The sequence below is a fragment of the Bacteroides sp. f07 genome (assembly GCF_042854785.1).
Taxonomy (GTDB): Bacteria; Bacteroidota; Bacteroidia; order Bacteroidales; family Bacteroidaceae; genus Bacteroides.
On the sequence record NZ_BAABXI010000001.1, the window covers coordinates 1 to 57,671 of the forward strand.

Here is a 57,671-nt window from a genome sequence, read left to right on the forward strand (position 1 = left end):
GAAAAAAACAAGAAAAATCAGATTTGTTTTTTCCGAATAAGATTCCCAATTTTGCAAACGTAGAAGTTTTGCTTAATTAATAAATGTATTAAAAGTTACTATGATTGAATCAAATCATGCCGTACTTTGGAACCGCTGTCTCAACATTATAAAAGACAATGTTCCTGAGACGACATATAATACTTGGTTTGCCCCTATTGTTCCATTAAAATATGAGGACAAAACATTGATTTTACAAATCCCCAGCCAGTTTTTCTATGAAATACTGGAAGAGAGATTCGTAGACTTGATACGCAAGACATTGTATAAGGTCATTGGCGAAGGCACCAAGTTGATGTACAACGTCATGGTAGACAAGACTTCGATTCCGAATCAAACCGTGAATCTCGAAGCAAGCAATCGTTCTACGGCTATTACTCCCAAAAGCATATTTGACGGTAACAAAGCGCCCAACTTCTTAAAAGCTCCTGCCGTTCAGGACTTGGATCCGCATTTGAACCCCAATTATAACTTCGAAAACTTCATTGAAGGATACAGCAACAAGCTGTCGAGAAGTGTAGCCGAAGCCGTAGCACAAAAACCCGGTGGCACTGCTTTCAACCCGCTGTTCCTTTACGGGGCATCCGGAGTGGGAAAAACACACCTTGCAAACGCAATAGGCACGAAAATCAAAGAAATTTATCCTGAGAAAAGAGTATTGTACGTATCGGCACATTTGTTCCAGGTACAATATACGGATTCAGTGCGCAATAACACGACGAACGATTTCATAAACTTCTATCAGACGATCGATGTATTGATTATTGATGATATTCAGGAATTTGCCGGTGTCACCAAGACGCAGAACAATTTTTTCCATATCTTCAATCATCTACACCAGAACGGCAGACAGCTCATATTGACCTCCGACCGCGCCCCTGTGTTGTTGCAAGGTATTGAGGAACGCCTGCTCACCCGTTTCAAATGGGGTATGGTAGCAGAGTTGGAAAAGCCGACCGTAGAACTTCGCAAAAACATTCTGCGTAATAAGATACACCGTGACGGATTACAGTTCCCGGAGGAAGTTATCGATTATATTGCAGAAAATGTGAACGAAAGCGTCCGCGACCTGGAAGGTATCGTTATCGCAATCATGGCACGCTCTACTATTTTCAACAAGGAAATAGATATGGATTTGGCACAACACATTGTTCATGGGGTGGTTCATAATGAGACAAAAGCTGTCACCATTGATGATATTCTCAAAGTGGTATGCAAGCATTTCGACTTGGAGCCGGCTGCCATACACACAAAATCCAGAAAAAGAGAAGTAGTTCAAGCAAGACAGATAGCCATGTATCTGGCCAAAAATCACACAGACTTTTCAACATCCAAGATAGGTAAGTTCATCGGTAACAAAGACCATGCAACCGTACTTCACGCCTGCAAGACCGTAAAAGGACAATTAGAGGTGGACAAGAGCTTTAGCGCAGAGGTACAGGAGATTGAGTCGTTGCTGAAGAAAAGAAACTAAAATAGTGATTAATGTTTAGTGATTAGTGATTAATAGGCTGCGCATTTATACTTCAAGGCGTTAATCACTAATCACTAAACGTTAATCATTATTTCAAGAATCCCTGTCGGCGGAGTACGTCCAATAGATTTTCAGACATAAATTCGTTATCTTTCTTTGTATAACGCACGTCTGTAAAGACTTGAGCCAAAGTTTCTTTTTTATTTTCTTCGATAAATTGTTTGTTTTCCGGCAATGATTCTTTATATGCATAGAGCTTGTCTATCTCTTCCGGCGTATAATCGTGATATTTCTCTTCGTGCACAGCAGCTTCCAAAGGCAAACGGTCTACTTGTGCGGGAATACCATCGGGATAACCCACCGTTATCGTTGTGAGCGGGAATACCAGTTCAGGCAGTTGAAGAGTATCAATAATCATTTGGGGATTATAAGTAGTAGTGCCCAAATAACAAATACCGAGTCCTACTTCTTCCGCCAGCGTGCAGAAAGTCTGCGCAACCAGCAAAGTATCCATGGACGCATTCATAAAAGACATTAAATTATCATAGCCCGGCACAGCTTTCCGCTGTTCACACCACTTGCTGAAGCGACGGAAATCAGCACAAAAAGTAAGCACTACCGGCGCATTTTTTACCATCGGCTGGTTAAAATGAGCAGGCGAAAGTTTCTCTTTCATTTGTGTGTCGCGAGTAACAATCACACTATAAAGCTGCATTCCACCCATCGTAGAAGCGCGGAAAGAGGTTTCAAGCAAATCATTTAACAAATCAGGAGCAATGTCCTTCGACAGGTATTTCCTGATTGTTCTTCTGTTCTTTACGGTTTCAAACATATCTTTTTTTTGCAAAGATATAAAAAGAAAAAACTATTCCACCATACTAACAGAAAAGAATAGTTTTCTTTTTGGAGAACTTTAACCTTTAAACAAAAAGCAAATTCATCTGTTTATCAAACACTTAACGTGCACGAATGGAAAACTTGCAACCTGTTAATAAATTGTTTCATTTTTATTTTGATAGATAAAAAAACATTCTTAGCTTTGCGGCTACATTTGTTGACGATAAGTAAACTTCTACACATTACTTATTAAAAATCAGATTTAACACAAATTGAATCGTGGAAAAACAAATTTATTCTTATGAAGAAGCCTATGAAGAATCTTTACGATATTTTCAAGGCGACGAGCTTGCTGCAAGGGTTTGGGTAAACAAATACGCAGTAAAGGATTCTTTCGGAAATATTTATGAGAAGTCTCCGGAAGATATGCATTGGAGAATTGCAAATGAAGTGGCACGCATCGAATCAAAGTATCCGAATGCACTTACAGCTAAAGAACTGTACGACTTACTAGACCATTTCAGATACATCGTTCCCCAAGGTAGCCCGATGACAGGAATCGGTAACGACTACCAGGTTGCTTCACTATCCAATTGTTTCGTTATCGGAGTAGACGGTGCCGCCGACTCTTACGGTGCCATCATCAAAATCGATGAAGAACAGGTACAACTAATGAAAAGACGTGGTGGCGTGGGACATGACTTGTCACACATCCGCCCGAAAGGCTCTCCCGTTAAAAACTCCGCATTGACTTCCACCGGTCTTGTCCCGTTCATGGAACGTTATTCAAACTCGACCCGTGAAGTGGCTCAGGACGGACGCCGCGGCGCATTGATGTTAAGTGTGTCTATCAAGCATCCGGACTCCGAGGCCTTTATCGACGCCAAGATGACAGAGGGAAAGGTGACCGGAGCAAATGTTTCGGTAAAACTGGACGATGCTTTCATGCAGGCAGCCGTAGATGAAAAACCTTATTTACAGCAGTATCCTATTGATTCGGACACCCCCGCATTTACTAAAGAAATTGACGCTTCTACCTTATGGAAGAAGATCGTTCATAATGCATGGAAATCAGCAGAACCGGGTGTATTGTTTTGGGATACTATCATCCGCGAGTCTGTGCCCGACTGCTATGCCGACCTGGGTTACAGAACTGTATCGACCAATCCATGCGGTGAAATTCCTTTGTGTCCTTATGACTCTTGCCGCCTGTTGGCTATCAACTTATACTCTTATGTAGTAAATCCGTTCAAGCCGGATGCGTATTTTGATTTTGATTTATTCCGGAAACACGTAGCTTTGGCTCAACGTATCATGGATGATATCATCGACCTTGAACTGGAAAAGATTGAGCGCATCATGCAGAAGATTGATGAAGACCCGGAAAACGAAGAAGTGAAACGTGCGGAACGTGTGCTCTGGGACAAGATATACAAGAAAAGCGGACAAGGTCGCCGTACCGGCGTAGGTATTACTGCCGAAGGCGATATGCTTGCTGCTTTGGGACTGCGTTACGGAACGGAGGAAGCTACGGAATTTTCTGAAAAGGTACACAAGACAGTAGCCCTCGGCGCTTACCGTTCTTCTGTAGAGATGGCGAAAGAACGCGGTGCTTTTGAAATATATGACAGCAAACGCGAACAAAACAACCCGTTCATCCAACGTTTGGCGGAAGCCGACCCGGCACTGTACGAAGACATGAAGAAGTATGGACGCCGTAACATCGCCTGCCTGACTATCGCTCCTACAGGAACAACCAGTTTGATGACTCAGACCACTTCGGGCATCGAGCCTGTGTTCCTGCCTGTTTACAAGCGCAGAAGAAAGGTGAATCCGAACGATACGAACGTACATGTAGACTTCGTTGACGAAACAGGAGACGCATTTGAGGAATATATCGTATTCCACCACAAGTTCGTTACGTGGATGGAAGCGAACGGCTACGATCCTGCCAAACGTTATACACAGGAAGAGATTGACGAACTGGTTGCCAAGTCTCCTTATTATAAAGCGACTTCCAACGACGTTGACTGGTTGATGAAAGTGAAGATGCAAGGAAGAATCCAGAAATGGGTAGACCACTCCATCAGCGTGACAATCAATCTGCCAAACGATGTGGATGAGGATTTGGTGAACCGTCTGTATGTGGAAGCATGGAAATCCGGCTGTAAAGGCTGTACGGTATATCGTGACGGTTCACGTTCCGGCGTACTGATTTCCACCAAGTCGGAAAAGAAAACAGAGTTACCCCCTTGCAAACCACCTACGGTTGTAGAAGTGCGTCCGAGAATTCTGGAAGCCGATGTAGTACGTTTCCAGAATAACAAAGAGAAATGGGTGGCTTTCGTCGGCTTGCTTGACGGACATCCTTATGAAATCTTCACCGGTTTGCAGGATGATGACGAAGGTATCCTGTTGCCTAAGAGTGTAACTTGCGGACGTATCATCAAGAACATCGATGAGGACGGCACGAAACGTTACGACTTCCAATTCGAGAACAAACGTGGATATAAGACGACCATTGAAGGATTGTCAGAGAAGTTTAACAAGGAATATTGGAACTACGCAAAATTGATTTCGGGAGTACTCCGCTACCGGATGCCGATTGAGCAGGTTATCAAGCTGGTAGGCTCTCTGCAATTGAACAGCGAAAGTATCAACACCTGGAAAAATGGTGTGGAACGTGCTTTGAAGAAGTATATTCAGGATGGAACCGAAGCCAAAGGAAAGAAATGTCCGAACTGTGGTAATGAGACATTGATTTATCAGGAAGGCTGTCTGATTTGTACTAGCTGTGGTGCCTCCCGATGTGGATAAACATCTTACGTATGTTAATTAATATATAAACAAAAGGTTAAAAGGAGTCCTCACGGGCTCCTTTTATTTTTTATTCAAAAAAATGTCTTATACTTGCAGTGTCTTAAATATTCAATCAAAATCTAATATATATGATTTTATCATTTAACATCGAATATCGCACCAACTGGGGAGAAGAAGTCAGGCTTGCCGGCTTGTCTGCGGAGTCTGTCCCCATGCACACAACAGATGGCATATTCTGGACGGCAGAACTGGAGCTCGAGGTTCCCCCGGAAGGGTTGACTATCCATTATAACTACCAGATAGAACAAAACGGAGTCATCATCCGCAAAGAATGGGACAACTTCCCGCGATGCCTTTTCTTATCCGGTGTCCCCAGAAAGAAATATAGAATCAACGACTGCTGGAAAAACATTCCGGAACAGCTATATTTTTATAGTTCTGCTTTTACGGAAGCATTATTGTCACATCCCGAAAGAGAAAACATACCGCAAGGGCATAAGAAAGGGGTGATAATCAAGGCTTATGCTCCGCGTATCAATAAAGACTATTGTCTGGGAATTTGTGGAAATCAGAAGGTACTGGGCAACTGGAATCCGGAGAATGTTGTCCTGATGAGCGATGCCAACTTTCCGGAATGGCAGGTGGAACTGGATGCAAGCAAACTCAAATATCCGCTGGAATATAAATTTGTCCTCTACAACAAACAGAAGAAGAAAGTGGATTGCTGGGAGAAGAACCCTAACCGTTACCTGGCAGACCCGGAAATAAAGACTAACGAAACGCTCGTGATTTCCGACCGGTATGCCTACTTTGATATTCCGGCATGGAAAGGCGCCGGTATTGCTATCCCTGTATTCTCGCTGAAATCAGAGACGAGCTTCGGAGTCGGTGATTTCGGCGATTTGAAACGGATGATTGACTGGGCTGTATGTACGCATCAGAAGGTTATTCAGATTTTACCAATCAACGACACGACCATGACGCATTCATGGACAGATTCTTATCCTTACAATAGTATTTCCATCTATGCTTTCCATCCGATGTATGCGGATGTGAAGCAAATGGGGAGATTGAAGGATAAAGAAGCTGCATCCAAATTCAACAAGAAACAAAAGGAACTAAATAGTCTGCCCGCCATTGATTATGAAGCTGTCAATCAGACCAAATGGGAATTCTTCCGTTTAATATTCCGGCAGGAAGGCGAAAAGGTGCTAGCCTCCAAAGGGTTTAAGGAATTCTTTAAGGCCAACAAGGAATGGTTGCAACCTTATGCTGTCTTCAGCTATCTGCGTGACGCTTACCGGACGCCTAATTTCCGTGAATGGCCGAAATATTCCGTTTATAATGCACAGGAAATAGAAAAAATGTGCCAGCCGGAGACGGCAGATTATCCACATATCGCATTATATTATTTCATCCAGTATCATTTGCATCTGCAATTACTGGCGGCAACAAAGTATGCCCGCGAGAACGGTGTTGTATTGAAAGGGGATATCCCTATCGGTATCAGCCGCAACAGTGTGGAAGCCTGGACCGAACCTCACTACTTTAATCTGGACGGACAGGTCGGTGCTCCGCCCGATGACTTCTCCGTCAACGGACAGAACTGGGGATTCCCCACATACAACTGGGACGTGATGGAAAAAGACGGATACCGCTGGTGGATGAAGCGTTTCCAGAAAATGGCGGAATACTTTGACGCTTACCGGATCGACCACATTCTCGGATTCTTCCGTATATGGGAAATTCCGATGCATGCCGTACACGGATTGTTAGGGCAGTTTGTTCCTTCCTTGCCTATGAGCCGGGAAGAGATAGAAAGTTACGGATTTACCTTCCGGGAAGAGTATCTGAGCCCATTTATTCATGAATCATTCCTCGGACAATTGTTCGGCCCGTATACCCATCTTGTGAAACAAGACTTTCTCCAATTGACAGATGAGCCTGGGGTTTATCGCATGAAGCCGGGATTTGAAACGCAACAGGAAGTGAAACAGTTCTTCGCTGGTAAAAACGATGAAGACAGTATCTGGATCCGGGATGGATTATATTCTTTAATCAGCAATGTCTTGTTTATGCCGGACAAGAAAGAGGAAGGCAAATACCATCCCCGCATTGGCGTGCAACGTGATTTTATCTTCCGGACATTGAGTGAAGAGGATAAAAATGCTTTCAACAAGCTCTATGACCAGTATTACTATCATCGCCACAACGAATTCTGGTATCAGCAGGCGATGAAGAAGTTGCCACAATTAACCCAATCCACCCGTATGCTGGTATGTGGAGAGGACTTGGGAATGATTCCTGCTTGTGTAGCGTCAGTGATGAACGAGTTACGTATTCTCAGCCTGGAGATTCAGCGGATGCCAAAGAATCCGATGCATGAGTTCGGACATTTGGATGAATATCCGTACCGGTCTGTCTGTACTATCTCCACGCATGATATGTCAACGCTACGCGGTTGGTGGGAAGAGGATTATCAGCAAACGCAACGTTATTATAATACGATATTGGGACATTACGGTACTGCGCCCGTTGTTGCGACTCCAGAGTTGTGCGAAGAGATTGTACGCAATCATCTTAACAGCAACTCGATTCTCTGTATCCTGTCTTTCCAGGACTGGTTATCCATAGACAAGAAACTGAGAAATCCAAACGTGCAGGAAGAACGAATCAACGTTCCGTCCAATCCAAGAAATTATTGGCGGTATCGGATGCATATCACACTGGAACAGTTGATGAAAGCGCAAGCACTCAATGATAAGATACGCGAGTTGATTAAATATACGGGAAGAAATCCTGAAAAATAGATACAGTTAATATAACAACGTGAATAAGACGCGGATAAGGCCGATTTAAGAATATTGAGACCTGCATTATCCGCGTTGTTCATATTTCCAACATTCTCTCAACCGATTTTTCGCTTTACGCAGCCTCTTGTTTATTTCCTCCACCTTCCCCGTTTTATTCCAATTTATCAAGTATCTTTGCGCGTGAAATAAAAGATATTAAGAGAGAGAATGGAAGGCAAACCCGACAAACGTATTGATTTTGTAGACTTAACCAAAGGAGTCTGCATCATTCTTGTAGTCATGACACATATCGGCGGAGCTTTCGATACGCTCGATAAAGATTCCATGTTATCTTGTTTCCGCATGCCGCTTTATTTTTTTATATCGGGAGTCTTTTTCAAGTCTTATGAGGGTTTACCGGGATTCATCATCCGAAAAATTAACAAGCTGATTATCCCGTTCCTTTTCTTCTATCTAAGTGCTTTTCTACTGAAATATATTGTATGGAAAATAGCACCGGGAGTTTTTCAAATTCCCGTATCATGGCAAGAACTTCTGGTGGTATTCCATGGGCACGACCTCATCAAGTTCAATCCGCCTATCTGGTTTCTGCTTGCCTTGTTCAACTGCAATATTCTGTTTTATCTGATACACTTCTTGCGGGAAAAACATTTACCTGCCATGTTCGCCGTCACCTTATTGATAGGCTGCACCGGATTCTATCTCGGAAAGTTACAGATAGGACTGCCTCTCTATATAGACGTCTCCATGACCGCTCTCCCTTTTTACGTTGCAGGTTTCTGGATCCGCAGATATAACTTTTTCCTGTTCCCCAGCCATCGGTTTGACAAGCTGATTCCCGCTTTTGTACTATTGGCACTGGTGGTGATGTACTTTACTGCCACCACACTGGGAATGCGCACAAACAACTATTCAGGAAATATTTTCCAAGTTTACATCGCAGCATTTGCAGGAATATTCATGATTATGTTACTTTGCAAGAAAGTGAAAAGGGTGAAGATTGTTTCTTATCTGGGGCGATATTCTATTATCACGTTGAGTATCCATGGACCTATACTCCATTTCTTAGGTCCATTGGTTGCACGATACATTCATAACGCCTGGGAACAGGCAATTGTACTCCTGCTCATAACACTGAGTATCTGTATCCTGCTCACTCCTGTCTTTCTGAAAGTAATCCCGCAGATGGTGGCACAGAAAGACCTGTTAAAAGTAAAAAAGAAACCATACTAATATCACATCATATGAAGATAAACAATAGCTATATTCTTTTGAAAGAGATTCGTTGCTATGCCTACCACGGAGTGGCGCCACAAGAGAATCTTATCGGCAACGAATACATCATTGATTTGAAGCTGAAAGTAGATATCAGCAAAGCCGTTAAAACAGACGAAGTGACCGATACTGTCAACTATGCAGAAGTACATCATGTGATAATGACGGAAATGGCTATTCCATCAAAATTGCTGGAACACGCAGGAGGACGGATCGTTGAAAAGCTGTTTCAACAGTTTCCGACTATTGAAGAAATTGAACTTCACCTTTCCAAAAGAAATCCGCCAATGGGAGCTGATATAGAGTCGGCAGGAATAGAGTTGCATTGTAACAGAAAGTAAATCGTCAAACAAAGACAGTATATTATCTCATCAATAAAGATAATAAATTCAACTTCTATAAATCGTGCAATCCGCATGACTTCCCCCTCCTTACCGAGGAGGAGGGGAAGTCATGCGGAACACTTCACTTCAGTAATCTTATTTTTTATTATTATTTTCTTCTTTTCTTCCTTCTATCCACAGCTTCCACAGCTTCCGTCACCACAGGTTTATCCTGGAAACGTTTCGTATAACTGGAATAATCAGGATGAATACGTTCATAATCGGGATCCATAAACAACGGACTGGAGATGATATGATCCGCCGTTGAGCGGTTGCAGCAGAAAACGATATTCTCCACACCTGCCAGGCGGGTCAATGCCTTCACGTCCGTATCATGCGGTTGCAAAGTCATAGGGTCGGTGAAGAAGAAAAGATAATCAATCTGTCCGTCCACAATACGCGACCCCATCTGCTGGTCGCCACCCAAAGGACCGGATTTCAATATCGTAATATCCCACTCTACATCAGGATGTTTCTCCTTCAATGCTTCCAATATCAGTGTACCGGTAGTACCAGTACAGTAGAATTTATTCCCCATCAACAATTCCGAGTTCCACAATACCCATTCAATGAGGTCTTTTTTCATTGCATCGTGCGCTACCAGCCCGATGCCTCTTCTTACTTTTGAGTCTTCCATCTTGTTATCCTTTTAAGTCCGACAATTGAGAGAACCGTTTGCATCCTCTCGCATAAAACTGCCACAAGATACTACTTTTTGTCCGTTCGGGAATCGGATTCAAAGTTTTTTTTCTTTGATTTTCTTCACGGGATGAAGAAAAGGACGAACATATCTGCTTATATTCCTTGCGGGCAGTTATCACTGCACGGGCATTACCGACATCTCCCTTCAGCAGAAAAGTAAGTGCTGCCACATAATCAAGACAAGTCCGTACACGCATCACTTTATTTAACTCTTCTTGCGGAAGATTCTTATAAAGCATGACAAGATTATTACGGAAATTGAGAAACGTCTTACGGGGATTTTCTTTTTTGAGTGTGGCCCCACCTACATGATAGACAACACTTTGAGGAATACAGACAATCTCACGCCCACGCGAACGAAGCCGCCAGCACAAGTCAATCTCTTCCATATGCGCAAAGAAACGCCCGTCCAGTCCGCCGACGTTCAGATAATCGGCACGCCGGATAAATAAAGCCGCCCCGGTTGCCCAAAATATGGGAATAACCGTATCATACTGCCCCCTGTCCTTTTCAACAACTCCCATAATGCGCCCCCGACAGAAAGGATAACCATATTTATCTATAAATCCACCCGACGCCCCAGCATATTCAAAATATTCTTTTTGCCGCTGACTCCGTATCTTCGGTTGGCAGGCAGCCACTTCCGGATGAACATCAAGCCAGGCAATCATCGGTTCCAGCCATTGTTCCGTCACTTCAACATCAGAATTCAGAAGAACGACATATTCAGCATCCACCTGTTGTAAAGCCAGATTGTATCCGTCGGCAAAACCATGATTCTGTCCGAGCAGGATGGTTCGGACAGAAGGAAACTCCCGATGGAGCATATTCACGGAATCATCCGTAGAACCATTGTCCGCCACACAGACTTCTATCCCCTCTCCTGTCGAATAACGGACTACGGACGGAAGAAAAGTGCGGAGCATATCACATCCGTTCCAGTTCAGAATGACAACCGATACTTTCATTTCCGTTCTTTTTTCTTATTCTGTTCTTCTTGCTCATTCCGCTTACATTCTTCCGAAGTAAATTTCCATCGCTTATGAGACCATAACCAATAGGCAGGCTCCCTGCGAAGGGTTTGTTCCAGACGTTGCGCAAACATTTCGGTTATCTCCCCTTCGGCTGTCTCTTTGGGAGTTTCCGTCATCAACTTGAATTCGGCTTCACAATATCCTCTGCGATTCTTTGTCAGTTCACAATAAAAAACAGGAAAGTTCATCATTTTTGCAATGCGTTCCGCACCATTCAGGAAAGCAGTCTCCCGCCCCAGGAACGTAGTCCAATACCTGTCACCACTAGGCCATTGGTCGGTAATCAACCCGACCACCATCTTCTTGCCCTCACGCTTCAATTTTATAATCTCACGGGCAGTAGAATGTTTAGGGATATTGTATCCGCCAAAACGGGAACGGATACGTTTGAACAGTTCGTCCAGATATTTATCTTTCAAAGGTTTGTATACCTGTACGGGGACATCTCCCGGTTTCATGACCGCCCCCATTCCAATCAGCCATTCATAATTGGCATAATGAGGAATCATCACGATAATTCCGCCGTACTTCTCCGTCAGTTCCAAATACTGTTCCGTGTTCTTGTAAGTCATCCTTTGGCAAAGATCTTCGGCAGACATATGAAGCAACTTCAAATCTTCCAGCATATAATCCGAAAGGTAACGATAAAATTTGCGTTCTATCTGCAATCTTTCCGCATCGGTCTTTTCCGGAAATGACTTCGCGAGGTTCTCCCGGACTACTTTCCGGCGATATTTCCCCACACGATACATCAACAGATAATTGAAATCCGAAAGGATATACAATATCCGGAACGGAAGGGCTGAAAAAAGCCACATTCCGGTAGATACGAGCCAATAGATAAGTCTTGATTTCATACTTATATCAGAATTGTACCTTTTAATGCTGTCTTATCTTCGTTAAAATCACCCAGACGTACATTGACTACATGATTGTCGAGCGAATTGTCACTTTCCACTTCCACACGGATATAATTTCTCGTAAATCCATGCATCGGAGTACCTGTTTTCGATTTTTCCATCAACACCAGCATAACCAGCCCGATATGACGGGCATAGAAAGCCTGCGTTTTTTCATCCGAAAGCGCCAACAGCCGTTGGCTGCGCTGATGCTTTTCTTCCGGAGAAACGACATACTCTATTTTCAATGCCTGCGTTCCGGGACGTTCGGAGTAACTAAACACGTGCAATTGCGTCACATCCAATCCGGCAATGAACTGATAGGCTTGCTCGAAATACTCCTCTGTTTCTCCACGTGTGCCAACAATCACGTCCACACCGATAAAAGCATCCGGCATCACCTCTTTAATCTTCTTTATTTTCGAAGCAAAGAGAGCGGTATCATACCGGCGGCGCATCAACTTCAAGACTTCATCGCATCCCGATTGTAAAGGGATATGAAAATGAGGCATAAAGCGACGGGAATGTGATACAAACTCGATAATCTCATCCGTCAACAGATTGGGCTCGATAGAGGATATACGGTAGCGTTCGATTCCTTCCACCTGCTCCAGCGCTTTCACCAGGTCAAAGAAAGTCTCTCCCGTTGTCTTGCCAAAATCACCGATATTCACTCCGGTCAAGACAATTTCTTTTCCGCCTTCGGCGGCAGCTTGCCGTGCCTGCTCTACCATGGAAGCAATGGTTCCGTTACGACTCCGCCCGCGGGCAAAAGGAATGGTACAATAGGAACAGAAGTAATCGCAACCGTCCTGTACTTTCAGGAAAAAGCGCGTACGGTCACCCCGTGAACACGAAGGGGAAAAGGAACGGATATCCTTGGTCGCAGTAGTGATAGCTTCACCTTTTTCATGTTTTTGCAGGTCACCCAGATACTGGAGCAGCTCGCCTTTCTGTTCGGCTCCTAATACTACGTCCACTCCGTCTATCTTTGCCACATCTCCGGGCTTCAACTGCGCATAACATCCGGTCACCACCACAAAAGCACCGGGATGCTGTTTGACCAGCCGGTGAATGGTCTGCCGGCATTTCTTATCCGCCATCTCCGTCACCGAACAGGTATTTACCACACAGATATCCGCTTTCTCACCCTTACGGGCAGTCCGTATACCTGCCTCACGCAGTATTTTACCAATAGTCGAAGTCTCTGAAAAATTTAATTTGCAGCCTAATGTATAATAAACGGCTGTCTTATTTTGAAATACAGTGGTATCTATCATAAGCTGTTATAACACATATTTAGTGCAAAGTTACACATTATTATTAGTAAAACCCTTTTGGATACGAAAGTTTATTCCTATTTTTGCACAATTCACCAAAAAACGTGCAATGATTAAAGAGAATTTCATCAAACTATACGAAAATAGTTTTCGTGAGAATTGGGATTTGCCCTGTTATACCGATTACGGAGAAAATACCCAATATACGTATGGACAGGTAGCTGAAGAAATCGCCCGTTTACACTTGTTATTCAAGCATTGTAGCCTCCGCAGAGGAGATAAAATATCAGTTATCGGCAAAAATAACGCACACTGGTGCATCGCCTATATGGCAACCATCACCTATGGCGCAATTGTCGTGCCCATCCTTCAGGACTTTACTCCCAACGATGTTCATCATATCGTCAACCATTCCGAATCTGTTTTCCTGTTTACAAGCGACAGCATTTGGGAAAATCTGGAAGAAGAGAAATTACTCGGATTAAGGGGGGTATTTTCACTGACTGACTTCCGCTGCCTGTATCAGCGTGACGGAGAAACGATACAGAAATTCCTGAAGAACACCGATAAAGAAATGCACTCTTCTTATCCGAAAGGGTTTTCCCGCGAAGATGTGCAGTACACCACTTTGTCCAATGACAAAGTTATGCTCCTGAACTATACTTCCGGTACTACCGGCTTCAGCAAGGGAGTCATGCTGACTGGCAACAACCTCGCCGGAAACGTCACTTTCGGTATCCGTACCGAATTACTTAAAAAGGGAGACAAAGTGCTTTCCTTCCTTCCGCTCGCCCATGCTTATGGCTGTGCATTCGACTTTCTGACGGCAACAGCCGTTGGCACGCATGTCACCTTGCTTGGAAAAACTCCTTCGCCCAAAATCATCATGAAGGCTTTTGAGGAAGTGAAACCGAACTTGATTATCACCGTTCCGCTCGTCATCGAGAAAATATATAAGAATATCATCCAGCCTCTTATTAATAAGAAAGGAATGAAATGGGCGCTCAATATTCCTTTGCTCGACACGCAGATTTATAATCAGATACGCAAACGCCTGATTGACGCATTGGGCGGTCGTTTCAAAGAGATTATCATCGGCGGTGCAGCCATGGATAAGGAAGTGGAAGAGTTTTTCTATAAAATCAAATTCCCTTTTACCATCGGTTACGGAATGACGGAATGTGGTCCGCTTATCAGCTATGCTCCCTGGAATGAATTTGTATTAGGTTCTTCAGGAAAGATTCTGGATATTATGGAAGCCCGTATCTACAAAGAAAATCCGGAAGCGGAAGTGGGAGAAATACAGGTACGCGGTGAGAATACAATGGTAGGATATTATAAGAATCCGGAAGCCACACAGGAAGTATTCACTGAAGACGGCTGGTTGCGTACCGGTGACCTGGGAACAATGGATGCCAACGGCAATATTTTCATCCGCGGACGTCTCAAGACCATGATTCTGAGTTCAAGCGGGCAGAATATCTTTCCGGAAGAATTGGAAACGAAGCTCAACAGCCTGCCGTTTATCCTCGAAAGTATCGTCATCGAACGTAATAAGAAGTTGGTAGCACTCGTCTATGCCGATTACGAAGCACTGGATTCACTCGGTCTGAACAACCCTGACAACCTGAAAACAATCATGGACGAGAATCTCAAGAATCTGAACGCTAACGTAGCCGCTTACGAAAAAATCAGTAAGATACAACTCTATCCTACGGAGTTCGAAAAAACTCCGAAAAGAAGTATCAAAAGATACCTATATAACAGTATAGCTGTCGATTAATATGTTCTAAAACATAGAGAAAGAATGAGAAAAGGGCCAGTTACCAAAAAAAATATAAAAAAAGTTGGCTTTTCGAGAACAACATATTGAAAAAGTACATACCTTTGCAGCGTTTTAATAAAGCAATTGATTGTATTACGTTTTTAAAAAGCAAAGAAAATGAAAAAATTAGTTTTGATGGCCGTAGCTATCGTAGCAGTATCATTCGCATCTTGTGGTAACAAAGCAGCTGACGCAGCAAAAGCAACTGCAGATTCTATCCGTATCGCCGACTCAATCGCAGCAGTAGAAGCAGCAGCTCTTGAAGCAGAACAGGCAGCAGCAGATACTACAGCAACTGATAGCGTAGCAGTAGAAGTAACTGAAACTGTAGCTGAATAATTCAGTAACAGCCTAGAGGGAATTGAAAGTCTGACATGCAAAGCATGCACAGACTTTTTTTATGCCTTATCGCAAGCAGTTTCTACTATTTAGAAAAGGAATTATTTTAAATAAGAACTCTTCACAAAGGGAGCATCCAATAAATAATCCAGACTCATCTCCACACTCTCCTCTACCGGAATACTGTATTTTTCAATCTCAGCTACAAGAAAGTTTACTCCTGCCGTCTTTGCATTCTTAAAGATAGCATCGAAACCTACCATTCCACTCTGGCCGATTTCCCTGTGGTCTTTGATATGGAATATCTTGAACCGACCCGGATATTTATTAAAATAATCTACCGGACTGTTTTGACCGCGAACCACCCAGTAAACATCCATCTGGAAGAAAACATATTCAGGATTCGTATGCTCCAGCATATAGTCATACATCACATTGCCCTCCACTTTCTGAAATTCATGGGCGTGATTATGATAACCGAACTGCAAACCCTGCCGTTTACAGCGTTTGCCTATTTCATCATAATAAGAGCAGTAAGTCTCCAAGTCCTTCAGCGTTTTAGGGACATCCATCCAGGGAGCTACGATATATTTCATTCCTGCCGCCTTATGGTCAGCGATACACCTATCCCACCATTCAAGTGATTTTGAATAATCACCGGAAGCCAATTCTTCTTTTGACAAAGCACGTGTGCAATGCGAAGACAAGACTTTCATTCCGACCGATTCAACATCCTTCTTGAATTGCTGCGGTGTCCTATCATAAAATTTTCCATTATTATAATTGGCGGCTTCAACACCGGTATATCCCATTTTTGCCAATTTCTCGAGAATGGCAGTATAAGCCGGATCACATTTTCCGTCCTTATTGTCTACCTTATTCAATATATCTCTAACAGAATAGAGCTGAATAGCTACTTCTTTCTTTGCCTTTTTAGCTTTTTTCTTCGCTTGTGCAGTCATTGCAACCGGAATCATGAGAAAAACAGCCAAAGCACAGATGCACATTCGGGTTTTCATACAATAGTTAACAGGGGTTATAATTATTCAGTTTTTACATAAAAATCTTTTGGCGCGGATTACGCGGAGTATACGGTTGTTATAGAATAACAACAGTTAGAAAAACCGTGTTATCCACGCCTTTTTTCTTATGTGTGCGATTAGTCCAGAATCTTCACGCGGATATTGCGGAACCAGACATCATCACCATGATCCTGCAATCCGATAAATCCTTCATGGTTTTCGCCACCGCAGTTGTTCAGTAATTCGAATGCCAAAGGCCATTTTTCTTCGCTAAACTTACTTGCCTGCAACATATCTGTCCACTGTTTGGTCCACAAGTGATATTCCAATACATTTTCATCGTTTTGACCGTGAACAACCGTGCCTTTATAAACCATAATCTTCGCCTTATTCCATTCGCCGAACGGTTTGGAATTTTGAGGAACTGCCGGAATCATGTCATACAAAGAAGCCGACTGACGATTACCGTCCTTACCCAATTTGGCATCCGGATGATTGGCATTGTCCAGCACCTGATATTCGGGCGCGGAAATATAAATAGGTTCAAGCACGTCATTGCCATCTTTATCTTTTGATGTAACCTCCTGAGCCAAATAGAAAATACCAGAATTACCACCCTTGGAAACTTTCCATTCCATTTCCAGTTCGAAGTTTTTAAACTTATGGGCAAAAATCAAGTCACCACCGTCACCGTCCTGAGCCTCACCGCCACCGGTTCCGTTGAATTTAATACAACCATCTTCAATTGTCCACTTGGTAGGAACACGATCCTTACCGTAACCACGCCATCCATTAAACGTCTCACCGTCAAAGATAGTGATATAACCATCTTTATCGACAGGTAAATTCAAGCTGTCCGCTTCCACTGCTTTCAATGATTTAGAATAAGACAATGCAACTTTGTCCGATGTCTGCCCATCCTGGGCATTACCGGCTTTCTGACCACCGCAAGAAGTGAAAACTCCTGCTACTAAACAACAAGCTAAAGGATAAAAAACTTTTTTCATGATATTATTCTGTTATTTGATTAGGATATTCTTTTTATCTGGGCATATCAGGCAGCCTCCAGCCTTCACGATAATTATGCTTCACCAGCTCGGCTGCGAATTGTTTCGCATTCACCGGTTCTGTCCAAGTCTTGTCGAAAGTAGGATGGCCGTCATGAATCTTGAATCCGTCTTTCACACAAGTCCGTATCGTTTCATTATCACCAATGTTGGTAAAACACATATTAGCGCCATCCCATTCCAAAGTCTTGTTCAAACCTTGCAGACGGATAGCCAATACTCCCATCACTACCATCTCATTCATCGGGCCTGCTTCCGAGAAGTCAGATTTAGTCATGACGCGACTTGACTTGTCTTCTTTACAAGCACGCACCCAGTCCATTTCGTGACCGCCATTCATGGCATTAGGCACACGACGGCAAACTTTCGGAGCATTAGGTTTACGACCGGAAAGCAACCAGGGATTCTGTCCATAACATCCGCAAATCAAGGTATCTTTCGTTCCGTGGAAAATTGTCAAACCTCCCCCACTCTGCATCAGTTGTTTTCCTTGCGGGAATCCCTTCGGACGTTCGGGCATCATACCACCATCATACCAATGGATTTCAACTTCCGGCATCGCCACTTTAGGCATATTATCACGGGCCGGGAAAATCATTTTCACATGCTGTGCCTGTGGAGCACAAGCACTCAGCAATAATGTAGAAGAGCCTTCTACCTTGGTAGGATATCCCAATTTCAAAGCTCTGAACGGTTGGTGCAGAATATGACACGCCATATCACCCAATGCACCTGTTCCATAATCCCACCATCCGCGCCAGTTCCAGGGATGATAAATTTCATTATACGGATTCAACTTAGCCGGACCGGTAAACAAATCCCAGTTCAGCGTACTAGGAATGCGGTCCGCCTTTTCTGGAGCATTCAGTCCTTGTGGCCAGATAGGACGGTCGGTAGCACATTCCACCTTAGTCACTTCACCTATTTCACCGTTCCATATCCATTCACAAACCAAATCCGTACCTTCATCGGAAGCACCCTGATTACCCATCTGAGTAGCAACGCCGGTTGAAGCAGCCAGTTTAGTCAGCAGACGAGACTCGTAAACAGAGTGGGTCAACGGTTTCTGGCAGAATACGTGCTTGCCCATTGTCATCGCATCAGCAGTGATAATAGCATGAGTATGGTCGGCAGTAGCAATGATTACCCCATCAATAGATTTGCCCATTTCATCGTACATCTTACGATAATCCCAGTATTTCTTTGCTTTCGGGAACTCGTCGAACACACCTTTTGCATATTTCCAATCCACATCGCAAAGAGCCACAATGTTTTCAGTGCCCTTCACTTTATTAATGTTGGCATGCCCCATGCCGCCAATACCCACGGCTGCAAGATTCAGTTTATCACTGGGAGCCACATGACCGTGACTCATACCTAAGATAGAACTCGGAGCAATGGTAATGCCTGCCAAAGCCATAGCGCCCGTTTTGAGAAAGTCTCTCCTCGAAATGTCTGACATAATTATTTGTTTTAAGGGTTCGTTATTTGTGGAAGATTACTGTGTAGCAATCCATATCCATTTTTCATATTTCTTCTCCGTTCACGGATTTGTTCCAACGTACGCAGATTACCGATAGCCGGCAAGTCGTGGGCACGTGTATCTTTCAGGAACGTCCACGCATATCCGGACGCTATGGCCGAATCACGCATCAACGGCAAGCGGGGACTACGCTGCCCGGTTATCACCGAATCTGCAAACAAGTCACATAATACATCTATATTCTTACCACCGAAAGGTTTTTCCACCTGAATAGTCTGGTTCACTCCGTGCAAATCGACAACGGCAGTATTGAAGTCATGTGTCATGCGGACTACTCCTTTGGTTCCGATTATATCTACATACGAATTATGTGTCTGATCCTTAGACAATTGTCCATAGACAAAGCCCTGAGTAATATCGAAGACTACGCCATTCTGAAAAGTTCCGTGGCATTGCACCCACCAGGGGTCTTTATAATTCCACATATTCACCCCTTGGGCATTCCACGTCCGGTAATCACAACCGGCATACCAACGTGCTATATCTACATAATGCATTCCGCAATCATGGAAAGCAGGCCCTTCATATTCGTGCCCCTCACCCGGCGCTAATCCGGGAGTCATATGGCAAATGCGGATAATAGCCAATTCTCCTATTTCGCCTTGCCGGATATATTCCTTCATCAGATTATGATACCAGGAGTTACGCAAATACAAGTTCACGGTAGAAATAAGATTTGAATTTTCTGTCATTTCCACGACCTTCCATTCATTCTCCATTGTATCTGCAACAGGTTTTTCTGAAATAATATGCTTTCCGTAACGGATGGCTTTTTCTATCTGTCCCATTCGTGAGTCCGCCAAAGTGAAAAGTCCGACAACCTGCACACTGTCGTCTTCAAAAATACATTGATTATCCTCTACTATATGAGATTCCGGAGATAATTTCTCAGCCAATTGACGTGTTTCCGGATCGGTATCACAAATATAAGCAATGTTCCATCGCCCACTTTTCCGCATCGCCTCCCAATAGAATCTTCCCATTCTACCGAAACCGATTATACCGACCTTAATTCTTGTGCCTACTGAAGATTGCGTGTCCATAAAACATAGTGAATTTAAGTACAAAAAATGAATAAGTCATCAATTTTTCTGCCATCCGACAGATAAATCGAAAACCGATATTGCAAAACTAGCCAAATAAACAACGTTTTATCCGATTTAGATAACTTTGTGTAGATAAGAATTAGAGCTAATAGATTAGATATAAACCAATTATCATTTTCGGAAGGTCTAAAAAATGTAGATGTTCTGGAATGCTTTTTTTCTTTATGACAGCAATTATTTCTCTTGAGTTGAACTTATTTTCATAATTTCATTCTCAAATGCATCTCTGTCGACTGCCGCTTTATTTCTCATTCGCGTGCGATAGTTATAAACCGTACTCGTTGAGCAGCGAAGAAAATTTGCAATCTTGCCACTGTCGGTAATTCCCAATCGCAGCAGTGCATAAATACGAAGTTCCCTGTTCAATAATGCATCCGGTTTCAAGACAATCTGCTCTTCATCTTTCAACAAAGCATTAAAATCAGAAACAAAAGTCGGATACAGACCCAAAAAGACCTTATCGAAACGGGCGTACAAAGCGGATAATTCTTCGTCAATAAGTGTGGATGATTTTAATTTCTTGATTAGCTCTTCGTAGTATCTGTTGATAGCATACTTATACAGTACATTCTGGTATTTCTCCATCTTGCTAATATAGCTGAAACATACATCAAAAAATTCAGCAATATAATGCTCTTTCACATTACTAATTTCGCACAACTGACTATTCGTATCATTCAATTGGCTATTCATAGCATTCAACTTCTCATTCAACTTCAACAGTTTCTCGTTACTTTGCGCCAACGCCCGCTTTATCCTCAGAATTTTCCGCATTTGAAAATAGATGCATATCACCAACAAGACTAAGAGAAAAAGGATAATACTGGTTGAAATAAGGAAAGTAACTAAATTTTCCCTTGACCTTGCTTGCTCCGTCTGATAAGCCGAATTGATAATAGAATAGAATTTATAAATTTCCATCGCACGAAAATGAATTCCTGAAGAAACGACATCATCAATAGCGGATTGTGTAAATTTAAAAGCATCAGCCAGTTTCTTGTCTTCATACTGTATCAATGCCAATGCCTGCAAAGAAGCAGTCTCGCGTGTAGCATTCTGAATATCCGCAATGGCAGACAGCATATAATATTTCTTCACTTCATCCGGCCGATTGAGAAACCTGTACATTCCTGCACACGAATGAGTAATCATGGCATAGTTAGGCGAGCCGACCTCTTCCGTCTCCAGCAATTCCCTGATTATCTCCTTCGCCTTAACAGAATCATTTCTGCTATAATAATATGCTCTGGACAGTTTATAATCAAAAGAATTATGGTCAAGGAGTGCTAATAATGAATCCTGATAAGCCGCTCGTTGTTTTCCATACCGATTGTTGGTGGTAGAGATAGAATAATATTCCCAGAACCGGGAGTAGGTTTCATAATAGACAGGCAATAGTTCATGGGGAAGTTCCGATGTTTTTATATTTTCAAGAATAAATTCCGCATCCTTGTACCTTCCACACATCGAATACAGAAGGCTAAGTTGTAAGGACGACTCGTACTTTAAATAAGTCCTATTCATCCGACGGGCAATCTCAACATTCCTGTCTATATAATGGATTGCCGAATCTACAACAAATTTTCTGTACTCATTATAGAGTTGGACGTTAATCTTGTATTCCTGCTCCAAAGTTAAATTAGAAGCTTTCAATTTACATTTGATTCGATTAATCCGCGCCTCTTTTTTATGAACAAAGACAGACTTTCCATCTATCATCCTATGCAATGAGTCCGTCAACAATTTCAATTCGTTGTTTGCATAAAGATTACCACCGGCAACACTCAAGGTAACCAGCAGCAAAAAAAATCCCTTCTTTAATAAACAACGTCTGAATTTCATATTATTAGTACAGCAGGGAATAAAAAAAGCGATTTATTCCTTCAGAACAAATCGCTTTTCATATATGAAGTAAATTTGCTCTTATTCAGCAACTACTTCGAAAGGAATTTCTACCGAAACTTCCTTGTGAAGTTTAACTATAGCCTTGTAGTTACCAACTTCTTTCACAGCGTCTTTTACAACGATGATCTTTCTGTCGATTTCGTGACCCAATTTAGCCAATGCTTCAGCAATCTGGATGTTACCAACAGAACCGAAGATAGTACCGGTTGAGCTAACTTTAGTTGCAATAGTCAAAGTCACGCCTTCCAACTTAGCAGCAACAGCCTCAGCATCTTTCTTGATTTTCTCAAGTTTGTGAGCGCGTTGTTTCAGTTCTTCAGCCAACATTTTCTTTGCAGAAGGAGAAGCGATGACAGCTTTTCCAGTCGGGATCAGATAATTACGACCGTATCCGGATTTCACGTTTACGATGTCGTTCTTATAACCCAAGTTTACTACGTCTTCTTTTAAAATAATTTCCATACTTTTCCTCCTTCTTATTTCATCATGTCAGTTACATAAGGCAGTAATGCCAAGTGACGAGCTCTCTTCACAGCCTGCGCGATACGACGTTGGAACTTCAGAGAAGTACCTGTGATACGACGCGGAAGGATTTTACCTTGTTCATTCAAGAATTTCTTCAAGAATTCAGGATCTTTGTAGTCGATGTAACGAATACCGCTCTTTTTGAAACGGCAGTATTTTTTCTTCTTAACGTCTACTGACGGCGGAGTTAAATATCTGATTTCCGATTGAACTTGTTGTGCCATGATTAATCCTCCTTTTTGTTTGATTTAACACTTCTTCTCTTAGCAGCATATTCTGCAGCATACTTATCCATCTTGAAAGTCAAGAAGCGGATAACGCGTTCATCACGACGGAAGTTTACTTCCAACTTGTCAATTACAGTAGGTTCTGCATTGAACTCAATCAGTTGATAGAAACCTGTAGACTTTTTCTGGATTGGATAAGCCAATTTCTTCAGTCCCCAGTTCTCTTCATTGATAATCTCAGCACCTTCAGCTTGAAGAATACCTTTGAATTTTTCTACCGCTTCCTTCATCTGAACATCAGATAAAACGGGAGTTAAAATGAAAACGGTTTCGTATTGATTCATACTTCGTTTAATTAAATAAATAATTCTTTGATTTTTAAATGCGGGTGCAAAGTTAGGGAATTTATTTTGAACTACAAATATTTAATCTTTTTTTGTATCCTAATGTAGGAATTATCCGAGAAGTGGTTTACCTTTGCAAAGTTGTTTAAACAATAATTTCATGATAGAGCAATTCAACTTCGACATCCGGCTTATTTTTGCCATACTGAATGGCAAGGTTTCTGCGGCAATCAACCGTAAACTGTACCGTAACTTCCGCCAGAACGGTTTGGAAATCAGTCCCGAGCAATGGACGGTACTCATTTTTCTGTGGGAAAAAGACGGCGTGACACAACAAGAGTTGTGTAATGCAACTTTTAAAGACAAGCCCAGCATGACCCGCTTGATTGACAATATGGAACGGCAGCATCTTGTAGTACGCATTTCCGACAAGAAAGACCGCCGTACCAACCTGATCCATCTCACCAAAGATGGAAAAGAACTGGAAGAAAAAGCACGCATCATTGCCGGACAGACTTTGAAAGAAGCGCTTCACGGCATTACTCTCGAAGAATTAAGCATCGGGCAGGAAGTATTGAAAAAGGTATTCTTCAACACGAAGGATTAAACAGAGAAACAGACCTTTAAATCATAAAATCCACTAAATCCTATCTTTATAATGGATTTTTTATTTAAATAATTTCGCCCGTTAAAGAATTATGCTTTAATTTGTGACTGGAATATAATAATCTATTAAAATACACACACATGAAAGGTTTATTAAAGAACTTGGGATTGATCTTAATCTTGGTCGGAGTAGTTATCCTGCTGGGTTGTTCCTTTACAGGCAATGTAAACAACAACGCTATCCTGGGTACCTCAGTAGTACTGGTAGTACTGGGACTCATTTCTTATATAGTTATCAATAAGAAGATCGCTGATTAATTTCGTAGAAATCAATAAAAAATCCCGGAAACGAATGTTTCCGGGATTTTTTATTTGTGGTTATCGAATAATGTAACCTCATCAAGATTCAACTTCCGGTGTAATCAGTTTATAACCTTTTCCGTGGATATTGATGATTTCGATAGAATCGTCTTCCTTCAGGTGCTTACGCAGTTTCGTAATATATACATCCATACTGCGGGCATTGAAATAGTTATCGTCAATCCAGATAGTCTTCAATGCAAAGTCACGTTGCAGAATCTCATTGGCGTGAGCGCAAAGCAATCCGAGCAATTCAGATTCTTTGGTAGTCAATTTAGTCTGCTTGCCTTCCGAAGCCAGAATTTGTTTCTGAGTATCGAAAGTAAACTTACCGATCTTATAGATATTACTTTCTTTGTTCTTCTTTCCGCGAACACGTCTCAGGATTGCTTCAATTCTGAACGTCAATTCTTCCATACTGAACGGTTTGGTGATATAATCATCCGCACCAATCTTAAATCCTTCCAGAATATCTTCTTTCAGAGTTTTCGCAGTCAGGAAGATAATAGGGATTTCAGCATTCGCTGCACGGACATCCTGTGCCAGTGTGAAGCCATCTTTCTTAGGCATCATTACGTCAAACACGCACAAGTCATATTTATTCTTCAAGAAAGCCTTATAACCGGCTTCTCCATCAGGATATAACTCAGCAGAATAACCTTTTGCCTGTAAATATTCTCTTAAAAGCATGCCAAGATTTTCGTCATCCTCGCATAATAAAATACGCAGTTTCTCGTCCATATCAATTATTTTTTAATAAAGGTAATGCAATAATAAATTTAGTTCCCACGTTCAGGTCGCTTTCTGCCCGGATGGTTCCCTTATGCTCTACGATAATTTTCTTCACATAAGCCAATCCCAGTCCAAATCCCTTCACATCGTGCAGATTACCCGTATGCACACGATAGAACTTTTCAAATATCTTTTTCAGGTTCTCCTTCTTGATTCCAATACCATTGTCCTGTATCGAAATCATCAGTTTGCCCGATTCATTCCACGTTCTCACTTTCAGCTCCAAATCCTCTTCCGGCTTCTTATATTTCACCGCGTTGTCCATCAGATTAAAGATTACATTTGTGATATGCATCTCATCTGCAAATATAACAGGGTCAGTAGCCTCAAGGTTCGATGTTATCTTACCATTATATCGTTCCACTTTCAGTGTAAAGGTATTGATAACTCCCGCTATCAGTTCATTCGCATCAATCTCCTTCATCTTTAAAGTCGCCTTCTGACGGTCGAACATTGACATCTGGAGTACCTTCTCTACCTGGAAGCGCAAGCGCTTGGTTTCATCATTAATAACTCCCGATATATGCTGGAACATCTGCGGGGATTTTCCCACCGCGGGGTCTTTCAGCATCTGCGCCGCCAATGAAATGGTGGATATCGGCGTTTTAAATTCGTGCGTCATATTGTTGATAAAGTCATTCTTCATCTCTGTCAACTTCTTCTGACGGAATACGATATAAATCGTAAAGATGAATGTCACCAGCAATACCATCGTAAATATCAACGACGGAATCATGAAACTGATCGAGTCAAAAAGATAATCCCTTCTTCCCGGGAAATGCACTTTCAATACACTCATCTTTGCAGGCGGATCGTTCTTGAACAATGCCTGCTGATAGAATTCATCACTCCCCTTTCCGTCATAATCCGCACAACGGTAGACTTCCCGTCCATCCTTATCAATCACCGTAAAGTGAAAAGGTAAGTCTATACCATTATTATATAAGTTCGATTTCAGATAACCGTTCAAGTCTCCGAACCGTACTCTATCTCCAATCGACTTGTCACTTGCCCGATAAATCATCTGCCAAACCACTTCATTCAGCAATTCGCGTTGATACATATATCGGTTTTTGATAGCCTCTATCAGTGAACGCGAGGTTTCCGGAATAGTTTTTGTTCCCCTGTAAGGAGAAATCATAGCTTTCGGAAGTTCAGATGGTTTGGTAGTCATCACTTTCAACTCAAAATCCGTATATACCTTTCCATCTTTAGACTTCATCGTAAACCGTTGCGTCTGCTGAACCAAATCATTCTGCTGCAATGAAGCATTGTTCTCAATCAGAGCCTTTCTCTCAGCTTCAGAAACATCTTCAATCAACCAACGTTGCGTTTCCGCATATTCCACATCCTTGGAAACTTGATCCAGGCTATTGCGTACAGCCGAATCAAACTGTTCCTTCCGGGTCTTCATCATTTCCTCTATATAACTGACCTGTAAATACAGCAAACTGAGGAAGGAAAGCCCCATTACAATACCTAATATCCAAATTGTTGACTTCTTCATAGCAACAAAATTAACACTCCCTAATTAACACTCCTAATCCATTAACTTGATTTAACCGGAACTTCCCGGAAATTAACCGAAAGGAGATATTTAGGTCGTATTCTGATTACTACAACAATATTAGCCCTCCTTTGGTTTGCAAATTTAATAAAAAATTAAATCTTTTCCTTGCGTTTCTCCATCTTTATTAATCATAGTTAAACAAAAACCGCCCTCTTTTACTTAAAAAAGAAGACGGTTTTAACACTATTAAGAAAATTACGAATTATTCTTCGGTTTGTTTAGCCTCGAAATCTTTAATTAACTTATCCTGAACATCTGACGGAACAAGCTCATAACTAGAGAATTTCATGATGAACGAAGCACGTCCGCCGGTAAGCGAGCTAAGTGCCGTCGAATAGGAAGACATTTCTTTCAAAGGTACTTTAGCAACCAGTTTCTCAAAACCTTTCTCGCTACTCATACCCATAATCATGGCACGACGTCCCTGAAGGTCACCCATCACATCTCCCATCCTGTCGGACGGTACAAACACTTCCACATCATAAATCGGTTCCAGAATTTTCGGACCTGCATTCTTGAACGCTTCGCTAAAGGCATTACGTCCGGCAAGCATGAAGGAGATTTCATTAGAATCTACCGGATGCATCTTGCCATCATAAACAATGACACGCACATCACGGGCATACGAACCGGTCAACGGGCCTTGTTCCATACGAGACATGATACCTTTCATAATGGCAGGCAGGAAACGGGCATCGATAGAACCACCCACGATACTATTGATAAATACGAGCTTGCCGCCCCATTCCAACGGTACCTCTTCAGTCCCTCTTACAGTAATCTTAAATTCCTGTCCGTTGAACTTATAAGTATCGGGCACAGGCATACCTTCTTTATAAGGTTCTACAATCAGATGAACCTCACCGAACTGGCCGGCTCCGCCGGATTGTTTCTTATGGCGATAATCAGCACGTGCAGCTTTCGTAATCGTTTCGCGATACGGAATCTTCGGTTCTTCGTATTTCACCTGAAGTTTTTCATTGTTTTCCAACCGCCATTTCAATGTACGAAGATGGAATTCTCCCTGTCCGTGCACCAATGTCTGTTTCAATTCTTTTGATTGTTCGATTACCCACGTCGGATCCTCTTCGCGCATACGGTTCAAGATGGTCATCATCTTTTCCACATCCGCTTCGTTCACCGGTTTGATAGCACGGGAATATTTAGAATTCGGATATTTGATAAAGTTGAATTTATAATCGCAATCCTTGCCATTCAGTGTATTACCGGTCTTCACGTCTTTCAGTTTCACAGCAGCGCCAATATCACCGGCCTGCAATTCTTCCACTTTCACACGGTTGCCACCGGCCACCACATAAATCTGCGCAATACGTTCTTTCGAACCACGATCGGCATTCAGCAAATCATCTCCCTCATGAACTTTACCGCTCATAACTTTAAAATAAGAGACCTCACCGATATGCGGTTCCACACTTGTTTTGAAGAAATAAAGAGATTCCGGCCCGTTTGAATCAGGAGCCACTTCCTTGCCGTCCGTATTCTCTACCTTAGGCATTTCAGAAACAAAAGGAACTACATTACCCAAAAATTCCATCAAACGACGGACGCCCATATCCTTACCGCCACAAACGCAGAATACAGGAAACATTCCTCTGGCAATCAACCCTTTGCGGATGCCTTCACGCATTTCGTCTTCCGAAAGAGATTCCTGCTCGAAGAATTTCTCCATCAGACCTTCGTCATTTTCGGCAGCGGCTTCCACCAATGCTTTATGCATTTCCATCGCCTTATCCATTTCTTCTGCCGGAATATCTTCAATCGTTGGAGCACCGCCTTCGGGTTTCCACGAATATTTCTTCATCAACAGTACGTCAATCAAAGCATTAAAGCCCGGACCTGTACTGATAGGATATTGGATGGGAACAACTTTTGAACCATAAGCTTCTTTCAGTTGTTCAAGTATGTTATCATAGTCACATTTTTCATTATCAAGCTGGTTGACTAGAAAAATAACTGGCTTATTCAATTTTTCAGTATATCGGAAATGATTTTGCGTACCGACTTCGACACCATATTGGCCATTGAGAAGAATAATTGCAGTGTCGGTCACATTTAATGCAGTTACTGTACTGCCTACGAAATCGTCCGAACCCGGACAGTCAATGATATTAAGTTTTTTATTATTCCATTCTACATGGAGAACGGTGGAGAAAACGGAGTAACCATACTCTTGTTCAACAGGGAAATAATCACTAACAGTGTTTTTTGCGGCAACAGATCCGCGACGTTTTATAACACCACTCTCGAAAAGCATCGCTTCCACGAGAGTGGTTTTCCCAGAGCCAGAACTTCCCAACAAGGCAATGTTCTTGATTTCATTAGTCTGATATACTTTCATAATATATAAGATTTTAGTAATTACTCAGTATGTTTCTCACATACCATTAATTTTGTGATGCGCAAATTAGGGATTAATTGGGGGAAAAGCAACACTTGTGGTAGTGTTACTAAACAATGTTATGTAACACATCTTTATCGTGAACAATTCTGCTTAGTATAAAATTGTTTTCCTATTAGAAACAAACAAGCCATCCATCGCTTATTCGGAAATAATTTATTGCCGGCTGAATTATCGTTCAACGGTTGTTGGACGACAGTTCTATATTCGTGGAGCGTTCGTTCAACAACTGTTGAACGATAATCGAGTAGTACATGTACAAATAGTTTCGGCTGAAATAAATATTGTTTTATTCAGGCACGTACACTGTTTTCTGTTAAGAGAAAACAAATCTTTGATATATTATCCGATAATAGTTTTACTTTTGTATCCACAAAACTCAAACAGCATAGCTATGGCAGGTATTTATCTTCATATTCCTTTCTGCAAGACCCGTTGCATCTATTGTGATTTTTATTCGACTACCCGTAGTGAACTAAAAACACGCTATGTACGCGCCCTTTGCAGTGAACTGGAAATGCGAAAAGAATATTTGAAGGAAGAACGGGTAGAAACTATTTATTTCGGCGGCGGAACGCCGTCGCAACTGGAAGAAGGAGATTTCAGACAACTGTTCGAAACCATACAGAAGTGTTATGGAATGGAATCTTGCCACGAAATCACTCTGGAAGCCAATCCGGACGACTTATCAAAGGAGTATCTGCAAATGTTGTCTACTCTCCCGTTCAACCGCCTCAGCATGGGAATACAGACTTTCGATGACGCTACCCTCAAATTGCTGAAACGCCGCCATGATGCCCGGACTGCCATTGAAGCTGTCGACAGATGCCGGCAAGCCGGATTCAGCAATATCAGCATCGACCTTATATATGGACTGCCGGGAGAAACGAAAGAGCGCTGGGAGAACGATCTCCGGCAGGCTATCGACCTGAATGTGGAGCATATTTCTGCCTATCACTTGATTTACGAAGAAGATACACCTATATATAAGATGTTGAAGCAGCACCAGGTATCCGAAGTGGACGAAGATTCCAGCCTGGAGTTTTTTACGTTGCTGATAGAACGTCTGCAAGAAGCAGGATTCGAGCATTATGAGATCTCTAATTTCTGCCGACCCGGCAAACACTCCCGCCACAACACTTCGTATTGGCAAGGGATTCCCTACCTCGGCTGCGGACCATCAGCACACTCTTTCGACGGAATGACACGAGAATGGAATGTCTCATCCATCGACCTATATATAAAAGGTATAGAGAAGAACCGGCGTACTTTTGAAATTGAGTATCTGGATCAAGCCACCCGTTACAATGAATTTATCATCACTACCATACGCACAGTGTGGGGCACACCCATAGAAAAGCTGAAACAGACATTTGGCAATGAACTATGGGAGTACTGCCGGAAGATGGCTGCTCCTTATCTGGAAAGTGGGAAACTGGAAGAGCACGATGGCGCTCTGCGCCTGACCCGTGAAGGTATTTTCATTTCCGACAGTATAATGAGTGATTTGCTTTGGGTAGATTAATAAAATAAACGGCAAGCCGATGACCGAATCAGAAGTAAGAAAGTTATTACGGCAAATGAAAGAACTGGATTCGCAAACTGCCTTCCGGAACTTTTATGACATGACATACGACCGCCTTTTCCGCATTGCTTATTACTATGTAAAGCAAGAAGAATGGTCGCAGGAAATCGTACTCGATGTATTCCTGAAACTCTGGAAACAGCGCAGCACGCTACTTGACGTGAGAAATATTGAAGATTACTGCTTTATCCTGGTCAAGAATGCTTCACTCAATTATTTGGAAAAAGAATCCAAGCATACGTTTATTCATGCCGACTCACTGCCGGAACCTCAAGAACAAAGTTTCTCACCGGAAGAATCATTAATCAGCGAAGAACTGTTTGCCCTCTACGTGAAGGCACTTGACCGACTTCCCGAACGTTGCAGAGAGATATTTATCCGCATCCGCGAAGAAAAACAGAGTTATGCGCAGGTAGCGGAAGAGTTGGGTATCAGCACAAATACAGTAGACGCACAACTTCAGAAAGCGATAACACGGCTAAAGGAAATGATTAGCCGAACTGAAATTGATTAACATTTATTCGCACTAAGGGCGTAGGGAGTTTCTGTCAACCTGCTGTCTTTATCAGCAAACAACCCGATTAATCACTAAAAAGACAGAAAAAGGAATGAAATACGCCGATAGAGAATTAGAAGAAATACTGGACAAGCTCGTCGCCTCTACGCGTTCACCACGGGGACGTTTCTCAGCGGCAACCGGCTATCCTAAGTTAGAGAAAAGATTGAAGTCCCACACCCGGCGTCTGACTCTGACACGCACGTTTTCGGTAGCAGCGGCAGTACTCCTATTCTGTATATCAGCATGGACAGTTTACCTATATACACAGCCTGTCTCCATACAGACAGTTTCTACATTAGCGGAAACACGAACGGTTCATCTCCCCGACAGCAGCATTGTCATCCTGAACCACTATTCTTCGATTTCTTATCCTGAGAAATTCAAATCGGGCAACCGGAAAGTAGGATTGAACGGAGAGGCTTATTTTGAGGTAAGTAAAGATAAGAAACATCCGTTCATTGTGCAAACTGAGACAATTGACGTTCAGGTATTGGGAACTCATTTCAATGTGGATGCCTATCGTGACAATCCGGATGTAAAAACAACGTTATTAACAGGTTCGGTGGCAGTCAGCAATAAAAGCAACTCAATCCGCATGGTATTAAAGCCGAATGAAATTGCCATATATAATAAGGTGGGACAAAAGCTCACCCGCAAAGTCCTTGAAAATGCGAAGGATGAAATCTCCTGGCGGCATGGGGAGTTTATATTCGATGATTTGCCTTTGCAGGACATTGCCCGCGAACTATCCAACTCATTCGGGACAAGCATCCGCATATCCGACACGGCTTTACAAAATTACCGGATTACAGCCCGGTTCCGCAACGGGGAAGATTTGGAGACTATCTTATCTGTATTACACAATGCCGGTTATTTCAACTATTCACAAGACAATGAACAGATTATTATCACCGCTAAACCAGACTTAAAATGAGAACTATTCACCAGAGTCGCCTGCCTGTCAGAACAATTGTCCTGATAGGTATGGCGCTCTTTATCACCACCCAGGCATACGCACAAAACGCAAACGCCCGGCTCACACTGTCACTACGAAACGCTACATTGAAGGAGTTTACCAAAATGATTGAAAATTCAACCGGTTATTCATTCATATACAGCGAAGAAATCAGTATCAAACATAAAATCAACCTGAAAGTTAAAGAAAAGCCTTTGCAGGAAATTCTTGATATTGTATTCAAGAATGAAGCGGTCGGCTACGAGTTTTCCGGCCGCTATATCCTGCTGCAAAAAAAGAAAAGCCCCAAAAACGTAAGCCGCAAGTTTACTATCAGCGGATATGTCACTGACGGAACGTCCTCTGAGACGTTGATTGGAACGAACATCTTTGAGAGTCATCAGAATCAGGGAACTACTACCAATCCTTACGGTTTTTACAGTATCACTCTGCCCGAAGGAGAAACCGACTTACGTTTCTCCTACCTGGGGTATGGAATTTCCAAACATACTTTCATGCTCGGACAGGATACGGTATTGAACATCAGAATGAAAAGCGACAACCAACTCGAAGAGGTAGTAGTGGTATCCGAGAGGTCGGAAACCGGAGCACTGGCCACCCAAATGGGAGCTACCGACATTCCCATCGCCCAAATCAGAAATACTCCCAGCGTATTGGGAGAGGCGGACGTTATGAAGACCATACAACTTATGCCCGGAGTACAGGCAGGGGTGGACGGCTCCGCCGGACTATATATACGCGGCGGTAGCCCGGACCAGAACTTGATTCTACTCGACGGGGTTCCCGTGTATAATGTAGACCATATGTTCGGATTCTTCTCTGTCTTTACTCCTGAAGCGGTGAAGAAGGTAACGCTGTTCAAAAGTTCCTTCCCTGCCCGCTTCGGCGGACGGCTCTCTTCGGTCATCGACGTACGTACCAATGACGGAAATATGCAAAAATACCATGGTACGTTCAGTATCGGCCTGTTAACCAGCAAAATTAATCTGGAAGGTCCTATCATTAAGGGAAAAACATCATTCAATATTTCAGCGCGCCGCTCCTTTCTGGATCTATTGGCAAAACCCTTTATGCCTGATGATGAAAAATATAGTTACTACTTTTATGACGTAAATGCCAAAATCAACCATAAATTCTCCGACCGGAGCCGCATCTATCTAAGTGCCTACAATGGAAAAGACCACTTTAAGACCCGTTTTGACGCTGACACTAATTACGAAGACGGGACTACAATGAACTGGGGAAATACAATCATTTCCGCCCGGTGGAATTATATCTTCAACAACCAACTGTTCAGCAACACAACCGTCGCTTTCAACAACTACCGGTTTGACATCAATTCATATACCACCAACAAGTTTGCCGGTTCATCCGAAGATATGGTTAACAAGTATTCTGCCGATTACCGTTCCGGCATCCAGGACTGGAGTTATAAGATAGACTTCGACTACAATCCTACTCCCACACACCGCATTAAGTTCGGAACGGAATATATGTATCACAGCTTCCGCCCGGAAGTCATGACATCCCGGATTTCAGAGCAAACCGACAACCACACAGAACGGGACAGTATCTATCATAGTATAAATAACAGCCGGATTTACGCACAGGAAATATCAGCCTACGCAGAAGATAATTTCAAAATCAGCCCACATCTCCGACTGAATCTCGGACTGCATCTTTCTTTATTCCGTGTGCAGAAGAAAAACTATTTCTCTCTCCAGCCCCGCCTATCCGCCCGATATCAACTGAGCAGGAATGTCGCTCTGAAAACGTCTTATACCAAAATGAACCAATATGTGCATCTGCTTTCGTCCATGCCTATCAGTATGCCGACAGATTTATGGGTTCCCGTAACAAAGAAAATCAGACCTATGCAATCCCACCAATTCTCTTTAGGAGGATATTATACGGGAATCAAGGGTTGGGAATTTTCAGTAGAAAGTTATTATAAGGATATGCGCAATGTACTGGAATATAAAGACGGAGTCAGCTTTTTCGGTTCTTCCTCCGGTTGGGAAAACAAAGTGGAAATGGGAAAAGGACGTTCAATGGGGATTGAATTTATGGCACAAAAAACGATCGGCAAGACTACGGGATGGCTATCCTATACCCTTTCAAAAAGCGACCGTAAATTCGCCAAAGGCGGCATAAACAACGGAGAACGGTTCCCGTACAAGTATGACCGTCGCCATAACATCAACCTGACGGTTAACCACCGGTTCAACGACCGCATCGATATCGGAGCCTCCTGGGTATTCTACACAGGAGGGACAAGCACTATTCCCGAAGAAAAAACGGTGATTATCCGTCCTAATGACGGTGCAAACAATGGTTCGGGAGGAGGTTGGGTGATTCCTTACGAACCCATGTTTACCAATACATCACCCACTATAGGAGAAGCCAACTACGTTGAACACCGGAACAACTTCCGTCTGCCGGCAAGCCACCGGCTGAATATTGGCGTCAATTTCAATAAAAAGACCAAGCATGGAATGCGCACCTGGAACATCAGTTTATACAATGTGTACAACGCCATGAATCCGGCATGGATTTATCGGGCACACAACCAGGAAGGAAAAAGCGTCATCAAAAAATATACATTATTACCTATCATTCCTTCTTTTACTTATACTTATAAATTCTAGTCCAGCAATGAAAACTTATACATACATATTATTCATACTGATTACAACGCTTACCACTGTTTCTTGCGAGAATGAACTTCCTTTCAACATCAAGGACAATCCCCCTAAACTGGTGATGAATGCATTAATCAACGCCGACAATCAGACCAATATCCTTTTCCTTAACTTCACCGGAAAGGAAACTGCCACTCATATCCAAGATGCGACGGTAGAGGTACGTGTCAACGGACAACTGACAGAAAGCCTGCGCCCGCTTCCACCGGAAACAGAAGCAAACCCGCAATGCCGTTTCAACATTACAAGTAAATTCACCCCCGGAGATGCGGTTCGTATAGACGCACTGACCGATGACGGACGGTATCATGCCTGGGCAGAAGTAGCTGTACCCCAACGTCCTGCCGGAATAGAGAATATCGACACGCTCACCGTCCCGATGCAAGAATACGGGCATACCAACAAATATCTTCGTTACCGGATAACCTTCAAAGACCGCCCTGACGAAACGAATTATTACCGCCTTGTAGTAGACAAGCAGACCACATTATGGGGATATAACTACGAAGAGGGAAAAGGAGACTATATCTTTTGGACAAAACACAGTTACTCATTTATCGGGCGCGAAGACATCGTATTGACAGACGGGCAACCCTCTACCGGAGACGATGAAGATAACGGCATGTTCGATACGGCAAAGAATATCTATGGGGTATTTGACGACTCCCGGTTTAAAAATACGTCATATACAATGACGGTCTACAACAGCACCCACATCGAAACAGGTAACGAAGAAGGATTTTTTAATGGGATGGATGTCATTATCCGCTTGAGAAGTATCACAGAAGTAGAATATTATTATCTGAAAGCTCTTAACTCTGTGGATTCCGACGTCTATGACGAGACAATCGACGAACCAATCAAATATCCCGGTAATGTGCACGGTGGTACGGGGATAGTAGGGATCAGTACGGAAGTAAGTAAAGTTATTACCATCTTCACTCCCCAGCATTAGAATTGTAAAAGAATGAAAGTTACCGACAGGTTAGATTAGGAACGAAACTCTTTTTCAACTATCTTTGCAGCCAAAAACAGGCATCGACTATGTTTATCATCATTGGAATTATGCTGACGGGAATGCTGTTGGGATATCTATTACGCAGCAAACGTCTCACGTGGATACATAAAATAATCACCTTGCTTATATGGAGTCTTCTATTCCTGCTTGGAATTGACGTAGGCGGAAACGAAACGATCATCAAGGGACTGCCCACATTTGGACTGGAAGCCGTCATCATCACTCTCGCCGCTGTCATAGGAAGTACCCTATGCGCATGGGGACTCTGGTACCTATTATACATAAGGAATAGAGGAAAGGAGACGAAAGCATGAAAGGCAGTCTGATTATTGTCTCTTTCTTCATTATCGGTACCCTCTGCGGAGTATATCATCTCATCCCATACGATTTCACCGACAGTAAACTCAGCTACTATGCCCTTTGCGGCTTGATGTTCTGCGTAGGGATCAGTATCGGTAACGACCCGAACACGCTGAAAAGTTTCCGTTCTCTGAATCCCCGACTCGTGTTTCTTCCCATTCTGACAATACTCGGCACACTGGCAGGATGTGCCGTAGCAGGAATCTTCATGAGCCAACGAGGATCCTTGGATTGCATGGCTGTCGGAGCCGGATTTGGTTATTATTCGCTCTCCAGCATTTTTATCACCGAATACAAAGGCCCCGAACTGGGAACTATCGCACTGCTTTCCAATATCATGCGTGAAATCATTGCTCTGCTGTGTGCTCCATTGCTAGTAAAGTATTTCGGAAAGTTAGCCCCTATCTCTGTGGGAGGAGCTACGACTATGGATACCACTCTTCCTATCATTACCCGATACTCAGGAAAGGAATTTGTAATCATTTCCATCTTTCACGGTTTTGTAGTCGATTTCAGTGTTCCATTCCTGGTCACGTTCCTTTGTTCAATATCATTTTAACAGCAACACTCCCTAAAATACAGCAAATTTTCACTATCGTTTCCGTACACGTATTACAAAAACATTTCATAAAGAAGTGTTTTTGTATCAAAAAGCATATCACCACTTGATTTACATCAAGAAATCAACCTAAATAGTTTCTTTTCCCTTTCTTTATTTTTGTGTTATAAAACATATTCCTACATTTGCATAGGTAAAAAGAAAAAGCTAAGCGCTTAGACAATATTTTCAATAGGTATTAGATTTGTTTTTAGGAATAGTTTTTAGGAATAACAATTAAAAAAGTAGGTATTATGAAACGTATAGGATTAACATTAGTGGCAGCACTCTGTCTGACTGCTACGACTTTTGCAGCAGGAAACCAGCCTACAACTGCAAAATGGGAAGGTAACATCAACGTAAGTAAATTAGGTAAATATTTGAATTTAAATTCCGTTCAGAGCGAAGAAGTAGCAAACATTTGCGATTACTTCTCTACACAGATGTCAAAAGCCACAACAGCGAAGAAAGATAAAGAAGCAAAATTGCGTAACGCTGTTTATGGTAACTTGAAACTGATGAGAAAGACACTCAGCGCCGAACAGTATGCCAAATATGCTGCTTTGATGAACATTACCTTGATGAACAAAGGTATTGAACTGAATAAGTAAAACGATTAAATATGTAAAAGAGAGAGAGAAAGGGTGGAAGCTGATAATCGGCTTCCACCCTTCTTCTTTTTATTCACGGCAAGTACCATTTTATCGACAAGCGTTATTTAATAGTCACCATCGTAGCCCCGAATCCATATTCCTGGAAAGAGGCATCCTGATAACGGCAATTGCTATACTTCCGCTTCAGTTCATCAAGGATAGCTTTCCGAAGCACTCCATCCCCCTTGCCATGAATAAATACAATCTTCTGTTCACGCTTATTCTTATAGTTTTCCATCACTTCACGAAACTTATCCAATTGATAAGTTAGGATTTCGGCATTCCCCATCCCCTGAGTATCATCCAACAAAGAATCAATATGAAGGTCTATTTCAACAATGCCATTCTTTCCACCATGAGCATGGTTAGGTTTAACGATAGGTTGCGACTTCGGTTTATCTGCCGACTTCTTCTGCAACAAAGCAACCTGAATTTCTTCAGCCGAAACATAGACTTGCTTTGCAGGCATATCATTCTTCACAATATCATAAATCAAAGCCGGTTCTTCAAAGAAATCGGAACTGCTGAACGTATGCAGTTTATAGAACTTCACAGTATCGATCCGTATCTCTACGCTGACAGCCGGTTTGATAGCTGCCGGCTTACCGTCTTTGAAAGCTATCAGTTGCACAGCCACCCGTTCCATTTCATTCAACAGATCTTTCGTAAACTCTTCCAACAACAATTTTGTATTCGGTTCCACCAAACCATGTGAACGGTTTTTCCAAGTTTTTCCTTCCGCACTCAAATAGGTATAATACAGATAATAATTACTATCATTTACCAAATAAGTTTCGAAAGGGGTAGTCATCATAGCCTTTGCATCTTCAGGCACGTAAGCAAGAAATACGTTCAACGTATCTCCCCCACGCACTTCCGGCTGACGTTGAATAACAGGCATTTCCGGTTTTGACGGTTTCACCGGTTCTTCCGGTTTCGGAGCCGACGATTTCGATTTATGCTTTATATTGTAGTCATCTGTTTCAATCACCACACACTCACGTATCGGCATAGGAATGTCGAAGCCGTCCGCATCTTCCACCAAAACAAAATCCTTTCCTTGGAATCCAGTTACGATTCCACCGCCTACCTCACTGAGGAAGCGTACTTTATCTCCTATTTTCATTGTTGTATATTCCAATTAAAGTTCAAACTCAAAAGCGAGTAACAAAGATAGATATTTCTATGAAATTAAACCGGGATTTGGTTCTAAAAACAAGGAACTTGCTTTTATTCACCCTTTTTATTGTAACTTTGCCACACGAAATACCAAACATATTATTTGAAATTCCCTATTAACGATGAAAACCTATGAAAGAATTTATTAAAGTCATCGCCTTCGACGCAGATGACACCCTGTGGAGCAACGAACCTTTTTTCCAAGAAATAGAAAAGCAATATACAAGCCTGTTACAGCCTTATGGCACTCCCAAAAATATTTCAGCCGCCTTATTTCAGACAGAAATGAATAATCTGAAACATCTCGGATACGGTGCCAAAGCTTTTACCATCTCCATGGTTGAGACCGCTTTGCAAATCAGTGGACAAATCTGATATTCAACCCGTTTTATCATTAGGTGGATACGGAGTGCATATTCCTTTCGAGGTTATGTGGAAACATGAAGTGGCAGATACATTCACACATACCCATCTGAAGCAGATAGAAAGATTCGATGAATTGCTTGCCCTGTTCGGATAAGCCTATCCCCAATTCAGGCTAAAATATTTCTCCCATCTGCATATCTATAATAATTTCATCAACTCAGCCGCCCGGCACGCTTCGATTGAATTACTGACAGAAAGTTTCTCCAGGATATTCTGCCGATGCCGGTTGACTGTGTTCACGCTAATATAGAGAGTAGCGGCTATCTCTTTACTTGACAGTCCTTTGCGTATGCAACGGAGTATCTCCTTTTCACGTTCAGACAAGATATTGCAATGTTCTTCCGACAGAAACAGTGTTTCCACTTCCCCATGTTCCATGTGGGTAATGGTAGGATATATCCCTTGCTCCGCCCTCTGGTCTGCCGACAATGTGTAAAGGCAAAAAATCAGCCACACACTTCCCGAAGGAGTATTTTCCATGATTTGAACTAAATTGTCTATATACTGATATTCTCCTTTCTCATTCTTCATCCGCAGCCTGCATCTTCCCCTATACTTCAACCGTTCCTCGGACGACAACGAAAATGTTTTTTGAAAAAATTTATATTCCAACAAACGTTTTTCCACCAAGTCCTCCGGATGAATCCTCCGGTAGATGCAATCTTCATCCATCGAATCAATGACGCTTAAAGCAGCCTCTTCCTGAGTCAGTCCCAGAAAATGCGCCCACCGATGAACCGTTACATAACTTTTCCGGTTCGAAAGGTCAGAAATGACAGCGCATCCACCGTTAATCTCCGTCAATGAACGGACAAAATGCCGATGTTGCTCCACAATACCTTTATCTAATACCTCATTAGCTATCGGTTGCGTAGCATACACCTCATCAATTTCCTTTTGTAATACGTCCATCCTGTAAAATGGTTATTATTCAGTATTGCTACATATCAGGGCATGGCCTATCTTTGCACCACAAAGATAATCAAATAAGAAACTATCATGCAACATTTAAAAATCAAAATCATGTCGATTGCCTTGATGGCGATAGCAACTTCTTCAATGGGACAAAGTCTGAATAAAATGAACTGGCTGAACGAGCCTCAACAATGGGAGATAAAAGAAGGTAAAACCTTAGTTATGGACGTACCGGCAAAAACCGACTTCTGGCGAATCTCCCACTATGGATTTACCGTAGATGACGGCCCTTTCTACTATGCTACCTATGGCGGAGAATTCGAAGTGAAAGTAAAGATTACCGGCAACTACGTGACCACTTTCGACCAAATGGGACTAATGCTGCGCATTGACCATGAAAACTGGATAAAGGCGGGAGTTGAATATGTTGATGGCAAACAGAACGTAAGTGCCGTGGTAACACACCACACGAGCGACTGGAGCGTAGTACAATTACCGGATGCTCCCCGTTCTCTATGGATAAAAGCAATCCGCCGACTGGATGCAGTGGAAATATTCTTCTCGCGTGATGACAAAGAATATACCATGATGCGCATTTGCTGGTTGCAAGATAATTGTCCTGTCATGGTAGGTCTGATGGGAGCTTGCCCGGACGGAAAGGGATTTACCGCCATATTCGAAGAGTTCAAAGTGACTCCGCTAGCGGATCAGCGAAGACTGGAATGGGCAAAGAAGCAACAGGATAAATAAGGATAACACAAAATAATTCTGTCCGGATTCAGCAACTGCTGATTCTGTAAACAGATATCCGGTATCTTCATATAAACAAATTTTATTGCACAAATATAAAAATTCCTTGCCACAAATCACCATAAACTACAGAATCTTGAACTTCAGGAAAGGAGAATCAAAGAAAAATGCCTATTTTTGTCATCGCAAACCTAAGATTATAAAATAATGCGTTATAGACTTTCAGCTCCTTCCGCAATCAAAGCCACAATTCAATTGCCGGCTTCCAAGAGTATCAGTAACCGTGCACTCATTATCAATGCATTGGCAGAAAGCAACTGTACTCCTAACAATCTATCCGATTGCGATGATACACGCGTGATGATAAAAGCCCTTACCCAAGATGAAGAAACAATTGACATCATGGCTGCCGGAACCGCCATGCGCTTTCTGACGGCCTATTTGAGTGTCACACCGGGAGAACGGATAATCACAGGCACAACACGCATGCAACAACGCCCCATACAAATATTGGTCAATGCCCTTCGTGAACTGGGAGCGGAAATAAGCTATACCAATAATGAGGGATTCCCCCCTTTACACATAAAAGGTGTAGAACTGAAAGGGAATGAGATTACGCTGAAAGGAAATGTCAGCTCCCAATACATTTCAGCTTTGCTGATGATAGGTCCGGCACTTAAAAACGGGCTGACGCTGCATCTGAGCGGTGAGATTATCTCACGTCCTTACATCAACCTTACATTACAGTTAATGCAGGACTTCGGTGCAAAAGCAGCATGGACTTCTTCAGACAGCATCTCCGTAGCTCCACAACCTTATACAAGCATTCCGTTTACAGTGGAGAGTGATTGGAGCGCAGCTTCTTACTGGTATCAAATTGCAGCATTATCCCCAAAAACTGAAATTGAGTTATTGGGATTATTCCGTAACAGTTATCAGGGAGACAGCCGTGGAGCGGAAGTATTCTCGCGGTTAGGAATAACCACAGAGTTTACCACCAAAGGAGTTAAACTCAAAAAGACAGGGAAAGCACCGGAAAGACTGGAAGAAGATTTCATTGACATACCTGATTTGGCACAGACCTTTGTCGTCACTTGTGCCTTGATGAACATTCCTTTCCGCTTCACAGGGCTGCAAAGTCTGAAGATAAAAGAAACCGACCGTATTGCCGCTTTAAAAAACGAACTCAAAAAGCTGGGATACGTTATCAAAGAAGAGAATGACAGCATACTGATGTGGAATGGCGAACGGTGTGAACCAGAAGAAACTCCTGTGATTGCAACATACGAAGACCACCGGATGGCAATGGCGTTTGCTCCGGCAATAATCTGCCACCCTACTATGCAAATCGCCGACCCGCAAGTCGTTACCAAATCATATCCCGGATATTGGAAAGACCTGAAACAAGCCGGATTTCAGATTATAAACGAAGACTAACCGCCCCGATACAGTGGAAGATTTCAATAAATACACTTCCCATATCAACTATTCCCCTATTGTAGATTTTGTATTACAACAGGGGAAACAGACCTATTATGAGAAAGGAGACTATTTTTCCCGACAGGGAGAAATCTGCAGGACGATGGGCTTTGTCAGTTCCGGCTCTTTCCGGTACTGTTGTATCAACAATTTGGGAGAAAGTAATATCGTAGGATATACTTTCGACAATTCCTTTGTCGGCAATTATCCAGCTTTTCAATTACAGGACAAATCGAATGTGGACATACAAGCCCTGTGTGACTGTTCGGTATATGTGATTAATCATCAGCAAATGACCGATTTCTATGAAGCTAACAACGACAACCAAAAGCTAGGACGCCGCATTGCAGAAACTCTGCTATGGGAAGTCTACGACCGTATGATTTCAATGTACAGCCTGACAGCAGAAGAACGGTATCTTGAAATTATCAACCGTTGCCCCGACTTACTGAAACTGATTACATTAAAAGAACTGGCATCTTATCTCTTGATTCGCCCGGAAACACTAAGCCGTATCCGAAGAAAAGTGGTACAAAAGTAATTTCTTGATTTCAATCAAGAAATTATCTACGCCCACTCCCTACTTTTGGAACCAAATAGAATGAAAATCATGCAGAAAATAATAATTATAGGTGCAACTTCCGGCATTGGTCGCGGTTTGGCAGAAGCGTATATTCAAGAAGATTGTCTCATCGGCATTACCGGTCGCAAAGAGAACCTGTTACAAGAAATATACACCCAAGACAAAAATAAACTATTCTATCAAGTATGCGACATCACCGATGTGCAAACCAGTATCCAATGTTTGGAAACACTCGTACAAAAAATGGGTGGAATGGATATACTGACAATCTGTGCCGGCACGGGAGAGCTCAATCCCGAACTTTCTTATCAACTGGAAGAACCGACTTTATTGACCAACGTAATAGGATTCACCAACATAGCCGATTGGGGATTCCGTTACTTTGAACAGCAAAAGAGCGGGCATTTAGTCATCATTTCTTCCGTAGGCGGTACACGTGGTAGCGGCATCGCACCTGCCTACAATGCATCAAAAGCCTATCAAATCAACTATATGGAAGGACTACGGCAGAGAGCCACCAAATCCCCTTATCCTATTCATACGACAGATATCCGTCCGGGGTTTGTAGATACAGCAATGGCTAAAGGAGAGGGACTGTTTTGGGTAACTCCTGTTGATAAAGCCGTGAGACAAATAAAAGAAGCTATTCATAAGAAGAAAAAAGTAGCATTTATCTCAAAAAGATGGAAATACGTAGCCATACTATTTCGCTTGATACCGTCAGCTATTTATTGCCGGATGTAGCAACTGATAATAGTTTATACGAATATTGGTATCTACCGGATTTCAGCCATGTCTGTAATCCTTCTTAAACATATTCCCACAATAATGACGATAGACTCACAAATATACAGGATAAGCGCAATGGGAACGGATTTTAAGACTCAATAATTAATGATGGAAAAATAAGTTCTTTCAGAACTAGGATGATTTATAAATTAGAATTAACAATACAAATATATAATATATTTTAATATATTGCACTCATTTATAGAAAAAACTTCAAATTAAAGTGCATTATTTCTTTTTAAAAGCACAACAATGCTTATTTTATACTCAATTCTAATATAAACACATATCTTATTTCCTTAAATATCATTATTCTATCAAGTAAAAAACAGTCATCTAACAAATATGAAAACGGTAGATAATAAGTAGAAAATACAACGTTCCAAAAGAGTAGATTCCCGACTTTAAAGTTTTAAACCAAGCATTATATGTCAAAAATAAGTTCTGAAAGGACTTATTAAAAAGTAATTCCGGACTCTAGGAAAAAACTTTAAATTCAATGCTATGTTAAAACAACTAAAGTCAGTCAGCATGTTGTTGTTTCTACTGACAGCGTCAGCAGGAACCATTTATTCGGAGACTGGTGGAAACACCTTGAATGTTTCCGTTGTACAGCAGGGTACTACTTGCAAAGGTGTCGTAAAAGACGCAACAGGTGAAACCATTATCGGCGCATCCGTTGTTGTCAAAGGCACAACGAACGGTACAATCACCGGACTTGACGGTGATTTCTCTCTAAGCAATGTAAAAACAGGAGACATTATTGTCATCTCTTTTGTTGGTTATCAGACCCAAGAAGTCAAATTCACCGGACAATCATTAAATATCATTCTGAAAGATGATACCCAGAAGTTGGATGAGGTCGTTGTTGTTGCTTTCGGTACACAAAAGAAAGTAAATGTGACAGGAGCCGTATCCACTGTAGGAGCAAAAGAAATCGCGGCACGTCCCGTCAATTCTACTATCGAGGCCTTGCAAGGTGTAGTTCCGGGCATGAACATCTCTACCGGTGACGGTGGCGGCTCCTTAGGTTCGGATAAAAAATTCAACATTCGTGGCGTCGGAACAATCGGTGCCGGTTCGAAGGTAGAACCATTGGTACTCATTGATGGCATGGAAGGAGACATGAACGCTATCAACCCACAGGATATTGAGAATATTTCTGTACTAAAAGATGCGGCCGCTTCTTCCATTTATGGTTCCCGTGCACCAGGTGGAGTTATCCTGATTACGACAAAAAAAGGTAAATCGGGAAAGACGGTAGTCAACTATAACAACAACTTCCGTTTCGTATCTCCGTTGAATATGCCGGAAATGGCTGATTCTTATAACTTTGCCCTAGCTATCAACGACCAGTTGACCAATGGCGGGCAAACTCCAATGTACAGTGCCACAAAACTTCAACAAATCCAGGATTTTCAAGCAGGAAAAGGCACACAGTATATGTGGCCAACCGATGCAGGAAGATGGAACTCATTCGACGACCCTCAACGTAAGGACGTGATGCCTGCCGGCAACACCGACTGGCTGAAAACATTATTCGGCAACAGTTTCACTCACGAACATTCATTGAGCGTAAACGGTGGTACGGATAAAATACAATATTATCTTTCAGCCAATTATCTCGATCAGGGCGGTCTATTGAAGTTTGGCGATGACAACAAACAACGATACGCTTTTACAGCAAAAATCAATGCCGACCTGACCAAATGGTTAAAGATTAGTTACAGTATGCGTTTCAACCGTACAGACTATGAAGCTCCTTCATTTGCCGGTGGAGATATTAAGAGCAATGTATTCTATTTCGATGTATGCCGTTATTGGCCTGTCATTCCGGTGGTAGATCCGAATGGATTCTACACTGTTGAATCCAAGATTTATCAATTGACAGAAGGCGGACGCTACAAATCGCAAAAAGACATGATGGCACACCAGCTCGCTTTCATCATGGAACCCATCAAAGACTGGAGAATCAATGTGGAGTTGAACTACCGCTCCAACTATAACTTCGACCACACCGACTACCAGACCGTTTACGGCTATGATGTGAACAAAGATCCTTATATAATTGCCAATCAAACATCAAGCGTGACAGAATATGCTTATAAAAGCAACTTCTTCAATCCGAACATCTTTACCGAATACAGCAAATCACTGGAAAGCGGACACAACTTCAAAGTAATGCTGGGCTTTCAAAGCGAATTGTTCAAACAACGGGATATTACTGCTTCACAAGATGGCATCATGTCGGGAGTCGCCACACTGAATACTACCCAAACGAATGCGCAGAACAGGGGTGGATACAGTGAATGGGCAACCGCCGGATTTTTCGGACGTCTCAACTATGATTACAAAGGACGTTATCTGGCTGAAGTCAATATGCGTTACGACGGAACATCACGTTTCCTTCGGGATAACCGCTGGAATCTGTTCCCGTCCTTCTCTTTGGGATGGAACATTGCCCGTGAAGCATTCTTCGAGGATTTTACCGACTTAATCAGCACACTCAAAATACGCGGTTCATGGGGTGAACTGGGTAACCAGAATACCGACAACTGGTATCCGTTCTATCGCACCATCGACATTAACAAAAACCAATGGGGTAATTATGCATTAGGTAGCTGGCTGGTAAACGGTGTGAAACCCAATATTTCCAAAGAATCCGCTCTGGTATCTTCTTTGCTGACCTGGGAAAAGACACAAACACTGGATCTAGGTTTCGACCTGTCGATGCTCAACAACCGCTTGAACGTAACCTTCGACTACTTCCAACGTAAATCGAAAGATATGGTAGGCCCTGCCCCCGAGCTTCCCAATCTTCTGGGTATTGATGTCCCCAAAGTAAACAACCTTGATATGACTTCCAAAGGTTGGGAGATACAAGTAAACTGGCGCGACCAGATCCGCGACTTCAAATATGGAGTTACCTTGTCTTTGTCAGACAACCAAGTAGTTATCGACAAATACCCCAACCCGTCAAACACGATTCTTGATAAAGACAACAATAATACATATTACGCAGGTGCTCACGTAGGTGACATATGGGGATTCCAGACAATCGGTATCGCAAAAACCGACCAGGAGATGAAAGATCATCTTGCCAGCATGCCCAATGGCGCACAAGACGTACTGGGGTCAGGTTGGGGAGCCGGTGATGTCATGTATGCCGACTTGAATGGTGACGGTCAGATAAGCAGAGGAAACAAGACCCTTGCAGACCATGGTGACTTGAAAAAGATCGGCAACAGCACGCCACGTTACAACTTTGGCTTGAATCTGGATGCCGCCTGGAAAGGCTTCGACCTGAAACTGTTCTTCCAGGGAACCATGAAGCGTGATTATATGCCGGACAGCGGCTCCACCATGTTCTGGGGAGCAGTAGGTTACTGGCAAACCAACTTCTTCAAGCAACATCTGGACTACTTCCGTGGAGAAAGTACCACCAATCCGTTGGGCCCCAACTTGGGCGGTTATTATCCTCGTCCTCTTGAAGACGGCAGAAACCGCAATCCGCAAACCCGTTATTTACAGAATGCAGCTTATTGCCGTCTGAAGAATGTAACTTTAGGTTATACATTACCGAAATCACTGACGGAAAAATTCTGTGTGAATAACCTGCGTTTCTTTGTTTCAGCAGAGAACTTGTTTACTATTACCAGCCTGGCTGACACGTTCGACCCCGAAACTGTCGGTATCGGCAACTGGGACGGATGTACCTATCCGCTATCCAAGACTGTATCATTCGGTTTAAGTGCAACATTTTAAATGACAGACGATTATGAAAAGACATATCAAACTTTTGACAATAGGGACATTGCTGTTGGGCGGACTGACCGGTTGCAATGATTTTCTGGACAGGGAACCACTGGACAAGGTAATTCCCGAAAAATACTTCGCATCCGAAAGCGATTTAGCCGCCTATACCATCAATGCTTACCCGTTTGAAACAGTGACGGATGCATATGGCATCAATTTCTTCGGCAAAGATAACGATACTGACAACCAAGCCAGCGGTGACGCTCCGGAATTCTGGATACCCGGACAGAAGAAAGTGCCGTCGGGCGAAGGAGACTGGGACTGGAAGAAGATACGTGCCTGCAACTATTTCTTTGACAACACCTTGCCTAACTTTGAAGCGGGAACTATCACCGGCAATCAAGACAATGTAAAACATTATATCGGTGAAATGTACGTGATTCGGGCATACAATTATTATAAACTGCTGGTTTCTTTGGGAGATTTGCCTATCATCACTACTGCATTGCCCGATGTGGAAGAGACTTTGATTGAAGCCAGCAAACGCCAACCACGTAATAAGGTGGCACGTTTCATTCTGGACGACTTGCATAAAGCGACAGAGTTACTGCTTGATAAAGCTCCGGGCGGCAAGAATCGCATCAGCAGAAACGTAGCACATTTGTTGCGAGCCCGTGTTGCTCTATTCGAAGCAACTTGGGAAAAGTATCATAAAGGAACCGCATTCGTACCCGGTGGAAAAGGATGGCCGGGCAATTCCGCAGACGTAAGCGGCTTCAACATTGACACTGAAATAGCTTATTTCCTTGATGAAGCCATGAAATCTTCCAAAGTAGTAGGTGACTACATCGTCGGAAAACTGGCAGATAATACCGATACCCCCGAAGGTATGAATGCCAGTCTGGTTTCTATCAATCCTTATTACACCATGTTCTGCGATGAAAACATGGAAGGATATGATGAAATATTGATGTGGAAACAATTCAAGGAAGGACTGGTGACCAGTAACCTGCAGATGGAGCTGGAACGTAACGGCGGTGGTTCCGGGTGGACGCGAGGTATGGTCAACTCTTTCCTTATGCGTAACGGACTTCCTATCTATGCAGACGGCTCGGGCTATAAAACCGAATGGGAAAAAGAAGGAGTAAACTCTACTTTACAGAATCGTGATTCACGTATTGTCATCTTTACCAAGAAGCCGGGTGACGCTAACACTGAAAACGAAGGTGATGTAAACTACTACGGTAACGACGGTACTCCCAGCTATTGTACTATCCGTTTCATCTATGGCGACAAGGGAAGTTTGGCAACAACAGGTTTCATCATCAAGAAAGGCAAGCATTATTCCAGCCATATGGCCAATGACCATAGTGCCGGCACATCAGGCGGTATTGTTTTCCGCGCAGCAGAAGCTATGCTGATTTATATGGAAGCTTCGTATGAGAAGAACGGTAAAATCGACGGAACAGCCGATGGATATTGGACAGCTTTACGCCGACGTGCCAAAGTGGATGAAGACTATGATAAAACAATCACTGCAACAATAATGAGTGAGGAAGCCAAAGGTGACTTCGGAGCTTATTCTCACGGACAACTGATAGATGCTACATTATATAATATCCGTCGCGAACGCCGCAACGAACTTTGTGCAGAAGCCTTGCGTTGGGAAGACTTGAAACGTTGGCGTGCATGTGACCAATTAATATCCCAACCTTACCGTGTGGAAGGTATGCTATATTGGGGAAGTAAATATGAAGCACAACTGGCAGATTTATGCAAAGTAGACCCGGCAGAAGGCAATATGTCCTCATCCGATTTAAGTAACTATATCCTTCCGTACGAAAAGATTACGAAGAACAATCTGATTGCAGGGCAGAAAGGATTCCTCTTTACACCCGCCCACTATTTGAATCCGATAGGTATGGCAGTATTCCGCCAAACAGCTTTGGACAAGAATGACTTTGCAAGTTCGGTGGTTTATCAAAATCCGGGATGGAAGATTGAAGGAGATACCGGTGCACAACCTGTAGAATAACCAAGAAATGATTAAAGTCTGACCTTTTGGTTATGTTATACCAATAAAATCGACCTTAGTATTATAAATATATCACATGATTATCTGTCATTCTGAACACAGTGAAGAATCCCCCACTCCTGATAAATAAAGGAGAGTTCTTCTACTGCGTTTAGGATGACAGATAATTTTAAAATGACTTCTCATTCGCCATCTTCCACATATTAAGGAAAGACGCTTTCGTGATTTCCACAACCTTATCCCAGTTCAGCCGATCGGCATGATCGGACGGCTGGTGATAATCAGGATGTCCGTCCGTATGATACCAAATGATAGGAACGCCAACTTTAGCGAATGTTCCGTTATCACTTCCGCCTATCGGGTTGTCCCATGCACGATAATCCGGTTCCAACCGCAAGCCGTATTTCTTGATATCTTCTTTCAGCCAATCACCAAAAGCAGGATGGGCAGCCGTATAGAAATAAACCACATGGCGGGGTTGCTGAGGTTTGCTATTACGGCCAATCATATCAAAGTTCAGATAGCCTTTGATTTGAGAGACAAAAGGACAAGTCTGCACAAAATATTTAGAGCCAAGCAATCCTTTTTCTTCTCCGTCCCAAAAAGCGAAAATTACATTTCTTTCCGGCTGTTGTCCACTGGCAACAAACGCTCTTGCTATTTGTAGTACAGCCGATACACCGGACGCATTATCGTCCGCACCATTATAAATCTGGTCGCCGTCGAGTGCAGGGTCTATTCCCAGATGATCGAAATGAGCACCTACTATCACATACTCCTTAGTATTTTTGCCGGGAATCATTCCTAAAACATTCCTCATGGACAGCTTCTGGTGAACTTCCTGTTTCAGTTTAGCAATAGAATCGGGATGAACTTCCAGACGCCCTTTCTTCTGGCGTTCTTTTCGATAGGCATCGAAAGGTTGGAAATAGTTTCCACTTAAAGGTTGTACACCCATCCATTGTAATAAAGAAGCAATATACTCTGAGGATACATACGAGCCATGAAATCCCGCTTCGCGTCCTTGAAGTTCGTCTGCTGCAAGAAAGCCGATAGTAGCTTCAGCAGAAGAACGGTTGATACTTTGCAATCCTTTTTCTAAAGGAGTTTGTGCAAAAGTTATGACTCTTGTAAATAACAGTCCAAACAATATCAAAATTAACTTCATCATATCCTGTTTTTTTTAGCGTTATCCATGTTAGTTGGCAGAAGGATCCTTACTGATAACCCATCCTTTAAGCAGTTCCTTATTACAAAGATGTTCTCCCGGATTTTGATAATAAGAAATAAAACAGAACTTTCCGTATCCGGGATTATCCGCAGGAACTTTAATCAATTTATCAAATATCGAATTCAAGGCATTCCCATCCAAATTACAAGAATAGCATTCCAAACCTCGTAATTGATTATTCTCAGGAATCAAGACACTCTCTAATTGTCTGTTATTACTACAATCTAAAGTATACAATAATGGCTGTTGCGACAAATCCAATTCGGTTAATTGATTAGAGCCGCAACTCAACTCTGTCAATAAGGGCAATTGAGATAAAAAACCTAATGACCGGAAGGCACACCCACCGATACGTAATGTCGACAGTGTCAATCCGTCATCAAACTCCAATGTGGACAATTGCGGATTATCATAGCAAAAGATATAATTCAGAGATGGCAATCCTTTCAATGAAAGAGATTGTAAGCTGCACCCGGTACAGGACAAGCCTTCCAAAACGGGATGTTCTCCCAGCTTTAGTGAACTCAATTTTGGGAGCGTATAAAATTGTAGACCTTTCAAATTCGGACACTTGTCAATGTCGAGAAGTTCCAAGTCAGGACAATTACCAATACTAACCACCTCTACATTAGGACAAGAGGAACTCAAATCAATCTTCGAAGTATTCATTAAACTGCTGAGCAATAAGGTTTTCATCTTAGGGAAATAACCTAAACGAAAATTACTTGTAGGAATCAAAAGAGCTTCGACATTACAGATATCTATTTCTTCCGCCCATATCCTCACCTGATAAACTCTGGAATTTCCATATTTATACGTAATAGGAGCATCTCCCGGATTTGCTATCTTCTGCAACCGTCCGTCTCCCCATTCAATAGCCATTTTCCCACCGCCGGCAACTATCTGTAACTGCTTCCATTCGCCGGTAGCATCCACCGTAAACTGAATCGTATTATTATCCGTCAATTCCGGAATTTCGAAGTCGTCTCCAAACACGCTTCTATCTTCATCAGAACAAGAAATCAAGCCTACCAACAAACATAAGCCCAACAAACCAAACAGCAGTTCCTTTTGTTTCATAGTACAAGTACCTTTAATTGTAATGTACAAAAGTAAGAAAAGAAATAGATATCATACGCCTATAGAATGCAAATTTATAAGTAACTTTGCAGAAATTTGATTTAGTACGATTATGTGGATACTCATTATAAGTCTGGTATTGCTGGGTGTTATCGCACTGATAGCCGGAATCATCCGCAACAAGAGACTGCAAAAGAAAATAGAGAGAGGCGAACTGGACCGTATGCCGGAAGTGAAGGAAGTGGATACCGAATGCTGCGGACAACACGAAGTATGCGAAAAAGACAGTCTGTTGGCTGCTGTCAGCAAGAAGATAGAATATTATGATGATGAAGAACTGGACCAATTCATCGGACGCGAAGGGAATGCGTACACGGAAGAAGAGACAGATATGTTTCGGGATGTACTGTATACCACCAAAGATGATGAAGTGGCCGGATGGGTACGTAGCCTACAACTTCGCGGCATCGAATTGCCGGACGAGCTTAAAGATGAAGTGTTCCTGATTATCGGAGAAAGAAGAACATGAATCTACTACAATATACATTCTTTCAACATGCCCTGCTAGGGAGCCTGCTGGCAAGTATCGCCTGCGGGATTATAGGAACATACATCGTTACCCGCCGCCTGGTATTTATCAGCGGTGGAATCACGCATGCTTCCTTCGGCGGGATAGGCTTAGGATTGTTTGCGGGAATTTCCCCGATACTTTCCGCCGCCGTCTTTTCCGTACTGTCCGCCTTTGGCGTCGAATGGCTTAGCAGACGGAAAGATATGCGCGAAGATTCCGCCATTGCCGTATTCTGGACGTTGGGCATGGCATTAGGTATCATGTTCAGCTTTCTGTCGCCGGGATTCGCTCCCGACCTCTCCGCTTATCTGTTCGGGAATATCCTGACTATCAATCAAGCCGACTTATGGATGCTCGGCATACTGGCACTGCTGCTGACCGGATTCTTCTACCTGTTTATCCGCCCCATTGTATATATCGCCTTCGACCGCGAGTTCGCACGTTCACAGAAGATTCCGGTAGAGATATTCGAATATGTGCTGATGATGTTCATCGCACTGACGATTGTAGCCTGTCTGCGCATGGTGGGTATCGTACTCGCAATTTCCCTTCTCACCATTCCACAGATGACTGCCAACTTATTCACATATAGTTTCAAGAAAATCATTTGGCTGTCCATTGGTATCGGTTTCTTGGGATGTCTGGGCGGACTGTTCATTTCTTATCATTGGAAAGTTCCTTCGGGAGCTTCCATTATATTCTTCTCTATCCTGATTTATGCTGTTTGCAAAATAGGAAAGAGTTGTTACAGGAAATAGTCATCATAATAGATTAGTATATGGAAATCAAAATTCAATCACTGGAAAATATCCATGAAGCAGCCCGCGAATTCATTGCTGCCATGGGCGACAACACTGTATTTGCTTTGTACGGAAAGATGGGTGCCGGCAAAACGACATTCGTCAAAGCACTCTGCGAAGAATTGGGCGTAGAAGACGTTATCAGCTCTCCCACCTTTGCCATCGTCAATGAATATCGTTCGGACGAGACAGGAGAATTGATTTATCACTTCGACTTTTACCGTATCAAAAAGCTGAGTGAAGTATATGACATGGGATACGAAGATTATTTCTACAGCGGTGCCCTTTGTTTCATCGAATGGCCGGAACTTGTAGAAGAACTGTTGCCGGGTGATGCCGTTAAAGTGACAATTGAAGAATTGGAAGACGGAAGCAGAGTTATCAAGCTATGACCGGACAATATATCGTACAAGGAATCTTTGCGTTGGCAGGGACTGTCTCCCTGCTGGCGTCATTGCTCAACTGGGACTGGTTCTTCACAACGCGCAATGCACAGACCATTATCCGGAACGTAGGACGAAACCGGGCACGGTTATTCTACGGCATACTAGGGATTATCATCATCAGCATGGCTATCTTCTTCTTTGTGGAAACACGGAAAGCTTTAGGAGTATAATCTCTTTTTGAAGAAATACATTTGCTATCTTCTCTTTTTTTACTATTTTTGTATTGGAAGGAGAATATAAGAATGAAAACAACCAACGAATATCTTGCAAAGATTCGCCAGTTCAAGCAACAGTTTGCCGAGAAATATGGAATTATTTCTATCGGAATCTTCGGTTCTGTGGCTCGTGGAGAACAGCATGAAGAGAGCGATTTGGATGTTTTTGTTGAGTTAAAAGAGCCGGATCCTTTTATTATGTTCGATATAAAAGAAGAGTTGGAACAGATATGTAACTGCAAAATAGATCTTCTCCGATTACGTAAAAATCTCCGTTCACTCATTTCCCAAAGAATAGAAAAAGATGGAATATACGCTTAAAGAAGAAATTCAAGACAAGTTTCTTCAAATATCAGAATCAATATCTATCATTGAAGAAAGGTGTAAGAATATTCAGCAGGTAGATGATTTTCTATTATCACCTTGGGGAATGACCATCTTAGATGCATGTATCATGAGAATTCAAGTGATAGGAGAAACAATCAAGGCGATTGATGATAAAACACAAAAGAATTTTCTTAAAGATTATCCTCAAATTCCATGGACGAAAGTCATTGGATTAAGAAATATTATCTCCCATGAATATGCCAATATTGACTACGAAATCATTTGGGTAGTCATACAAAAACATCTTCCTCCTTTAAAAGAGACAGTTGAACAAATCATTAAAGACTTATCATAGCAACTGCCGTGCTTTCATCTCCAAATACTTATTAATCACATCTATCGAAAGATTCTCCGGTGTAGTTAACAAGGAATAGATTCCATGCTGTTTCAAGGTAGAAACAACCAACCGCTTTTCGTAAGCGAACTTTTCCGCAATCACATGGCGGTAATAGCCTTCCGTATCTTTGGCAGGAGTAGCAATGTATTCCTTCAATTCGGCATCCTCGAAAAAGACAACAAGCAAACGGTGTTGACGGTTCAATTGCTTCAGATAAGCCAACTGACGGTTCATACTGGATATACCGGAGAAATTTGTATATAATACCAACAGGCTCCGTTTGCTGACATGCTTGTTCAGATGCACACAAAGAGCCGAGAAATCCGTTTCCCCGAAAGTAGTCTTCTGGCTATAAAGTTTCTCAAGCAACGTCTGCATATGTCCCGGTTGCTTGGAAGCAGGGACAAACGTATCGAAATGCTCATCAAAAGTCACCAATCCCGCCTTGTCCTCTTTCTGCATCGCCACATACGAAAGTACCAGCGAAGCGTTTATTGCATAATCGAGCAAAGTCATTCCACGAAAAGCCTGCTGCATCACTCTCCCCTTGTCTATCACATTATAAATCTGTTGTGAACGTTCATCCTGATAAACATTCACCATAAGTTCATGTCGGCGGGCACTCGCTTTCCAGTTTATCGTACGGTAATCATCACCCTTCACATACTCTTTTATCTGCTCAAACTCTGTGTGGTGACCTATACGGCGTATACGCTTTATTCCCAGTTCGGTAAGATTATCACTTATAGCGAGTAATTCATACTGGTGGAGCATCAGATAAGACGGATATACCTTAATATCCAGCGGTTCACCACAAGTATATCGCCGGGAAACCAAGCCTATCCGCCCGGTTACGAAAACCCGAATATGTCCGAAAGAATAGACACCCCGACGTGTAGGACGAAGACGGTAACTAACCGTTTTTCCTTCGTTTGCCCGAAGATTGACACGAAAGTCAATATCCCGCTTTTGAAATATAAAAGGAATTTCGTCAATGATTTCCAAAGCGACAGGACGGGAATAACTACTCTCTACCCGGATGCTTACCTCATTCTCGTCCCCATTGGAGAAACGGTCGGCACATTGGCGGAATGCCTGAATTCCACGAACACTATAAAGCAGATAGCCATCCGCCAACACAGTCAGGAAAAAGGCAAAAAGCACCCACTGTCCGATAAAAAAGAGCGGAGCAAAGGCATATCCACTACCCAACAAGAGGATAATTACGACAAGGGCAATATAGAAACGACGGGTTAAATACAACTTATCAATCAGATATTAAAGATTAAAAACTAAAGACCGTAGACAGGTGATAATCGACTGTCCATTATTTAGGAACTTCGACCTTATCAATCAAGCGTTGAGTCACCTTCACCGGAGAATATCCTTCCATTTCCGCTTCCGCCGTCAAGATAAGGCGGTGCTGAAGTACGTAAGGAGCTACGAACTTAATATCTTCCGGCGTCACAAAATCCCGTCCCTGCAAGAGTGCATAGGCCTTTGAGGATTGCAGCATGGCTACGGATGCACGCGGAGAAGCTCCCAGATACACAGCCTTACTGGTACGCGTCTGTTGCACAATCAATGCGATATATTGAAGCAGTGTACGATCTACAAATACCTGATTCATAAAAGCACGAAGCGACAGAAGTTCTTCTTTTTTAATGGAAGGCGTGATGTTATCCAGTTTCACCAATGTGGCATTAGTATGATGGCGCTCAAGAATATTCACTTCCTCTTCAAGGGAAGGATAATCCATCGTAATCTTCATCAGGAAACGGTCGAGTTGCGCTTCGGGAAGTTTGTACGTTCCTTCCTGTTCCACAGGATTCTGTGTGGCAAGAATTGTATATAGTTCGCCCATCCGGTGTGTAGTTCCGTCGATACTGATTTGACGTTCTTCCATCACCTCAAACAAGGCAGCCTGCGTTTTGGCAGGCGCACGGTTGATTTCGTCCACCAATACGATATCCGCGAAAATCGGCCCCTGATGAAAGTCAAAGCCATTGGTTTTCATATTAAATACCGTCGTACCCAATACATCACTCGGCATCAAGTCCGGTGTAAACTGGATACGGCTGAAGTCAGCATCAATCAGACGAGCCGTCAGGCGAGCCAACAAGGTCTTTGCCACTCCCGGCACTCCTTCTATCAGCACATGACCATTAGCCAGAATGGCTATCAGCACCAAATCCACCGTCTGTTCCTGTCCGACAATGACGGAAGCAATCCGGTCTTTCAACTCTTGTATCTTCTCGGAAAAGAGAGTTAAATCCACTCGCTGTTCTGTATTCTCTTCCATAAATTTCTTCTTTAGATATGATTGATTATTTCATTCATTTTATCAATAAACACTTTCATCTGTTCAGAGTCGATAGTGCGCCCACCGTAAAGCACCGGTCTGACTTCGTGGATAAACCTCGCAATATCTTCGGTATCCATTCCCGTTTTGCGGGCAATCCTCTCGAAAGAGCGTTTGTCATCCGCCACTTCTTCAATATCCACCTGAATTTCTCTTCGCAACACTTCTGCCAAATAAGCAAACTTCTTACGAATCAGGTCCACATGGTCTTTCTTCTGGAAATAAAGAGTTCCAATCAATTCTGTAAATTCGAGAGACTTGTTTGCCGGCTCTCGAACAACAGGAATGGCACGTTGTCGTCTTTTTGCCGTGAATATCATAAAAAGCAGGATAGTAATCATCGTCAGGTACAAAGCCCAACGGAGCGGCTGGTGCGCAAGCAGATAACGGAAAGGCGACTGTTGCACCTGTGCCGTCGCTTTCATGTATCCTTCACTACGAACGATAGGGAGTTGCCCCATCTGCGACAGCAGGCGGAAGATATAATTTACATTATTCCCGTCCAACGCGCCATAATTCGTAAACAACAAAGGAGTAGAGACGAGTATGATTTCTCCCTTCCCCCACGGACGAACTATTGCCAGCGCACCACTGCCCATATCTTTCTCCGCCAACTTCCGTACCGGCAATGAATCATAACTCCTGAAATAGGAATTACAGAATTGCGGATAAC

The 57,671-nt window shown here is 42.6% G+C and carries 52 protein-coding genes and 1 pseudogene (1 of these 53 running past the window's edge); 30 read left to right on the forward strand and 23 right to left on the reverse strand.

Features of this window, described 5'->3' with window-relative positions:
- The first annotated feature begins 100 nt into the window (after window positions 1–100).
- A complete protein-coding gene (dnaA, locus tag ACGHVY_RS00005; RefSeq protein ID WP_390596145.1) occupies window positions 101–1,513 on the forward strand; it encodes a chromosomal replication initiator protein DnaA in 1,413 nt (470 codons plus the stop codon).
- Between the two features lie 88 nt (window positions 1,514–1,601).
- Here dnaA and ACGHVY_RS00010 read toward each other — a convergent pair whose 3' ends face one another.
- The gene (locus tag ACGHVY_RS00010) at window positions 1,602–2,345 is read right to left on the reverse strand and encodes an NADPH-dependent oxidoreductase (protein ID WP_390596149.1); all 744 of its coding nucleotides are present in this window, start codon (window positions 2,343–2,345) and stop codon (window positions 1,602–1,604) included.
- 284 nt (window positions 2,346–2,629) lie between these two features.
- Between ACGHVY_RS00010 and ACGHVY_RS00015 the strand changes: the two genes are divergently transcribed.
- The 4 genes from ACGHVY_RS00015 (at window position 2,630) to folB (ending at window position 9,599) form a co-directional block, all read left to right on the forward strand.
- Window positions 2,630–5,167 (forward strand): adenosylcobalamin-dependent ribonucleoside-diphosphate reductase, encoded by a 2,538-nt coding sequence (locus ACGHVY_RS00015; RefSeq protein ID WP_390596152.1) that lies wholly within the window; start codon window positions 2,630–2,632, stop codon window positions 5,165–5,167.
- 131 nt (window positions 5,168–5,298) lie between these two features.
- Window positions 5,299–7,980: a 4-alpha-glucanotransferase gene (locus ACGHVY_RS00020; RefSeq protein ID WP_390596155.1), complete on the forward strand. Its 2,682-nt coding sequence runs from the start codon at window positions 5,299–5,301 to the stop codon at window positions 7,978–7,980.
- 210 nt (window positions 7,981–8,190) lie between these two features.
- Entirely contained in the window at window positions 8,191–9,216 is a 1,026-nt protein-coding gene (locus ACGHVY_RS00025) for an acyltransferase family protein (RefSeq protein WP_390596157.1), read from the forward strand.
- An 11-nt stretch (window positions 9,217–9,227) separates the two neighbouring features.
- On the forward strand, window positions 9,228–9,599 hold the full coding sequence (gene folB, locus ACGHVY_RS00030) for a dihydroneopterin aldolase (protein ID WP_390596160.1): 372 nt from the start codon (window positions 9,228–9,230) through the stop codon (window positions 9,597–9,599).
- Between the two features lie 151 nt (window positions 9,600–9,750).
- Here the strand turns inward: folB and ACGHVY_RS00035 are convergent, their stop codons facing one another.
- From ACGHVY_RS00035 to mtaB, 4 genes are read right to left on the reverse strand one after another with little or no spacing between them, the layout of a single operon-like run.
- Window positions 9,751–10,278, reverse strand: a complete 528-nt coding sequence (locus ACGHVY_RS00035; RefSeq protein ID WP_308746799.1) for a methylglyoxal synthase — start codon at window positions 10,276–10,278, stop codon at window positions 9,751–9,753.
- Window positions 10,279–10,282: 4 nt separating this feature from the next.
- Entirely contained in the window at window positions 10,283–11,311 is a 1,029-nt protein-coding gene (locus tag ACGHVY_RS00040) for a glycosyltransferase family 2 protein (protein ID WP_390596163.1), read from the reverse strand.
- A complete protein-coding gene (locus ACGHVY_RS00045) occupies window positions 11,308–12,234 on the reverse strand; it encodes a lysophospholipid acyltransferase family protein (protein ID WP_308746801.1) in 927 nt (308 codons plus the stop codon). Before ACGHVY_RS00045 ends, ACGHVY_RS00040 begins: the two co-directional genes overlap by 4 nt.
- 2 nt (window positions 12,235–12,236) lie before the next feature.
- The gene (gene mtaB / locus ACGHVY_RS00050) at window positions 12,237–13,556 is read right to left on the reverse strand and encodes a tRNA (N(6)-L-threonylcarbamoyladenosine(37)-C(2))-methylthiotransferase MtaB (RefSeq protein WP_390596166.1); all 1,320 of its coding nucleotides are present in this window, start codon (window positions 13,554–13,556) and stop codon (window positions 12,237–12,239) included.
- Between the two features lie 109 nt (window positions 13,557–13,665).
- Between mtaB and ACGHVY_RS00055 the strand changes: the two genes are divergently transcribed.
- Window positions 13,666–15,339 (forward strand): long-chain fatty acid--CoA ligase, encoded by a 1,674-nt coding sequence (locus tag ACGHVY_RS00055; protein WP_308747065.1) that lies wholly within the window; start codon window positions 13,666–13,668, stop codon window positions 15,337–15,339.
- A 159-nt stretch (window positions 15,340–15,498) separates the two neighbouring features.
- Complete coding sequence (locus tag ACGHVY_RS00060) at window positions 15,499–15,720, forward strand: hypothetical protein (protein ID WP_024987192.1); 222 nt, start codon at window positions 15,499–15,501, stop codon at window positions 15,718–15,720.
- A gap of 101 nt (window positions 15,721–15,821) precedes the next feature.
- Here the strand turns inward: ACGHVY_RS00060 and ACGHVY_RS00065 are convergent, their stop codons facing one another.
- The 8 genes from ACGHVY_RS00065 to rpsF form a co-directional block, all read right to left on the reverse strand.
- Complete coding sequence (locus tag ACGHVY_RS00065; RefSeq protein WP_390596170.1) at window positions 15,822–16,739, reverse strand: sugar phosphate isomerase/epimerase family protein; 918 nt, start codon at window positions 16,737–16,739, stop codon at window positions 15,822–15,824.
- Between the two features lie 140 nt (window positions 16,740–16,879).
- Window positions 16,880–17,749: a DUF1080 domain-containing protein gene (locus ACGHVY_RS00070; protein WP_308747063.1), complete on the reverse strand. Its 870-nt coding sequence runs from the start codon at window positions 17,747–17,749 to the stop codon at window positions 16,880–16,882.
- Between the two features lie 34 nt (window positions 17,750–17,783).
- Entirely contained in the window at window positions 17,784–19,271 is a 1,488-nt protein-coding gene (locus ACGHVY_RS00075) for a Gfo/Idh/MocA family oxidoreductase (protein ID WP_308747062.1), read from the reverse strand.
- An 11-nt stretch (window positions 19,272–19,282) separates the two neighbouring features.
- Window positions 19,283–20,395 (reverse strand): Gfo/Idh/MocA family protein, encoded by a 1,113-nt coding sequence (locus ACGHVY_RS00080; RefSeq protein WP_390596173.1) that lies wholly within the window; start codon window positions 20,393–20,395, stop codon window positions 19,283–19,285.
- A gap of 237 nt (window positions 20,396–20,632) precedes the next feature.
- Window positions 20,633–22,300, reverse strand: coding sequence for a DUF6377 domain-containing protein (locus tag ACGHVY_RS00085; protein WP_308747060.1), 1,668 nt, complete (start codon window positions 22,298–22,300; stop codon window positions 20,633–20,635).
- Between the two features lie 81 nt (window positions 22,301–22,381).
- Window positions 22,382–22,825 (reverse strand): 50S ribosomal protein L9, encoded by a 444-nt coding sequence (rplI, locus tag ACGHVY_RS00090; protein WP_024987197.1) that lies wholly within the window; start codon window positions 22,823–22,825, stop codon window positions 22,382–22,384.
- 14 nt (window positions 22,826–22,839) lie between these two features.
- Entirely contained in the window at window positions 22,840–23,112 is a 273-nt protein-coding gene (gene rpsR, locus ACGHVY_RS00095) for a 30S ribosomal protein S18 (protein ID WP_002562536.1), read from the reverse strand.
- Window positions 23,113–23,114: 2 nt separating this feature from the next.
- Window positions 23,115–23,459: a 30S ribosomal protein S6 gene (gene rpsF / locus ACGHVY_RS00100; RefSeq protein ID WP_308747058.1), complete on the reverse strand. Its 345-nt coding sequence runs from the start codon at window positions 23,457–23,459 to the stop codon at window positions 23,115–23,117.
- Window positions 23,460–23,619: 160 nt separating this feature from the next.
- Here rpsF and ACGHVY_RS00105 point away from each other — a divergent pair, with 160 nt between their 5' ends.
- Together ACGHVY_RS00105 and ACGHVY_RS00110 are read left to right on the forward strand one after the other, a co-directional pair.
- Complete coding sequence (locus ACGHVY_RS00105) at window positions 23,620–24,066, forward strand: MarR family winged helix-turn-helix transcriptional regulator (protein ID WP_005678715.1); 447 nt, start codon at window positions 23,620–23,622, stop codon at window positions 24,064–24,066.
- A 140-nt stretch (window positions 24,067–24,206) separates the two neighbouring features.
- Window positions 24,207–24,383: a hypothetical protein gene (locus ACGHVY_RS00110; RefSeq protein WP_308747057.1), complete on the forward strand. Its 177-nt coding sequence runs from the start codon at window positions 24,207–24,209 to the stop codon at window positions 24,381–24,383.
- Window positions 24,384–24,464: 81 nt separating this feature from the next.
- On the opposite strand, the gene ACGHVY_RS00115 is transcribed toward ACGHVY_RS00110, so the two are convergent.
- From ACGHVY_RS00115 to ACGHVY_RS00125, 3 genes are all read right to left on the reverse strand, one after another.
- Window positions 24,465–25,166: a response regulator transcription factor gene (locus ACGHVY_RS00115; protein ID WP_308747056.1), complete on the reverse strand. Its 702-nt coding sequence runs from the start codon at window positions 25,164–25,166 to the stop codon at window positions 24,465–24,467.
- A 1-nt stretch (window position 25,167) separates the two neighbouring features.
- Window positions 25,168–26,724, reverse strand: coding sequence for a HAMP domain-containing sensor histidine kinase (locus tag ACGHVY_RS00120; protein WP_308747055.1), 1,557 nt, complete (start codon window positions 26,722–26,724; stop codon window positions 25,168–25,170).
- 265 nt (window positions 26,725–26,989) lie between these two features.
- Window positions 26,990–29,146: an elongation factor G gene (locus ACGHVY_RS00125; protein WP_390596179.1), complete on the reverse strand. Its 2,157-nt coding sequence runs from the start codon at window positions 29,144–29,146 to the stop codon at window positions 26,990–26,992.
- Between the two features lie 454 nt (window positions 29,147–29,600).
- Here ACGHVY_RS00125 and hemW point away from each other — a divergent pair, with 454 nt between their 5' ends.
- The 8 genes from hemW to ACGHVY_RS00165 all read left to right on the forward strand — a co-directional run bounded on the left by hemW (window position 29,601) and on the right by ACGHVY_RS00165 (window position 37,615).
- Complete coding sequence (hemW, locus tag ACGHVY_RS00130) at window positions 29,601–30,731, forward strand: radical SAM family heme chaperone HemW (protein ID WP_390596180.1); 1,131 nt, start codon at window positions 29,601–29,603, stop codon at window positions 30,729–30,731.
- A gap of 19 nt (window positions 30,732–30,750) precedes the next feature.
- The gene (locus ACGHVY_RS00135; RefSeq protein WP_390596182.1) at window positions 30,751–31,305 is read left to right on the forward strand and encodes an RNA polymerase sigma-70 factor; all 555 of its coding nucleotides are present in this window, start codon (window positions 30,751–30,753) and stop codon (window positions 31,303–31,305) included.
- 94 nt (window positions 31,306–31,399) lie between these two features.
- The gene (locus ACGHVY_RS00140; RefSeq protein WP_390596185.1) at window positions 31,400–32,284 is read left to right on the forward strand and encodes a FecR family protein; all 885 of its coding nucleotides are present in this window, start codon (window positions 31,400–31,402) and stop codon (window positions 32,282–32,284) included.
- Window positions 32,281–34,974, forward strand: a complete 2,694-nt coding sequence (locus ACGHVY_RS00145; RefSeq protein WP_390596188.1) for a TonB-dependent receptor domain-containing protein — start codon at window positions 32,281–32,283, stop codon at window positions 34,972–34,974. The genes ACGHVY_RS00140 and ACGHVY_RS00145 overlap by 4 nt, the downstream gene beginning before the upstream one ends.
- A gap of 7 nt (window positions 34,975–34,981) precedes the next feature.
- Window positions 34,982–35,983, forward strand: a complete 1,002-nt coding sequence (locus ACGHVY_RS00150) for a DUF4249 domain-containing protein (RefSeq protein WP_390596191.1) — start codon at window positions 34,982–34,984, stop codon at window positions 35,981–35,983.
- 89 nt (window positions 35,984–36,072) lie between these two features.
- A complete protein-coding gene (locus ACGHVY_RS00155; protein WP_390596194.1) occupies window positions 36,073–36,360 on the forward strand; it encodes a LysO family transporter in 288 nt (95 codons plus the stop codon).
- A complete protein-coding gene (locus ACGHVY_RS00160; protein ID WP_308745972.1) occupies window positions 36,357–36,965 on the forward strand; it encodes a lysine exporter LysO family protein in 609 nt (202 codons plus the stop codon). Before ACGHVY_RS00155 ends, ACGHVY_RS00160 begins: the two co-directional genes overlap by 4 nt.
- 293 nt (window positions 36,966–37,258) lie before the next feature.
- Window positions 37,259–37,615, forward strand: coding sequence for a hypothetical protein (locus ACGHVY_RS00165; protein ID WP_390596197.1), 357 nt, complete (start codon window positions 37,259–37,261; stop codon window positions 37,613–37,615).
- 103 nt (window positions 37,616–37,718) lie between these two features.
- Here the strand turns inward: ACGHVY_RS00165 and ACGHVY_RS00170 are convergent, their stop codons facing one another.
- On the reverse strand, window positions 37,719–38,783 hold the full coding sequence (locus tag ACGHVY_RS00170) for a DUF2027 domain-containing protein (protein ID WP_308745974.1): 1,065 nt from the start codon (window positions 38,781–38,783) through the stop codon (window positions 37,719–37,721).
- A 185-nt stretch (window positions 38,784–38,968) separates the two neighbouring features.
- On the opposite strand from ACGHVY_RS00170, the pseudogene ACGHVY_RS00175 reads away from it, so the two are divergent.
- Window positions 38,969–39,356, forward strand: a pseudogene (locus tag ACGHVY_RS00175) (hypothetical protein).
- A 44-nt stretch (window positions 39,357–39,400) separates the two neighbouring features.
- Here the strand turns inward: ACGHVY_RS00175 and ACGHVY_RS00180 are convergent.
- Window positions 39,401–40,174, reverse strand: a complete 774-nt coding sequence (locus ACGHVY_RS00180; RefSeq protein ID WP_390596201.1) for a response regulator transcription factor — start codon at window positions 40,172–40,174, stop codon at window positions 39,401–39,403.
- Between the two features lie 111 nt (window positions 40,175–40,285).
- Between ACGHVY_RS00180 and ACGHVY_RS00185 the strand changes: the two genes are divergently transcribed.
- The 6 genes from ACGHVY_RS00185 (at window position 40,286) to ACGHVY_RS00210 (ending at window position 49,569) form a co-directional block, all read left to right on the forward strand.
- Complete coding sequence (locus ACGHVY_RS00185) at window positions 40,286–40,927, forward strand: DUF1349 domain-containing protein (RefSeq protein WP_390599627.1); 642 nt, start codon at window positions 40,286–40,288, stop codon at window positions 40,925–40,927.
- Window positions 40,928–41,134: 207 nt separating this feature from the next.
- A complete protein-coding gene (aroA, locus tag ACGHVY_RS00190; RefSeq protein WP_390596204.1) occupies window positions 41,135–42,364 on the forward strand; it encodes a 3-phosphoshikimate 1-carboxyvinyltransferase in 1,230 nt (409 codons plus the stop codon).
- 13 nt (window positions 42,365–42,377) lie between these two features.
- A complete protein-coding gene (locus ACGHVY_RS00195) occupies window positions 42,378–42,947 on the forward strand; it encodes a Crp/Fnr family transcriptional regulator (RefSeq protein WP_308745978.1) in 570 nt (189 codons plus the stop codon).
- 69 nt (window positions 42,948–43,016) lie between these two features.
- Window positions 43,017–43,733 (forward strand): SDR family NAD(P)-dependent oxidoreductase, encoded by a 717-nt coding sequence (locus tag ACGHVY_RS00200; RefSeq protein WP_390596207.1) that lies wholly within the window; start codon window positions 43,017–43,019, stop codon window positions 43,731–43,733.
- 576 nt (window positions 43,734–44,309) lie between these two features.
- Entirely contained in the window at window positions 44,310–47,543 is a 3,234-nt protein-coding gene (locus ACGHVY_RS00205; RefSeq protein WP_390599628.1) for a SusC/RagA family TonB-linked outer membrane protein, read from the forward strand.
- 13 nt (window positions 47,544–47,556) lie between these two features.
- Window positions 47,557–49,569: a RagB/SusD family nutrient uptake outer membrane protein gene (locus tag ACGHVY_RS00210; RefSeq protein ID WP_308745980.1), complete on the forward strand. Its 2,013-nt coding sequence runs from the start codon at window positions 47,557–47,559 to the stop codon at window positions 49,567–49,569.
- Window positions 49,570–49,738: 169 nt separating this feature from the next.
- On the opposite strand, the gene ACGHVY_RS00215 is transcribed toward ACGHVY_RS00210, so the two are convergent.
- Both ACGHVY_RS00215 and ACGHVY_RS00220 read right to left on the reverse strand, forming a co-directional pair.
- Complete coding sequence (locus ACGHVY_RS00215) at window positions 49,739–50,737, reverse strand: M28 family metallopeptidase (protein WP_390599629.1); 999 nt, start codon at window positions 50,735–50,737, stop codon at window positions 49,739–49,741.
- A gap of 30 nt (window positions 50,738–50,767) precedes the next feature.
- Window positions 50,768–51,880, reverse strand: a complete 1,113-nt coding sequence (locus ACGHVY_RS00220) for a leucine-rich repeat domain-containing protein (RefSeq protein WP_390596211.1) — start codon at window positions 51,878–51,880, stop codon at window positions 50,768–50,770.
- A 112-nt stretch (window positions 51,881–51,992) separates the two neighbouring features.
- Here ACGHVY_RS00220 and ACGHVY_RS00225 point away from each other — a divergent pair, with 112 nt between their 5' ends.
- From ACGHVY_RS00225 to ACGHVY_RS00250, 6 genes are all read left to right on the forward strand, one after another.
- Entirely contained in the window at window positions 51,993–52,409 is a 417-nt protein-coding gene (locus tag ACGHVY_RS00225) for a phospholipase (protein ID WP_308745983.1), read from the forward strand.
- Window positions 52,406–53,209: a metal ABC transporter permease gene (locus ACGHVY_RS00230; RefSeq protein WP_303875646.1), complete on the forward strand. Its 804-nt coding sequence runs from the start codon at window positions 52,406–52,408 to the stop codon at window positions 53,207–53,209. The genes ACGHVY_RS00225 and ACGHVY_RS00230 overlap by 4 nt, the downstream gene beginning before the upstream one ends.
- A 20-nt stretch (window positions 53,210–53,229) precedes the next feature.
- Window positions 53,230–53,643 (forward strand): tRNA (adenosine(37)-N6)-threonylcarbamoyltransferase complex ATPase subunit type 1 TsaE, encoded by a 414-nt coding sequence (tsaE, locus tag ACGHVY_RS00235; RefSeq protein ID WP_308745985.1) that lies wholly within the window; start codon window positions 53,230–53,232, stop codon window positions 53,641–53,643.
- The gene (locus ACGHVY_RS00240; RefSeq protein WP_308745986.1) at window positions 53,640–53,867 is read left to right on the forward strand and encodes an immunity 17 family protein; all 228 of its coding nucleotides are present in this window, start codon (window positions 53,640–53,642) and stop codon (window positions 53,865–53,867) included. Before tsaE ends, ACGHVY_RS00240 begins: the two co-directional genes overlap by 4 nt.
- Window positions 53,868–53,939: 72 nt before the next feature.
- Entirely contained in the window at window positions 53,940–54,233 is a 294-nt protein-coding gene (locus ACGHVY_RS00245; RefSeq protein WP_308745987.1) for a nucleotidyltransferase family protein, read from the forward strand.
- The gene (locus ACGHVY_RS00250; protein WP_167959451.1) at window positions 54,217–54,594 is read left to right on the forward strand and encodes a DUF86 domain-containing protein; all 378 of its coding nucleotides are present in this window, start codon (window positions 54,217–54,219) and stop codon (window positions 54,592–54,594) included. Before ACGHVY_RS00245 ends, ACGHVY_RS00250 begins: the two co-directional genes overlap by 17 nt.
- Here the strand turns inward: ACGHVY_RS00250 and ACGHVY_RS00255 are convergent.
- The 3 genes from ACGHVY_RS00255 to ACGHVY_RS00265 form a co-directional block, all read right to left on the reverse strand.
- Window positions 54,589–55,899, reverse strand: coding sequence for a DUF58 domain-containing protein (locus ACGHVY_RS00255; RefSeq protein WP_390596217.1), 1,311 nt, complete (start codon window positions 55,897–55,899; stop codon window positions 54,589–54,591). The two genes, ACGHVY_RS00250 and ACGHVY_RS00255, sit on opposite strands and share 6 nt — an antisense overlap.
- Window positions 55,900–55,963: 64 nt before the next feature.
- Entirely contained in the window at window positions 55,964–56,938 is a 975-nt protein-coding gene (locus ACGHVY_RS00260; RefSeq protein ID WP_390596220.1) for an AAA family ATPase, read from the reverse strand.
- Window positions 56,939–56,949: 11 nt separating this feature from the next.
- On the reverse strand, window positions 56,950–57,671 hold the 3' portion of the coding sequence (locus ACGHVY_RS00265) for a DUF4350 domain-containing protein (RefSeq protein WP_390596222.1). Its footprint extends 496 nt past the window's final position; 722 of the gene's 1,218 nt are visible here — the last part of the coding sequence; the start codon falls outside the window, past its right edge — the gene reads right to left on this strand; the stop codon is at window positions 56,950–56,952.

Bases quoted from the DNA above. Each gene is read 5' to 3' on its own strand.
- ACGHVY_RS00245 (WP_308745987.1), top strand. From the start codon at position 53,940: ATGAAAACAACCAACGAATATCTTGCAAAGATTCGCCAGTTCAAGCAA.
- ACGHVY_RS00080 (WP_390596173.1), bottom strand. From the start codon at position 20,395: ATGGACACGCAATCTTCAGTAGGCACAAGAATTAAGGTCGGTATAATC.
- ACGHVY_RS00215 (WP_390599629.1), bottom strand. From the start codon at position 50,737: ATGAAGTTAATTTTGATATTGTTTGGACTGTTATTTACAAGAGTCATA.
- aroA (WP_390596204.1), top strand. From the start codon at position 41,135: ATGCGTTATAGACTTTCAGCTCCTTCCGCAATCAAAGCCACAATTCAA.
- ACGHVY_RS00250 (WP_167959451.1), top strand. From the start codon at position 54,217: ATGGAATATACGCTTAAAGAAGAAATTCAAGACAAGTTTCTTCAAATA.
- ACGHVY_RS00210 (WP_308745980.1), top strand. From the start codon at position 47,557: ATGAAAAGACATATCAAACTTTTGACAATAGGGACATTGCTGTTGGGC.
- ACGHVY_RS00010 (WP_390596149.1), bottom strand. From the start codon at position 2,345: ATGTTTGAAACCGTAAAGAACAGAAGAACAATCAGGAAATACCTGTCG.
- ACGHVY_RS00260 (WP_390596220.1), bottom strand. From the start codon at position 56,938: ATGGAAGAGAATACAGAACAGCGAGTGGATTTAACTCTCTTTTCCGAG.
- ACGHVY_RS00135 (WP_390596182.1), top strand. From the start codon at position 30,751: ATGACCGAATCAGAAGTAAGAAAGTTATTACGGCAAATGAAAGAACTG.
- ACGHVY_RS00105 (WP_005678715.1), top strand. From the start codon at position 23,620: ATGATAGAGCAATTCAACTTCGACATCCGGCTTATTTTTGCCATACTG.
- ACGHVY_RS00150 (WP_390596191.1), top strand. From the start codon at position 34,982: ATGAAAACTTATACATACATATTATTCATACTGATTACAACGCTTACC.
- ACGHVY_RS00075 (WP_308747062.1), bottom strand. From the start codon at position 19,271: ATGTCAGACATTTCGAGGAGAGACTTTCTCAAAACGGGCGCTATGGCT.
- ACGHVY_RS00160 (WP_308745972.1), top strand. From the start codon at position 36,357: ATGAAAGGCAGTCTGATTATTGTCTCTTTCTTCATTATCGGTACCCTC.
- tsaE (WP_308745985.1), top strand. From the start codon at position 53,230: ATGGAAATCAAAATTCAATCACTGGAAAATATCCATGAAGCAGCCCGC.
- ACGHVY_RS00125 (WP_390596179.1), bottom strand. From the start codon at position 29,146: ATGAAAGTATATCAGACTAATGAAATCAAGAACATTGCCTTGTTGGGA.
- ACGHVY_RS00230 (WP_303875646.1), top strand. From the start codon at position 52,406: ATGAATCTACTACAATATACATTCTTTCAACATGCCCTGCTAGGGAGC.
- ACGHVY_RS00070 (WP_308747063.1), bottom strand. From the start codon at position 17,749: ATGAAAAAAGTTTTTTATCCTTTAGCTTGTTGTTTAGTAGCAGGAGTT.
- ACGHVY_RS00180 (WP_390596201.1), bottom strand. From the start codon at position 40,174: ATGGACGTATTACAAAAGGAAATTGATGAGGTGTATGCTACGCAACCG.
- ACGHVY_RS00205 (WP_390599628.1), top strand. From the start codon at position 44,310: ATGTTGTTGTTTCTACTGACAGCGTCAGCAGGAACCATTTATTCGGAG.
- ACGHVY_RS00110 (WP_308747057.1), top strand. From the start codon at position 24,207: ATGAAAGGTTTATTAAAGAACTTGGGATTGATCTTAATCTTGGTCGGA.
- mtaB (WP_390596166.1), bottom strand. From the start codon at position 13,556: ATGATAGATACCACTGTATTTCAAAATAAGACAGCCGTTTATTATACA.
- hemW (WP_390596180.1), top strand. From the start codon at position 29,601: ATGGCAGGTATTTATCTTCATATTCCTTTCTGCAAGACCCGTTGCATC.
- folB (WP_390596160.1), top strand. From the start codon at position 9,228: ATGAAGATAAACAATAGCTATATTCTTTTGAAAGAGATTCGTTGCTAT.
- ACGHVY_RS00045 (WP_308746801.1), bottom strand. From the start codon at position 12,234: ATGAAATCAAGACTTATCTATTGGCTCGTATCTACCGGAATGTGGCTT.
- ACGHVY_RS00120 (WP_308747055.1), bottom strand. From the start codon at position 26,724: ATGAAGAAGTCAACAATTTGGATATTAGGTATTGTAATGGGGCTTTCC.
- dnaA (WP_390596145.1), top strand. From the start codon at position 101: ATGATTGAATCAAATCATGCCGTACTTTGGAACCGCTGTCTCAACATT.
- ACGHVY_RS00060 (WP_024987192.1), top strand. From the start codon at position 15,499: ATGAAAAAATTAGTTTTGATGGCCGTAGCTATCGTAGCAGTATCATTC.
- ACGHVY_RS00170 (WP_308745974.1), bottom strand. From the start codon at position 38,783: ATGAAAATAGGAGATAAAGTACGCTTCCTCAGTGAGGTAGGCGGTGGA.
- ACGHVY_RS00085 (WP_308747060.1), bottom strand. From the start codon at position 22,300: ATGAAATTCAGACGTTGTTTATTAAAGAAGGGATTTTTTTTGCTGCTG.
- ACGHVY_RS00020 (WP_390596155.1), top strand. From the start codon at position 5,299: ATGATTTTATCATTTAACATCGAATATCGCACCAACTGGGGAGAAGAA.
- ACGHVY_RS00200 (WP_390596207.1), top strand. From the start codon at position 43,017: ATGCAGAAAATAATAATTATAGGTGCAACTTCCGGCATTGGTCGCGGT.
- rplI (WP_024987197.1), bottom strand. From the start codon at position 22,825: ATGGAAATTATTTTAAAAGAAGACGTAGTAAACTTGGGTTATAAGAAC.
- ACGHVY_RS00055 (WP_308747065.1), top strand. From the start codon at position 13,666: ATGATTAAAGAGAATTTCATCAAACTATACGAAAATAGTTTTCGTGAG.
- ACGHVY_RS00040 (WP_390596163.1), bottom strand. From the start codon at position 11,311: ATGAAAGTATCGGTTGTCATTCTGAACTGGAACGGATGTGATATGCTC.
- ACGHVY_RS00220 (WP_390596211.1), bottom strand. From the start codon at position 51,880: ATGAAACAAAAGGAACTGCTGTTTGGTTTGTTGGGCTTATGTTTGTTG.
- rpsR (WP_002562536.1), bottom strand. From the start codon at position 23,112: ATGGCACAACAAGTTCAATCGGAAATCAGATATTTAACTCCGCCGTCA.
- ACGHVY_RS00165 (WP_390596197.1), top strand. From the start codon at position 37,259: ATGAAACGTATAGGATTAACATTAGTGGCAGCACTCTGTCTGACTGCT.
- ACGHVY_RS00155 (WP_390596194.1), top strand. From the start codon at position 36,073: ATGTTTATCATCATTGGAATTATGCTGACGGGAATGCTGTTGGGATAT.
- ACGHVY_RS00025 (WP_390596157.1), top strand. From the start codon at position 8,191: ATGGAAGGCAAACCCGACAAACGTATTGATTTTGTAGACTTAACCAAA.
- ACGHVY_RS00145 (WP_390596188.1), top strand. From the start codon at position 32,281: ATGAGAACTATTCACCAGAGTCGCCTGCCTGTCAGAACAATTGTCCTG.
- rpsF (WP_308747058.1), bottom strand. From the start codon at position 23,459: ATGAATCAATACGAAACCGTTTTCATTTTAACTCCCGTTTTATCTGAT.
- ACGHVY_RS00035 (WP_308746799.1), bottom strand. From the start codon at position 10,278: ATGGAAGACTCAAAAGTAAGAAGAGGCATCGGGCTGGTAGCGCACGAT.
- ACGHVY_RS00140 (WP_390596185.1), top strand. From the start codon at position 31,400: ATGAAATACGCCGATAGAGAATTAGAAGAAATACTGGACAAGCTCGTC.
- ACGHVY_RS00065 (WP_390596170.1), bottom strand. From the start codon at position 16,739: ATGAAAACCCGAATGTGCATCTGTGCTTTGGCTGTTTTTCTCATGATT.
- ACGHVY_RS00225 (WP_308745983.1), top strand. From the start codon at position 51,993: ATGTGGATACTCATTATAAGTCTGGTATTGCTGGGTGTTATCGCACTG.
- ACGHVY_RS00240 (WP_308745986.1), top strand. From the start codon at position 53,640: ATGACCGGACAATATATCGTACAAGGAATCTTTGCGTTGGCAGGGACT.
- ACGHVY_RS00185 (WP_390599627.1), top strand. From the start codon at position 40,286: ATGTCGATTGCCTTGATGGCGATAGCAACTTCTTCAATGGGACAAAGT.
- ACGHVY_RS00115 (WP_308747056.1), bottom strand. From the start codon at position 25,166: ATGGACGAGAAACTGCGTATTTTATTATGCGAGGATGACGAAAATCTT.